The sequence below is a fragment of the Bacteroides sp. DH3716P genome, from assembly GCF_025914115.1.
GTDB classification, from domain to species: domain Bacteria; phylum Bacteroidota; class Bacteroidia; order Bacteroidales; family Bacteroidaceae; genus Bacteroides; species Bacteroides ovatus.
Map to the genome: position 1 here is coordinate 5,298,566 of NZ_CP083673.1, position 57,671 is coordinate 5,356,236.

Consider the following 57,671-nt stretch of genomic DNA (forward strand, 5'->3'; position numbering starts at 1 on the left):
ATACGAGACTGGATAAAAGTTTTTTAGTGAACCTGCTCGCCGGAAAAGAATGGATGGTTGGCAGACTCAAACAGAATGTATTAAGTGTAAACGGCCGTCTGTTCTTTCAGGGAGGAGGACGCTATACACCTGTGGATGAAGAAAAAAGTCAGGAAGAAAAAGACATCGTTTTTGACGAGAGCAAAGCATATACTAAACGATTCAATCCATCTATAAACGGTGATGTTTCGATCAGCTTCCGGATCAATAAGAAAAGAGTATCCCACGAGTTTTCTCTGAAAATACTGAATGTGGGTATGCGCACCGGAATGCATTTCTATCAATACAATGAAAGAACGAGTGTAGTAGAAGAAAAAGACGGAGCGGGTCTGATTCCGAACATCAGCTACAAAATTTATTTCTAAATAACTGAACAAGAAAAGGGTTTGTTCACACAATAGACTGACACCCAACAGGCAACTGCTTTCAGTAATTATGGTATAACAATCTGTAATATATATACTAACAAGCTCTCTGAATACCTGTATATTTGCTGCGTGAAATAATTTAGTTATGAATTATATGCGTATCATATTCAAGAAATTCAAAGCACGTATGATTGTAGGATGTATATTAGCTGTAATAGCATTGCTGGCGGTGTCAGTCATTGTTTTTATCAATCAAGCCAGTTTCGGCAGAACTCCCCGTGGGGAACGGCTGGAAAGAGTCATGAAATCTCCTAATTACAGAAACGGAGAATTTAAAAATCAGCATGAAACTCTATTGATGACTTCCGACAGGGGACGTTTTAGCGGAATCTGGGAGTTCATTTTCAGAAAGATAGACGGTTTGCGCCCCGAACAGGCTGTCAAAGCAATAAAAACAGATTTACGCAAGATTGGCCGTAATGAAGAAATATTGGTATGGTTCGGACATTCATCTTACCTGATTCAAACGGGAGGAAAGCGAATATTGGTTGACCCGGTATTTTGTATGGCTTCTCCCGTATCTTTTGTCAACAAGCCATTCAAAGGTACGGAACTTTATACACCGGATGATATGCCGGACATTGATTATCTCGTGATTAGTCACGATCATTGGGATCATTTGGATTACAACACAGTCAAAAAATTAAAAGACCGGATTGGAGCAGTGATTTGTCCGTTGGGTGTTGGCGAACATTTCGAATATTGGGGATTTGATAAAGAGCGTCTGATAGAACTTGACTGGAATGAAGACGCAAACCTCGCTCCGGGCTTTATGATACATTGTTTGCCTGCCCGTCATTTCTCCGGTCGCAGACTTACTGCCAACCAGTCACTTTGGGCTTCTTTCCTGCTAGAAGCTCCTTCACAAAAGATATACATTGGCGGAGACGGAGGATATGATACGCATTATGCAGAAATAGGCAACCGGTTCCCCGGCATCGACCTCGCAATTCTTGAAAACGGGCAATACAACGAAGAGTGGAGCTTAATTCATCTGATGCCCCAATATATGGCACAGACGGCCAGAGATTTAAAAGCGAAAAGAGTTCTGACCGTACATCATTCTAAATATGCGTTGGCCAAACATCGTTGGGATGAACCTCTCAAAAATGCAGAAGAGATGAAGAATAAAGATTCTCTGAATGTATTGATTCCGGAGATTGGAGAGGTCGTGGCATTAGAAAAATAGTGTTTTACCCAATCGGCTAAAGGTTTTCCCGTCTGTTATCAGTGAAATTGGTAAAACATTCTGTAATTTGTATAGTTGAAAAACAAATTTCCCTGATTAACTTTGCAAAGTTGAAATATAGATGGTTCAATCCTGACAGTTTTAGACATTTAGATATAACTACTATAAATTGAAAATTAATTAGTTTATGCTACGTACTATCAGACTTACAACCGCCATTGTGTGCTTTACACTTATTACCCTGCTCTTTCTCGACTTCACGGGTACATTGCACACATGGTTCGGATGGTTGGCGAAAATTCAATTTCTGCCGGCTTTATTAGCCTTGAACATAGGTGTCGTATTGTTTTTAGTTGTACTTACATTCCTGTTCGGACGTATCTACTGCTCTGTTATTTGTCCGTTGGGAGTGTTTCAGGACATTGTTTCGTGGGTATCCGGCAAACAAAAGAAAAACCGGTTCCGTTATTCACCAGCAATGAAATGGTTGCGGTATGGCGTTTTAGGAGTATTCATTATTATGATGGTTGCAGGATTGAACTCTTTGGCTATCTTGCTGGCACCGTATAGTGCTTATGGCCGGATAGCTTCCAGTCTTTTTGCACCGGTCTGGCAATGGGGAAACAACCTGTTGGCGTACTTCGCCGAACGAGTGGATAGTTATGCTTTTTATGAGGTAGATGTATGGATAAAGAGTCTTTCGACGATGCTGATTGCCATTGTTACCCTTGTTGTTCTTTTCATTCTGGCGTGGCGCAACGGACGAACCTATTGTAATACGATCTGCCCCGTAGGTACTGTATTAGGGTTTATATCCAAATATGCGATATTCAAACCGGTAATTGATACTTCCAAATGCAATAGTTGCGGTTTGTGTGCCCGCAATTGCAAAGCATCGTGTATTAATCCGAAAGCTCATGAAATAGATTATAGCCGTTGTGTGACTTGTATGGATTGCATCGGAAAGTGTAAGCATGGAGCCATTACATACACAAGACGGAAACCTAAGAACGAAACAGCTACGAGCGAAGATACGAAAGCAAAGTCTGTCACTACTGAACAGGTAGACAATGCCCGTCGTAGCTTCCTTTCAGCATCGGCCATTTTTGCAACAACTTCTGTACTGAAAGCACAAGAGAAAAAAGTAGACGGAGGATTGGCTACTATCGAAGATAAAAAGATTCCCCAAAGAGAAAATCCTATCTATCCTCCCGGTGCTTTAAGCGCACGCAATTTCACTCAACATTGCACAGCCTGCCAATTATGTGTCTCTGTTTGTCCCAACCAGGTATTGCGCCCATCGGACAACCTATTGACATTGATGCAACCGGAAATGTCATACGAACGTGGGTATTGCCGTCCCGAATGTACTAAATGTTCGGAAGTTTGTCCTGCCGGTGCTATTCATCTCACCAGTCTTGCCGAGAAATCAGCTATTCAGATCGGGCATGCCGTATGGATTAAAGAGAACTGTGTACCTTTGACAGATGGAATGGAATGTGGCAACTGTGCCCGCCATTGTCCGACAGGTGCCATACAGATGGTAGCTTCCGATCCTGAAAAAACAGATTCTCCAAAGATTCCGGTAGTAAATGTAGAAAAATGTATCGGTTGTGGGGCGTGTGAGAACCTTTGTCCGTCCCGTCCTTTCAGCGCTATTTATGTGACAGGACATCAGATGCATAGAATTATTTGATCTAAATCAGTATAAGATTATGGAAGATAAAAATAAGAAAGATATAAATAGAAGAGATTTCATTAAGATTGTAGGTATTAGTGCAGCCACGTCGACAGGGCTATTATACGGATGCTCTTCAAAAGGTACTTCCTCTTCAAGCAGCGCAACAGGAGAAGGAGAGGTGCCTACCGATAAAATGACTTACCGCACGTCTCCGACTACCGGTGACCGTGTTTCACTCTTGGGATATGGTTGTATGCGTTGGCCTCTCAAACCTGTTCCCAACGGTAATGGTGAAGTAATCGACCAGGATGCCGTGAATGGACTGATTGATTATGCAATCGCTCACGGAGTAAACTATTTCGATACATCTCCGGCATACGTACAGGGCTTTTCCGAAAAGGCAACGGGTATTGCATTGAGCCGTCATCCCCGTGACAAATATTATATCGCCACCAAGTTATCCAATTTCTCTCCCGATACATGGTCTCGTGAAGCATCGCTCAAGATGTACCACAAATCGTTTGCAGACCTGCAGGTAGATTACATTGATTATATGCTGCTTCACGGCATCGGCATGGGAGGAATGGAAGCCCTTAAAGGACGCTACCTGGATAACGGAATGCTTGACTTTCTAGTGAAAGAACGGGAGGCAGGACGTATCCGCAATTTGGGATTCTCCTATCACGGGGATATCGAAGTGTATGACTATCTGCTTTCACGGCACGATGAATTCAAGTGGGACTTCGTACAGATACAATTGAACTATGTAGACTGGAAACATGCCAAAGAAACCAATACCCGGAATACGGATGCTGAATATCTGTATGGAGAATTGCATAAACGAGGAATTCCATCTATCATCATGGAACCGCTTTTAGGAGGTCGTTTGTCTAAATTGAATGACAACCTGGTGGCACGGCTCAAACAACGCCGTCCGGAAAGTAGTGTCGCTTCCTGGGCTTTCCGTTTTGCCGGTTCATTTCCGGACATTCTGACTGTGTTAAGTGGTATGACTTATATGGAACATCTGCAAGATAATCTCCGCACTTATTCTCCTTTGGAACCGTTGACAGATGAAGAAAAAGAGTTTCTCGAAGAAACGGCACAATTAATGTTGAAATATCCAACGATCCCTTGCAACGACTGCAAATATTGTATGCCATGTCCGTATGGGTTGGATATACCTGCTGTGTTGTTACATTACAACCGTTGTGTCAATGAAGGGAATGTCCCCAGGAACGGGCAGGATGAGAATTATGCGAAAGCCCGGCGTGCTTTTCTAGTCGGATATGACCGTAGCGTGCCCAAACTTCGTCAGGCAAGCCATTGCATCGGTTGTAACCAGTGTGTGGCACACTGTCCGCAGAACATTGATATTCCGAAAGAGCTGCATCGGATAGATCAATTCGTAGAACAATTGAAACAAGGTACTTTATAAAAGAAAAGATGGAAGAATTAATCAATTTACTACATACGGGAGGATATTCCTGTACTATTGCCAACAAAGGAGAAATCCGTACTTTCACTCAACGCGGTGTGGCTGATATCTATGATTTACTGACCCAGGAACCGGAGTTTCTTAAAGGAGCCTCGATTGCTGATAAGGTGGTTGGAAAGGGAGCTGCCGCCCTGATGATTCTGGGAGGTATCAAAGAGTTATATACTGATATTATCAGTACCAAAGCTCTGGAGTTGCTTCAGAAATCAGATATAAAAGTTGGTTTTACAGAGAAAGTACCTTTTATCTGGAACCGTAACCATACAGGAGGATGTCCTGTAGAGACAATGTGCAGCGAAGTGGAATCAGCAGAAGAAATATTACCACTGATCCGCGATTTTCTGGAAAAGATCAGAAATAAGAAGTAAAAAGAAGAAACTTGAAACACGAAATAAAGTATGAAAAGAAATACAGCTTGTTTATTCCTGTTCGGTAGCTTGCTTTCCATCTCGGGAATGGCACAGACTAAAAAGGATAGCATACAGGCCGGAAGAAATTATATGATTGATGAAGTCGTAGTCACCGGAACACGTAATGAAACCGATGTGCGTCATCTTCCGATGACCATTTCCGTAGTCGGCAGGCAACAAATTGAGAAAAGATATGAGCCTTCTCTTTTGCCGTTGTTAACGGAGCAGGTACCGGGATTATTCACTACCAGTCGTGGCATCATGGGATATGGCGTATCTACCGGAGCTGCAGGTGGCATGAGCTTGCGTGGTATCGGTGGTAGTCCGACAGCGGGATTATTGGTACTGATTGACGGTCATCCCCAGTACATGGGGTTGATGGGACATCCGATAGCGGATGCTTATCAATCTATGATGGCAGAGAAAGTGGAAGTTTTACGTGGTCCTGCATCTGTACTTTATGGTTCGAATGCCATGGGTGGTGTGATTAATATTGTTACCCGTCGGCAACAGGAAGAAGGTGTGAAGACGAATATGCAAGTTGGGTACGGTTCATATAACACGTTGCAGACTGAATTTTCCAACCGTGTCAAGAAGGGACGTTTCAGTAGCGTCGTAACCGGATCATATAATCGTACAGATGGACATCGTCCCGATATGGGATTCGAGCAATATGGTGGATACGCAAAGTTAGGTTATGATATCAGTTCTTTCTGGAAAGTATGGGGAGATGTGAATGTAACCCATTTTAATGCTTCCAATCCGGGGACTATCCAAGTACCACTGATTGACAACGATTCTCGTATCACTCGTGGAATGACATCGTTCGCTTTGGAAAATCATTATGAAAAGACTTCAGGAGGTTTGAGCTTTTTCTATAACTGGGGACGACATAAAATCAATGATGGCTATCAGATAGGAAAAGAACCGCAAAAATCACATTTCAACTCTAAAGACAAAATGCTGGGTGTATCATGGTATCAGAGTGCCACTTTCTTTACCGGTAATCGTTTGACCGTAGGATTTGATTATCAACACTTCGGAGGTGAATCATGGAACAAAGTACTGGCTACGGGTGAACATACTCCGGGAGTAGACAAGCAAATGGATGAGTTTGCCGGATACGTTGATTTCCGTCAGGATATCAGCAGTTGGTTCTCACTGGACGCAGGTATTCGTGTAGACCACCATTCACACGTAGGTACAGAATGGATTCCACAAGGCGGACTGGCTTTTCATTTACCCAAGAATGCAGAACTTAAAGCAATGGTCAGCAAAGGATACCGTAATCCAACCATTCGTGAGATGTATATGTTTCCTCCTGCCAACCCGGAATTGAAACCGGAAAAACTAATCAACTATGAACTTTCCTATTCACAACGTCTGCTGGAAGGGGTATTGTCCTATGGAATCAGCCTTTACTATATCAATGGCGACAATCTGATTATGTCAAACGGACTCTTTCCTCCATTGAATATCAATTCCGGAGAGATAGAGAATTGGGGAGTTGAAACGAATATAGGCTACCACATCAATTCACATTGGAATGTGAACGCCAATTATAGCTGGTTGCACATGGAGAATCCCGTTCTTGCTGCCCCCGAACATAAATTGTATGCAGGGGCGGACTATACTTCCGGACGTTGGAGTATATCGACTGGAGTACAATATGTGAAAGGACTTTATACTTCTGTTGTAAAGGGTAGCGAGCAACAGGATCATTTTGTTTTATGGAATTTTCGTGGGAATTATCGTGTCTGCCGTTTCGCTAACCTCTTCATAAAAGGAGAGAACCTGCTGGCACAGCGTTATGAAATAAATGCAGGTTATCCCATGCCCAAAGCTACGTTTATGGGTGGTATTAATTTGAACTTTTAAATAATAAAATGATATGGAATCAACTACTGTAAAACTCTATTCGCTGAATTACGGCAATGTGAGAACTTATCTGGCAGCCTCGTTATTCATCGTTGGCAACATCCTTTTTCCCCAATTTTTTCATCTCATACCGCAAGGAGGAATAACCTGGCTGCCTATCTATTTCTTCACACTGATCGGAGCTTATAAGTACGGATGGAAAGTCGGTCTGCTGACTGCTGTTCTTTCCCCTATTATCAACTCCTCACTTTTTGGTATGCCGATGCCGGTGGTGCTGCCTGCTATTTTATTAAAGTCCGTATTGCTCGCCATTGCTGCCGGTTGGGCCGCACAACGTTTCGGACGTATCTCCATCCCGGTATTGGTTGGCGTAGTACTTACCTATCAAGTTGTAGGGACATTGGGAGAGTGGATGTATATAGGAAATTTCTACAATGCCATTCAGGATTTCCGCATTGGAATTCCCGGAATGTGCCTGCAAGTATTCGGAGGTTATTTATTCATTAGATATTTGATTCGCAAATAACTTCCTTATCAATAACCGCTTTTCCCTGAAAAGAGTTATAAGCCTTGAAAAAGAAAGTTCTCCTCTGTTATAGATACCCATAACAGAGGAGAACTTTTTTAAATACAACGTATCTATTCGCTTTTTATTTATCAATCTTCTTCGTCATCTTCCAGTTCAGCAGAGGGATTGCCTCCTTCTTTAGCATACCTGCTCGGACTCATCTTATAGTATTTTTTGAATACTTCCCGAAAATATTTAGTTTCAGAGAATCCAACCATGTCTGAAATCTCATTAATAGCATATTCACCCTCTTTCAATAACTCGGTAGCACGTTTCAAACGCATCCCCGAATAAACTCTGTCGGAGACTGTCCCGTCAATGCTTTCAATTTACAATAGAAACTGGTACGGCTCATGCCACTTGATTCACAGAGCACATTAACGGAAAATTCAGGGTTGTTTATATTCTCATCCACGATTTTCTTTACATTTGATATAAACTTCCAATCGAGGCTGTTAGTACCGTTTGCAGATGGAACCATTGATTTCGCTTCTATATCCAGATTGGCATATCTCATGCGCAACAGTTCCCGGTTTGCCAACAGATTAGCGATATTCGCCCGTAATATTTTCACGCTGAAAGGTTTGATGAGATATTCGTCCGCACCAATCGACAGTCCATCCAGAATATTATTTTCTTCTCCCAAAGCAGTGAGCAACAACACAGGAATATGTGAAATTTCAATATCACTTTTGATAGCCACACACAATTCATCTCCCCGCATCTCTGGCATCATGATATCAGAAAGAACCAGTTCCGGCCAATATTCTTTGATAATAATCAATGCTTCCTTTCCGTTAGCGCAAGCTTGTACATTATATATAGAAGACAATGAACTGACCAGATAGGAGCGTAGCTCATCATTGTCTTCTACAACAAGAATCCGTCGTAAATTTGGATCATCTATCGTAGCGGTTGTCTTTGCCGGTACATTCGGAGCGGGCAGTACAGGAGCCAACGCCTCAAATTTAGAAGATGCTTCGTCACTGATACTTTGAGAAGTCTTATTCTTTTTCGGAAAAACAATTTTGATTGTCGTACCTTGATGTTCGACACTATCTACACTAATTTTACCTCCATGAAGGCTCACCAGTTTTCCTACCAACATTAATCCGATACCACTACCCGTCACTTTAGAGTTAATAGCATTGCTGGCACGGAAATGAAGCTTGAACAACTTACTTTGTTCACTGGCAGGAATACCTATACCTGTATCCTTGATTATCACTTTCCATGAATCATTCGTATCGGACACGGAAATGCTGACCTTTCCATTTTCCGGAGTATATTTTAGCGAGTTCGATATTATATTCTTCAAAATAGAATCCATCTTCTCCTTATCAAACGATACATTCATATAGCTGAAAGTACTCTCGTATGTATATTCAATACGCCTAATGGCAGCATAAGAAGAGAATGAATTATATATTTCATTCATATAGGTATTCAACTCATACTCGGAAACACTCATTTTAGAGGAATATACATCCGTTCGCTCAAAATTAATCAGATTGCTGACCAGGCGTAAAAGAACTTCCACATTCCTCAATGCAATGTTCGTACGAGTTATTCCATTGTCGGTAAGCGTCTCTTCTTCCAATAATTCCTCCAAAGGTGCTTTTATTAAAGTTAATGGAGTACGTATATCATGGGCCGTATTGATGAAGAACTGCGTTTTTTCATCAGATATATTCTTTTGTTTTCTTAGATTTATCACACGTAGAACAAAATAAAATCCCCCTATTACCAACAGAATATAACACAAGATAGCCCACCAACTCGACCAAAAAGGTTGCGTGATGATAATTTTCATAGCACGTTCCTGAAAAACAATGTCATGTTCTTCTCTGGATATAGCACGTACATGAAGAATATATCTACCTGGAGGCAAATTGGTAAAACGAATCAAATTATTTGCTCCCGGTTGAGTCCATTTCTCATAAAAGCCTTCTAATTTCCACGAATATAGTGCATTTCCGGGAGAATCATAATTGATTGTAGAAACTTCAAATGAAAACGTATTCTCATCATAAGCCAGCTCTAATACATCTGTCTCATCGATACTTTTCTGTAAAGGAGAATCCTTGACACCCGGATAAACAGGTTGATAAGACAGATGAAAGTCGCTAAATACCAATCTGGAGAACTTATAATCCGGGAATTTCACATTCATCGGAAGTTCAATTGCTCCATCCGTACTACCGAATACAAAGTTTTTATTTTTACGCACCGTTCCTGCCGCTGCGTTAAAGTATGCAGGCAACAAGCCTTCTCCTCTAGTCCAATTACGAAATATCTTTTCTTTAGTATGAAAACAGGTTATTCCGTTCTCTGTACTCATCATTATACGTCCATCTACTTCCGGCAATATTGTAAATATTCTATTTGAAACTAAAGCAGAATTATCAGAAAAATAATGTTCGAAAGTCTTATCTTGAGGATTATAGATAAATACTCCCATACCATTTGTCCCGATATATAACAACCCATTATCTGCCTGATAAAGCGTATTAATATAAGTGATTCCTATCTCCATTTCAATATACTGATATTCACCAGTATTTCGATTCAATAAATACAAGCCAGCAGCAGTTCCGATCCACATATTATCTTTGTCTTTTTCAACAATTGATGTTATGGAATTCAGTCCCGGATATAGACGTGCACTGTTAGTCTCCAAATCAAAACATTTTAGATTATAATAGCCTCCCGACCAGATATGTCCTCTTGAATCTTTAACTATATCACGAATATATTTATCCGGACGCATATTGACGTGAGAAAGAAGGTAAGGAGAGAAGTATTCAACTGATAGCGTTTCTTTATTTATTTTATAAATGCCGGAAGTATATCCTCCTGCCCATATAATGCCAGGAGCCACTTCACATAAAGTAATAAATATATGATTCTTGTCCTTTAGTTGATGATTAAAAGAGCTTAGAAATGAATGCCACTGACCTGTTTTTGAATTATAAAGACTAATACCATTACTAGTTCCAAACCACAGATCACCTTCATGATCTTCGATAACCGCTTGTACCTGATCATTGATTAATGACTGTGCATTACCCATAGCATGTTTCATCCAATGATAATTTTCATAGCGATTATCAATCACTGTAATTCCTGTTGGATAATTAGCAAGCCATATCCGCTTTTCTTCATCTACAAAAACATCATTGATATTATTTCCATTCATTTCATTATAACTCTGATAATTAGCAATAATGTAATCTTCCAGTTCACAGGTATTTACGTTAACTTTATACACCCCCATTCCTTCCGTTGCAATCAGTAACTCTGTTTCATTCAATGGGCTGATACGAGCTATGTTTACATCACTAAGATCAGCGTCCGGACGTATAATTTCCTGTGTATTCATATCGTACACAAAAACTCCTCTTTCAAATGAACCAATGAACAATCTTTTTAATTGCCGATGAAAATACAGTTCACTCACCTGTGCATGAAAATAGTCCAGTGTTTCAACAGGCATGGTCTCTAAAATACCATTCTCCAGTTTGACATATCGTACGCCCGTCTCCGTTGCTATAAAGAAATGGTGCTCATCTACTTGTTCTATTGCCGTAATACTACTATGCAATACATTGGGAAATCGAACTATATGAGCATCTTTAATATTATACAGCAATACAGTATCTTTACGACATATCCAGATATTATCATTGCGATCCAGATAACCACAACTTATTGCTTCAGAGGTATCCGGTAATTTATATACCATTTTGAAATCGTCTCTGTCGGCTTCGTATTGAAAGACTCGTCCTTGTTTGCCAACCACCCATATACCGATATGTGGTTCTGTATATAACCATCCCAAACGTATGGGAGCATCCAAAATAGTGCCTTCTTTATTTAATTTATAGTGTTTTATATCTTTACCGTTGTATCGGTCCATCCCTTCATTTGTAAGAAACCACATATAGCCCTGAGCATCTTTCTGAATATTGAATATCCGGCGATTGCTCAAGCCATCTTCTATTCCTATATATTTGTATGTTTGTGCTGTAACCCAAACAGGAAAAAAGAGAAGAATATATACAATGTATTTCATATAAATAGTTGTTTTTTAAACTACTTCTAACGATCATATAAACATAACAGTTAACGAAACTAGACAAAAACAATGACAAATGCAAAGAAATAGGAGAGATTCTACAAGAAAACATCTATTTAGAAACATTTTTATTTCCAAAGTTGATTATTTACTTTGCGAAGTTGATTTATCTGAAAGTGTTCTTTTGCTATATGTTATAATTAGCGCATGTTTTGTTTTTGTTAATTTAACTAATCAGATTTGATTCCAGTTTCTTCTTATAGACCCATATACTTATTGTAAAATAAATAAGTGCCTGTATCCAGAGAGTTATATATTCCGGTCTGATATCAGCCATACTGGCTCCCATAGAATTCAGTTTCACAAAAGCGAGTGTGCCTGGTGCAGCTGGGAAAATGTAATGGACTACTTTCCAATACCAGGGCATTAGTTCCATTGGATAGGAAACGCCGGAAAGAAAGATTAATCCTACGGAGAAGAAGGCGATCATGAGTAGGGGAGCTTCAGAATCCGTAAAATACCTGGATGCAGCCAATCCCAAGAAAGAAGTTGCCATCAAATATGGAATCAATAATAGTACGATGTACAATCCGTTTCCAATATTGGGGATGCTGAAAAAGTGAGGGAGCAAGCCTAATAGAAAAAAGGCAAAGATGGCATAAAGAGTACAGTATACGGACGTTTTTCCTGCCACTATACGAATAGCAACTCCCCAGCCATACCCCAAAGGAGTATATGCACGGATTCCTTTACTACTGTATTCTTCTCCGGTCACCATACCAATAACCATCAGCAAGGTCTGGAAAATTATAATCATCATGACTGCCGGAATAAGATAGGAACCATATCCTTCGGTATAATTGTAGAGTGCAGTGCCTTCCACATTGATCGGTTTCGCCATAGCTACGGCGAGCAATCCTTGTGGTGGAAGAAACACTGCTTCATCTGGCCGGTATTTATCATTAATAGCCAGCATGACACGTGAAGAAGCACCTTGCAAAGCTTCGAAATACAAGAAGGCATCAGTAGTTGCATAAAGGGAAAATACGGCTTCATCTCCCCGGAACACCCGTTCCTCAAAATCATGAGGCAGGTAGAGTATTCCCTGTACTTTGCCTTCTTTCATCCATTCTTTTGCTTCGTGATAGTCCATAGCCTGACTAAAAATCTCTGCTTGGGGAGTAGCATCCAGCCAACGGATAAAATCACGGCTCAATTCACTGTGCGAATTGTCGACTACGGCAACAGGTACATCGGTTACAATATTCGGTGCATACATATAATTGTAGAGCAACCCGTAAACGAAGATTCCTCCCATCAACACCAGTAAAACCGCATAACTGGTACTGATAGCTAGAAATTCACGACGAATGATGAATGACAACTGTTGTAACTTACTTAATGTTTTCATACTTATGACTTTCTATAGCTCGTTTTAAATGAGGAAGCAGCGACAGGGCCAGCAACGGGAAGATACAGAGTATCACAGCCGACGGCCAAAGATGGATAAACCCACCGCCTCCATAGAGCATGGTTTGCATCATTTCCGTAAAATGACGGACAGGGAACAAATTGGAAGCATCCCTCACCAACGGATACATATTGGGAACCGGAAAGGTTACTCCGGACAAAGTAGCCCCCAGAGAACCTACCATAGAAACTACACTTATAACCAACGATATTGCCGGAAACAGCGAGAATAAAAACAGCCCTAAAGCCTGTGTTGCAATGATGAAAAGCACAGTCATGATATTCATTAACCACCAACTCCCCTGAAAAGGAATATGCAAAATACCAAACATGACGTAATTAGCCAACCATCCTATCAGTATATATATAATGGTATAAGGTAATAATTTACCTAAAACAGCTGTCACTATATTGCCTTTTGCAGTCGCCAGCCAATCATCTGCTGTGCGGAACTTGATTTCAATGCCAACCGCATACACGGTAATCAACAGAATCAAAACCTGAAACAGCACAAAGAAAAAGGGCTGACTTAAATATACCGAATAATCCAGACTAGGGTTATATATCGGATGGTTATTAGCTTGTACGGGTAATAAAAAGGTGGTAATCTGATCCTGTTCTACTCCGAGTGCCATCGCTTGCATCACCACAGGAGAAAGAGCCACCGGAGCTAAGGAAGTTTCGAATGCCGCCATCAACTCACCACCTACCGACATTAATGCATAATGATAATAGTAGGAGAGTGTTGCATTCTTTCCGGTAATCGCATTCTGTTCAAATTGGGGAGGTATGGAAAGATATCCATAAATCTCTTTCTTTTGCACAGATTCACGGGCAGCTGCTTCATTTACAAAATGCTTTGTCACTTTAAAAGTTGGTACGGCAGAAATATTCCTGACTATCGTCCGGGAAGTAGCAGTATTATCCTGATCGACAATACCAATAGGAATGTTTTCCATCTGTCCGTTACCAAAGATCGTAGCCATAAAGAAAAGGGTGAACAATGGCAAGACAATGCAGACACCAAAATAAAGGCGCCGTGAAGTCATTCGCCACCACTCTCTGAGCAGTACGGAACGAAAAGGGGAATATGTTTGTGATTCATCCATTCTCTGGTTTATTTGATGTCGATTAATCTAAAGTCAATAACACGGACATGCCGGGACGCAAGTCATCCACCTTTTGGGTTGGACGGGCATGAATCTCAAAGGTACGTAAGTCATAACTTCCGGTTTGCTTGGTTGATTTCCAGGTAGCAAAACTGCCTAGCGGACTAATATAATAGATTTTGAATTCAATATTTTTTTTACCGATAGCGGGCACATCCGCAACAAATGTTTCGTCCATTTTAAATTGCGGCATCAGATCTTCCCGCACGTTAAGAACAACATGTATATCATCCATCACCACCAAATTCATAATGGGAGTTCCCGGTGCAACCAACTCTCCACGTTTAGGGAAGATTGTTGCTATCTGACCGTTTTCCGGAGCGGTCAACCGAGCATCGACCAGCAAAGCCGAGACTTCATCCACTGTGCTTCGAGCAGCATCCACCATGCTGGCAGCAGACGCTTTATCTTCTTTTTGTGCACCATCTACAGCCATCTGATACTGTTCATAGGCAGCACGTTCGGCTGCTACAGCCGCTTTATACATAGCTTCTACTTCATCCTTTCTTTGAGAAGTAATGACACTGTCCTTATATAAAGTAAGAATACGGTTGTAAGTTGTCTGGGCGAGAGTAAGATCGCTCTTCGTTTTATTCCATAATTGCAGTGCAGTAGCCACGATCTGACGACGGGTTCCGGCATCTATTTTCTTGTTCTGTTGTACTGCCACCTGTTCCAAGGCATTCACTTGTTGATACTTGGCATGTACTTCAGGGCTATTAATGACGACAAGAGTATCTCCCCGGTGTACCCAGTCTCCCTCCTGAACGAAGAAAGTGTCGATACGGCCGGGAAGTTTCCCACTGATACGGATTTCTGTTGCTTCAGCTTGTCCTTGCAAGACCAGCGGCTGTTTATGCATTAATATAACTCCCAAGCCGGTGAAAATACCGACAGCCAGAAGAATGATGACAAAAGCCCATGATAGGGTTTTACTAGTTGGTTTCATTGTTTGTTACGGTTTAGGTTGATAGTTTGCAAATTGTTCCGGTGTGCCACAAAGCGAGAGTAGATTCATTAGTGCCACATCATATTCATAATATGCTGCCAGGCGAGCCACTTTTACACTGGCAAGCATGGTTTCAGCATCAATAACTTCGGTAGAAGTTGCCATCCCTTCTGTAAATGATTTCTTTCGGATGCGTACCAATTCTTCACTTAAAGCAATCGTTGCATTTAAAGCTTTTACATTATCCTGTGCCTTTTCCAGCTGCGTATAAAGCTTATCTACCCCAACAGCCAGATCATCACGGGCCTTCATCTGGCCTAAAGCCAGAGTTTGTTCCGTTAATTTTGATTGCCGCACTCTTTTTTCACGATCCAGTCCGTCAAAGAGGTTCCATGTAAAACCAATGCCTACCATGGTACGCGGTAATAAATTACTCTGAATACCATGCGAATACAAGGTCTGTTTTCCAAAAAGGGCTATATTCGGCAAATAGCCGCTTTGAGCAATCCGCACTTCTTGTTTGGCAATATGCTGCTGCAGCTGTAATTGGTTGAGTGTATAGTTCCCACTGTTTACTGAAAGATCAAATAGCATTTTAGGTGGCAATGAATCATTCATAAAAAGGGGAGAGGTAGGAATGATATTGGCATCTGCATCCTTTTTATTCAGCAAAACCTTTAAGGCACTTTGCACTACTGTTTCTTCTTTTCGCGCAGCTTCCAATGCACGTTTGGCTTCATCCATATTTACCTGGGCAAAAAGCCTTCCTGCTTTGTCAATCATTCCTGCTGCCTCTAACTTCAAGGCATTTTCATAATGTTTCTTCAATCCGTTGTAGGTTTCTTCACGAACCGTCACAATTTGTTGTGCCAGTCGAAGCCCGTAATAGCTTTCAACCAATAAACTTTGCTGATTGGCCGATACCTGTGCCCGACTTTCCCGTGCCAGATCAACCATCGTTCTTCCGATGTTGGTGGCATGAAAACGCTTACCACCGGAAAAGAGTACCCACTCGGCTGATAAATCAACAGTTGTCAAATTTCTTGGAGTCAAAGGAAATATAAGGGTATTTGCCCCAATTTGATCCAGTATAGACGAAATGATCTGGTCATCCGGAATAATGGAATGTACAAAGTCTTTAGCCGGATCGGTAAACTGCGATAAAGGCTGTTTAACTTCGATCTTCTCCGACATGTGTACAAACGCACCTGTAGACTGAAGACTGGGATACCAAAAAGCATTCAACTTATCACGTTCAGCCTTCGCAATCTCAATACTCTTATCCGCTATTTTCAGACTCTGATTTCCTTGATTCAACAGATGCAGTGATTCTTCGAAACTTAATGGTATCTGTGCATCTATCTGACCGATGGAAAAATACAAAGTCAATAGTATACAAAGTCGCTTATTTTTTTTCATACTGGTTAGGTTATATCTGAATTTGAGATATTCTAACAGATGAAAAGAGAGGTTTGTTCATCAGAAAGAATATAGCAATACAACAAAAGAAGGTTTCAACGCTTTTTTATAAGATGTTCTATTTTTCATCTTCTCTTTGAATCACGTTTGTATCATTTCTATCAGATAGAAAAAATGATGCATAAAATAATGCAAGTATATGCAATAAGCGTGTTATTAATGGATATAAACTACTTGATTATACAAAATATAAATGCATATTGGAGTTGTTTCTTTAAAGGAAAAGCTCTGTTCCTTTAAATGGAACCAACCGTTGGTCGGTGAGAAGCGTGTTCTCCCTTTAAAAGAAAGCTACCAAACAGCCCATAAAGTACCAGTTTGTCTCTAAATCTTATTTATTTTGCTAGAAACTAAATCTGTCAATTTGAAATAATATAAGCAACTTTGTTCTCACATATTCAATATTCATTCTCTATTTAGAACCTAGTGATAGATTATTCACTAAAATAGTTTATATCTGAATCTTATTAACCGGAAATCCTGGAATTTTTTCTATAGCGACTATCGCCAATCTGTATATTTTTAATTATACGGGCTACTAATATGCGTTTTTTCATATCCGGTTGTTTTTCATCAAAACAAAAGAATTGAAGAGGCTTTAATTTCTCTTTTTTCTTGCATTAAAATTTCTGCGATTTTATTTGAGATATAAAAATTATGTTTACCTTTGCATCACCATTTCATAAGGCTTTTGAGTCGAGAAATGCAGTAAATATGCGGTAATAGCTCAGTTGGTAGAGCACTAGCTTCCCAAGCTGGGGGTCGCGAGTTCGAGCCTCGTTTACCGCTCTTTTGAAAATCAGGTGGTTATCTTAAAAAAAACTGCCTGATCTTTTATTTTTCAAGCCCCCTTTTCTATGGTTTTATCTATTATCGGACGAAACCTAAACTGAACATATTGTAGAATAACCCTAATTGAATAACCAATATGGCTAAGGAAATAGAGAAATATCTCCCCGTAGATTACAGTGACAGTTTTTCCATAGAAGTTACAGAAAATCGTTTGTCTCCTAAAGATATTATTTTAAAAGTCTTTGCTCATAACCCCGCTTGGCTCCGAATGTTGTATGCAATAAGGGCCTGTTTAGTCAAACCTTTCGGTATAGAAACTAAAGCTATTGAAAGTGAAGAACTTATTATAGAGGAAGACAAGCAAGAAGCAATTATGAGAAAAGACGATAAACATTTATTGTTTTATGTCGATATTTTCATTACGCCATTGGAAACAGGAAAACAAATGATTGAGGTTACCACATTAGTAAAATACCATAATTGGGTAGGAAAGGCTTATTTCTTTTGTATAAAACCTTTTCATCGGGTCATAGTGCCTTTAGTTCTCAAAAAAGCGCTATGCTGAACAAGCACAGTCGCGGATGCAACTATATAACGAATATGAAAAATGAGATATGTAATATAGAAGTACATGACTTTAGAAAATTAATGCATGAAGAATAGGGCAGTTCATGCATTTTTCGTATTTTTGCACCCTGTTTTAACACTCAAGAAAACTTTAAATAGAAAAATATAATGGCAAAAGAACTGAAAGACCTTACCAAACGTAGTGAAAACTACTCACAGTGGTATAACGATTTGGTGGTAAAAGCTGATTTGGCAGAACAGTCTGCTGTGCGCGGATGTATGGTGATTAAGCCTTACGGATACGCTATCTGGGAGAAAATGCAACGTCAATTGGACGACATGTTCAAGGAAACAGGACACGTAAATGCATACTTCCCGCTATTAATCCCGAAATCATTCTTAAGCCGCGAAGCAGAACACGTAGAAGGGTTTGCGAAAGAGTGTGCCGTAGTAACACATTATCGTTTGAAGAATGCGGAAGACGGTTCAGGAGTTGTAGTAGATCCTGCAGCTAAATTGGAAGAGGAATTGATTATCCGTCCGACATCAGAAACAATCATCTGGAATACTTATAAGAACTGGATTCAGTCATACCGTGACCTGCCTATTCTCTGCAACCAATGGGCGAATGTTTTCCGTTGGGAAATGCGTACCCGTCTTTTCCTGCGTACTGCCGAATTCCTGTGGCAAGAGGGACATACCGCTCATGCTACCCGTGAAGAAGCAGAGGAAGAAGCAATCAGAATGTTGAATGTATATGGTGAATTTGCAGAAAAATATATGGCTGTTCCCGTTGTAAAGGGAGTGAAATCAGCCAATGAACGTTTTGCAGGTGCACTTGACACTTACACAATAGAAGCCATGATGCAGGACGGAAAAGCATTGCAAAGTGGTACTTCCCACTTCCTGGGACAAAACTTTGCAAAGGCATTCGATGTTCAGTTCGTTAACAAGGAAAACAAGTTGGAGTATGTTTGGGCTACTTCATGGGGTGTTTCTACTCGTTTGATGGGTGCATTGATTATGACTCACTCGGATGACAACGGATTGGTATTACCTCCACATTTGGCTCCGATTCAGGTAGTAATCGTTCCTATCTATAAGAATGACGAACAACTGAAACAAATTGACGCTAAAGTAGAAGGCATTGTAGCTAAGTTGAAAGCATTGGGTATCTCTGTGAAATATGATAATGCAGATAACAAACGCCCGGGCTTCAAATTCGCTGATTATGAATTGAAGGGTGTACCTGTTCGTTTGGTTATGGGTGGTCGCGATCTTGAAAACAACACTATGGAAGTGATGCGCCGTGATACACTGGAAAAAGAAACGGTTACTTGTGAAGGCATTGAAACATACGTTCAGAATTTGCTTGAAGAAATGCAAGCTAATATCTACAAGAAAGCATTGGACTACCGTAACTCCAAGATTACAACAGTAGACACCTATGACGAATTTAAAGAAAAAATCGAAGAAGGCGGATTTATTCTGGCTCATTGGGATGGAACTACTGAAACCGAAGAAAAAATTAAGGAAGAAACTAAAGCAACCATTCGTTGTATTCCGTTCGAGTCATTTGTTCCGGGAGACAAAGAACCTGGTAAATGTATGGTAACAGGTAAACCATCTGCTTGCCGCGTGATATTTGCACGTTCTTATTAAACAAAATTCGCACATAATTATAAAAAGGATGGAAACGGCTCAATCGCTTTCATCCTTTTCTTTTTTTCCTTCCATATTATATTATTTATGGCCTGTCCTAACAGTTCATTAGACATTCAATAGTTATTTCAAGCTCTTTTTTCAATCCATTTCAGTTTTATTTCAGAAATATCCCTTTTCTTTGTAGTATGTAAAAAAGAAAGGAGACAAAATTATGAAGATATTGATTGTAGAAGACGAACCCTCTTTGAGAGAACTGATTCAATGTTCACTTGAAAAAGAACGTTACGTTGTAGAAACAGCCAGTGACTTCAATTCTGCTCTACGCAAAATTGAAGATTACGACTATGATTGTATCTTATTGGACATCATGCTACCGGACGGAAGCGGACTTGATCTTCTTGAACGACTGAAAGCTCTCCATAAGCGGGAGAACGTGATTATTATTTCCGCGAAAGACTCTCTGGAAGACAAAGTTTTGGGATTAGAACTGGGAGCGGACGATTATTTGCCAAAGCCATTTCATTTGGTTGAACTAAATGCACGAATTAAAAGCGTGATTCGTCGCCATCAGCATGATGGAGAGATTGATATCCGCCAAGGCAACGTACGGATAGAACCGGATAAATATCGTGTATTTGTCAACGAGCAGGAAGTGGAACTAAATAGAAAAGAATATGATATCCTGTTATATTTTATCAATCGCCCTGGGAGATTAATCAATAAAAACACTTTGGCCGAATCAGTGTGGGGAGACCATATCGATCAGGTCGATAATTTTGACTTCATATATGCACAAATCAAGAATCTTCGCAAAAAGCTCAAGGATTCGGGTGCAACTATTGAAATTAAAGCAGTCTATGGATTTGGGTATAAAATGATAGTAGAATAAAAAGGAAAGAGATTATTGTCCATGAAATTAATATATTACATCATTCTTCGTATTACCCTTGCTCTGACTCTCATACTGACGGTCTGGGCTATCTTCTTTTATGTTACGATGATCGATGAAGTCAACGATGAAGTGGATGATGCTTTGGAAGATTATTCGGAAACCATCATTATCCGGGCATTGGCAGGAGAGGAGCTACCTTCTAAAACCAATGGCTCCAACAATCAATATTATATGATGGAAGTAAGCAAAGAGTATGCGGAAAGCCGGGAGGATATTCAGTATAAAGACTCTATGGTATACATTGAAGAAAAAGGAGAGACCGAGCCGGCACGTATTCTTACTACTATCTTTAAAGATGATGAAGGACGATACCACGAACTGACAGTATCGACCCCCAGCATTGAAAAAGATGATTTGAGAGATGCCATCCAAATGTGGATTATATTTCTATATGTAGCTTTATTATTCTGCATTATTATCATTTCCGTATGGGTATTTTACCGGAATATGCGACCGCTCTATGTACTTCTACACTGGCTGGACGGTTATCAAACAGGAAAAAGAAATAAACCTTTGAGTAACGATACTCAAATCACGGAATTCCGGAAATTAAATGAGGCTGCCATTCGTTATGTGGAACGTACGGAGCAGATGTTCGAACAACAAAAACAGTTTATCGGAAATGCTTCACACGAGATACAAACTCCACTTGCTATCTGCCGTAATCGATTGGAAATGTTGATGGAAGATGATTCGCTATCAGAAAAACAACTGGAAGAACTGATGAAAACGCATCAGACTTTAGAATACATTACTAAATTAAACAAATCCCTATTATTGCTTTCCAAGATTGATAATGGTCAGTTTACGGATACCAAAGAATTGGAACTCAATGTACTTCTCAAACAATATCTGCAAGATTACGAAGAAGTTTATGATTATCGCAACATAGAAGTCACGATAGATGAACAAGGCGTTTTCAAGGTGACAATGAACGAATCCCTGGCTGTTGCTTTGCTCACTAACCTCCTGAAAAATGCATTTGTACATAATATTGATGGAGGACATATCCGAATCACCGTTACTAAGAACGGTATTACTTTCCGAAATTCGGGAGTGGAACATCCGCTGAACAAGGAACATATCTTCGAACGTTTCTATCAGGGTAGCAAAAAAGAAGGATCTACAGGGCTGGGATTAGCTATAGCCGATTCCATCTGTCGTTTGCAACATCTGAATATAAAATATTACTTCGAGCAGAATGAACATTGCTTCGAGATTTCCCAATCATAAGATTCATCTGAAAAACACAGAGGACACGGATTTTAAGTGAACGACCTGTCGGTTATCATAAAACCAATTTGTCAGGTATATCCATTCACCTGTTTCTCCGTGTCCTCTGCGTCTTTTATAGTGAGCAGGTTATCGGGATCGTATTTCTCTCCTCATAAACATGATATAAGAAATAGCGAAGCAAATAACCGTTGCCGCAATCAATCCGGTCAACTGTGGCCATACAACTAAAAGACTTTGTCCCAATGGGAGCGGACTAGGGATAGCTCCCTGTACCTGTTCCATAGTCAATGGCCCCAAACTTCTGACAGAAGGCATCAATAGTGTGGTGGTAGCTTCATTAAACAGTTCACTCGGTGCCAAACGCATCAACCCTAGAATAAACTTCTGATAACTGATAATCTGATAAGGTGATGCCATCTGTGACGGACTCAACCCTTTTGCCACCAAATTAACAATCATGGTATAGAATACACTAAAAAACAGCCAAACAGCCACAGATGCTAAGGCAGAAGTCGCTGCCTGACGGAAACGGAGTGAGAACAGAATAGCCAGATTCAACCAGAATGCTACATAAAAGATACTGGTAATGATGAAGAAAACAATTCTCCAAAACTCTTCTGCCGTAGGAGGAATACCAATAGCAATCAGCCCACATCCCATCACCAGAAAGCCCAATACAAACAACATGATACCTATCACAATCAAAGCAGCCACAAACTTCGCATTGATAATGCAATCGCGATGAATAGGCTGGGACAGCATACGGCTCAATGTTCCTTTATTTTGTTCGGAATTGACTGCATCAAATCCCAAAGCGATTCCCAATAGGGGACCTAAGAAGTTAATAAACAGCACAAAAGAGGGGAGAGTCCCATCTGAAACCGTAAACAACTTCAAGAAAAGAAACGAACCGTCCGGATCATTAGGTTTGATGGCTTCACTAATATTGGTGAGTGCTGTATATAGCGACCCCATACAGGTAAGTGCTATAATACCTATTAGTATAATAAAACGCCAACTTTTGACATGATCGGAAATTTCCTTGTTGACGATAACCCAAAAAGGATGATTGACTTTATTCATGTCTTTCTCCTCCTTCCTCAAAATAATGGTTATAAATATCAGACAATTCCTGCTTCTTATCTTTCAATTCTGCCATATCAATCAAAGCAAGTAATTGGCCATTACTGAACAAACCTACCCGGTCGCACACTTTCTGTACCTGATCCAGATGATGGGAAGAGAAAAGCACTGTCAGTCCTTCTTCTTTACTCAACCAGCGAATCAGTTCGATAAATTCCTGAACACCTGCAGGGTCAATCCCTGAAGTCGGCTCATCGAGAATAATAATCTCCGGATTTTTAATAAGTACATCAGCCAATCCCAACCGCTGTCTCATACCACGAGAGTATTTCCCTGTCTTTTTGGCTAACTGATCTTCAAGGCCTACCCGCTTCATCAGTTCCATAGCCTTGGTTTTTGCCTCTTTATCAGAAATACCATTTAATCGCGCTGTATAGATCAAATTCTCCGGTCCTGTCATATCATCATAGAATCCTACATCTTCTGGCAAATACCCAATTTTCCTTTTTACTTCAATGGGGTGTGTAGTAGAATTGATTCCACAAATTTCAACTGTTCCCGAAGTAGGCTCTGTCAATCCCAACATCATTAAGATAGTAGTTGATTTTCCAGCACCATTCGGTCCCAGTAATCCGAAGATTTCTCCTTTCCGGATATTCAGGCGAATATGATCTACAGCAGTGAAATTACCGTATTGTTTGGTCAAATCGGTAAGTACGATCACTTGTTCGCCCATAATTTACCTCCTTCCATATTTACGGAACAGATAGTAAACCACGCCGATGGTGGCAATAATGATAAGAACGCCTACCCATCCCCATATCATCGGAGTTTTTACTGCAACTCTGAACTGCGCATCTGCATTTACTTCAGGAGTTTTTGCCATGATGGTAGTCACATAGTCGCCTGGCAATGCTTTTTTAGAAGCTTTCAAAGTAGCCATAACCGTTGATGTCTCTCCGGCTTTTAGTGCATCGATTTTTGAAGGTTCGAAAGTTACTTCCCAGTCAGCAGGTTTATTAGCAGACAGCTGAATATCTTTCAGTAATGAAGAACCTGTATTTCTGACTTCCAGTTCTATTTTCTTTATATCACCTGCTGTGACATCTGTGCTCAATAACCCACGGGGAGTAGTCAGTTCCATTTGATAAGAGCCGGTAACAACCACTTCCAGTTCCAATTCAGCGGAAGTGGTACCTGTAGCGGCGCGTACCGGAATTTTGTAACTGCCGGCTTCTACATTGGCAGGAGGAGTAATATCTATACTTACATTTTGGGTACTGTTGGCTTCCACTTGTGCAGAAGTGGCTTGCTTATAATTAGGTTTAAAAACTACATTCCAACCTCTGGGTGCATTAGCCATCAAAGCATATAGCTGCTGGTCGGCAGTCTGATTCTTTAAAGTGGCGCTGAAAGTGAAGGTTGATTTGGAATTTCCCTGCATGTTGGGTTGGTCGGTAGTAAATTCAGTCTGGTATGTTCCTTTTTGAGCAACCACCACATCCAATGGAAGTTTGGCGTTTCCGGCATATACTACAAAGTGATAATTACCTTTATTCACTTTTAATGGGACTTCGACTTTTAAATTGAAAGTCTTTTTCTCTTTGGGAAGTACCGATAGTTGGCTAAGGCTCCAGCCACCGGATTTCATTTCGTGTTTCCAACTGGCGGACAATCCGCTGACAGAAAGATTCGCATTCATCAACTGGTCTGTGTTGTTGATAAGATCGATACTGTAGTCAATTGACGCTCCGGGAGATACGGAGATTTTTGTGTAAGGTGTGTACAGAATCACGCTCTTAGGTATTGAATCATTGGCGTGCGTGTAACTCATAGGGATAATCCCCAATAGAATAGCTAATAATAAAAAATAATTTGTTCTCATAGTCATACAAAAGTTCTTATGGTTGTTTAATATGAATATTGTCAAATTTGTGTGTGCAAAAATAAACGATGTATCTATTAGTAGTTTTAAAAGAATCCTAAAGAATCTAATTTCAGGAAGAAATTATAGTGACACTATCCCTATAGGATGGTGACGGTATCCTTTATATATAGTGACGCTATGTTAACCGGATAGCGTCACTATATTTTTTCGATTTTTTTTCGGAAATTCTCAAAATTCCCAAATCTTTTCAGATTCTCCTCTCATCTTTGCATTATCAAATTAATAATAATAGTAAAAACCAATATTAAAAAACAACGATTATGAAAAAGTTAGTATTCTTATTAGTGTGTCTTTTCACTTTGCAAACAGTAGCTCGTGCAGATGACGACAAACCAATCCAGGTAACTCAAATGCCACAACCGGCACAGCAGTTTATCAAACAGCATTTTGCCGACAGCAAAGTAGCATTAGCCAAAATGGAAAGTGATTTCTTCTATAAAAGTTATGAAGTGATTTTCACGAATGGCGATAAAGTAGAGTTTGACAACAAAGGTAACTGGGAAGAAGTGAACTGCAAATATAGTTCTGTACCTACAGCAATTATTCCGGCAGCTATTCAGAAATACGTAGCGACCAATTACCCTGATGCTAAAATTCTAAAAATTGAGAGAGATAAGAAAGATTATGAAGTAAAACTGTCCAACCGTACGGAACTGAAGTTTGACCTGAAATTTAATTTGATTGATATTGATTTCTAAACCTATTTAAATTGAACAAAGATGAAACTAAAGATTTATACACTTTTACTGGCACTAAGCGTCACATGGAGTCTGCAAAGTTGTGACAACGATGACGATGGTTCAATAGCTGTTCCTGCCGAACTTCAAAGTGCATTTTCATCCAAATTCCCTAATGCTGCAAATGTGAAGTGGGAAACTAAGTCTGGATATTATGTAGCAGATTTCTATGACGGATATGAAGCATCTGCATGGTTCACCCAAGATGGTAAATGGCAAATGACAGAAACGGACATTCCTTACAATGCATTACCACAAGCAGTAAAAATGTCTTTTGAGAACAGCGAATATGCCTCATGGAAGCGGGATGATATAGACAAACTGGAACGGACAGGCGTTGAAACTGTTTTCGTAATTGAAGTCGAAAAGCAGAATCAGGAGGTCGATTTGTATTATTCTGCTGATGGAACTCTGATTAAAAGCATTGTAGACACTGATGATGATAACAACGAACATCTTCCTGTACAATTGACTGAAGCTATGAAAAACTTCATCAATGAAAAGTATCCGAATGCAAGAATCATGGAAGTAGACGTTGAGGATGATAGAAATGATTGGGATTCTGGATATACAGAGGTAGATATCATTCATAATGGAATCCCCAAAGATGTATTGTTCAACCAGACTGGAAATTGGTATTCTACTTCATGGGAAATACGTCAGAATGAATTGCCTGAAGCAGTAAACAATACTCTCAATAATCAATATGGAGAATATCGTTTTGACGAAGCGGAGTATATTGAAAAAGCAGATGGTAGCATATATTATCGAATTGAACTTGAGAAGGGGGATGTAGATAAAGTAGTAAACATAGGCGAGAACGGTACTGTCCTTTCATAGGTCAAAGTGCATAATTCTGAAACATAATTCTCACAAACAACAAACGATGACATAATTCCTGGGGGATATGTCATCGTTTATTATTTTTTACTGCTCCTGTACACGTTTTCTTTTCACTGCCGATTTAGCAGTTTTATCAGTGATGCTGTCCGTTTGTTGCGGTTTCACCTTTTCAGCTTCTTCCCGTTTCCGCTTATTGCGTAACCGCCATTTATTCCAGAAATATAGATCACTCCATTTATTGAAATCCTTTTTATACATGATACCTACACCTTGTGTAGTCAAGTTTGTTTTTGTGTAATAACGGTCATTTGTCTCATTATAAGCCTTCAAACGAATATCTCCCGAACGGGTAATCAGCCATTCTGCTTCAAAGTCTCCTACAAAGTTAGTATTAGCCATCGGATTATCCCGATAACCGAAGTTTCCGTTTATCAATAAACGGTTATTCAATAATTGTCCCGACAAAATACCTTCTACTTCCATGTCTGTCCAACCCTTATCACCCGTACTCAAATTCGTACCGATATTCCAGTTATTCGTTTCAAAGACCTGTGAAAGTGCATTGTTCAACTGGCCGGAGAGAGTAGATGAGAGCACCGATGACATCACATTCGAATTCTGATTATTATTACGGGCATCTTCCGTATAGAACTTGCCAATACCCAGCAAATAAAGAATCTGCATATTCATTTGCTCTTCCGTACTGATATAATTACGTACCAATGTTTGTATTTCATCTCTTTCATTCGGAAGCTCAATACCCAGTTTGATAGTCGGTCGTACCAGCATACCACTTAGATTCATGATACAATTTACACGCACATTGGGTTGTTGTATAATAGCCGAAGCATCCGGTATCAAATCATTCAAAGAGGCAGAGTTCACTGTATATGAAGCTTGTATGTCCATGTTAGCATCCAAAGGTGCACCATTGAACGTTATTGTACTTCCATCTTTGATAATAAAGTCTTTACGAATCACTTCCTGCAAACTAAATTTATATACTCCTTGATTGATCCGGTAATTACCAAACATTTTCACATCGCCCTTATTATAAAATTCCGTCCGGATATTTCCCGTACCTTTTCCGCTGATATAATCTCCGGCAATAGGGTCCATAATGATTCGCATGGTGGCATCGGGAGTTGCATCCACGAGAATATTCAAACGGATATCTGTTTTCTGCTCTTCCTCCTCCTGACGTTTTTGCTGTATTTGTTCGTAATATGAGATTACTTGAACAGAATCCTGGATAGTACGACGAGGTGTTTTATCCACGAATTTGATAAACTGATTGCTAGTAGCCGATGCTACACTACCATTAATATAGGTAAAGGTAGTATTTCGATTTGTAGTCATGGCCACATTTACATCGAGCCCCTGTATGGCGTTTCCAGAGAGCAATACATTCCCGGTACCATATACCGTACCATAGAAAGGCATATCTGTCGATTCTTTTGTGTTCATCACAAGCATATTATTTGCCTGTATCTCGAAACGATAGTTTAGGTTCTTAAAATGCTGGAAATGCAAATATCCATTCATTCTCCCCGAATGCCCTTCCATATCAGAGATATGTATATTATTGAATGTCAATCCGGTAGGAGCCAAATGAATAGTATCTTTTACCGCAAAATGTGTGTTTAAAATATCAAAATTCATGGATGCATCTGTCATAACCGCACCATCCAGGTTCAATCCTTTAAATTTTCCATAGAAATGTACTTTTCCTGTTCCTCGCCCTTTAATATCATTGGCAATAGACTTCATATAATGTTCGAGGAATTTCAGATTCAATTCATTTGCTTCAATATTTAAATCAAGTCCGCTCTCGGGTTTTAATGGATAAATAATACCCGTGACACGCGACGGAGAAGGAGATATATCCTGAATGGATGCATCCAACCGGATACCTCTGTTTTCATTATCCCACTCACCATATATATCCAGTTCACCCAAACGACCGTGATTGAGTGAGAAATTCTTTATAAATAAACGGGTATTCATGATAGGCTTTTTAAACACTCCGCTTGCATAAGCCGTTCCTGTTGCATCGCCCTCAAAATTTACATCGTCGGATATACTTGCAATATCAAATACATATCCCATATTTATATCCTTTAGATCAACCTTTACAGTATCTTTAGGATTCTCGGAAAGCCGGCCGTTAATACGTACATACCTATCCTGATGACTAAAATAGAAATTATTCACATCCACTCGTCCGGAATCGACCACCACCTGCGAAGGATGTATCTTCCAGAGAGTATCATTTAAAATAACATCAGTAGGCTTCACATCCACCATCGCTTTCAACAATGACTTTTCTCCACTTGTACGTAGAAATTTGGCAACAGCTGCTAATTTCCCGCTATATGTTGCTGCAGCATTATTTCCCCAATCCAAAGTCGTACTGACATTGTCATCTTTAGCTTGTGCATCCAGAGATAGATTGACTGCCCCTTTCTTTTTCAAATTAGTCAGACGAACCCGTGCATGAATATGATCTGCCGGATTCTCGCACAGAATCATACCTGACTCAATATAGTTGTTCTTATATTGCAGACGGGGAAAATATCCCTCTACACGCAAGCGTTGTAAAGCATCATTAAAATATCCCTTCAACGTAGAATGAGTATATACCGTTAACGGTATATCAAATATCGTAGATAAAATGTCCGTATTATATATATGTATATCAAACAAAAAGTTATTATGGGTTTCAATCGGCTTCTTGGGAGGTAATATCAAAGACGGCACATATTTCCGCATAATATTCAGAATACTGGCAGGCAATGTGTGATATTGGAATTTTCCCTCTATGCTTGCTTTCAGGAATTCGGAAGTCAATCTAAGCTGATTTTCTCCATTTTGTTTGGTTGCCCGGATATTCATATTCTGCATGAAATATGCTTTATCCGGAGCTGTAAATTCCAAGCTATCCACATTGATTTCTCCAATCATCTCATCCACTGATCCACCTGTAAAATTGGCTTTCAGTTTTAAAGAGAACTCTGCATCAGGATATTTGGTCGTAAGATTCAAATCATGTGGGCGTACTTTATTGACTACTGCAAGAAAATTAAAAGTAGGAACTTTGGATGCAACATTTACGTCTCCATTCAGATAAATAGAGCCATTAGGATCATCCAACGCAATCTTTCCATTAAATCCGCCTTGTTTGTATTCTCCGTCCAGTGTGATATTTTCATATCTATATCTGCTATAATCTATCGAAGCAATCAGTCCTTTCAATTCTACGGCAGGCAAGTGGTCAGCAATATGCCGGCCATGTACATCCAGATTGAAAGTAATTTCTCCCAATTCCTCATTATCCAATAATTTACCTAGTTGAAAATCCTCTGTTTTGACAGCTCCGGAATACGCAAACAATCCTTTTGTCTTATCAGAACTCAATTTTAAGTCGGTCTTTACATTTCCAAGACTCGTTTGTAATTGTCCATAAGTAACTAAGTCCGTGAAGTATCCCGAAATTTCTCCCTGGAAACTCACGTTGCCCAAACGTTCGAGAAGAGGAGGAACTCCATTATAATTAGGACTCAAATTACGCACTAAAAAACCGACTCCGCGCGTATTGGCCGAAAGTTCGGAAAGGGTTCCATATACATACGCATCTTGTGGATGCGATAAGTCCTGAAGCGATACATCTCCTCGCAGACGGAACTGACGGTCATCGGCTGTAATCTCCAGATGCGAACAAGTCAACTGATCCACAGTTCCCTTCACCTCCATATCCAACGTCACCGGTTCCTTGAAATGCGAGAGGATAGGGACAAAAGGAGAAATATCTTTTAAAGTAACTTGCGATGGCAAAGTACGGAAAGAGAAATGCACCTGTTCTGTAAAACGGTCAAAAGCTTTCAAACTATCATACTCCAAATGAATGGTATCGAGCTTGAGAGAGGTTTCGGGCAATTCTATTGTAAAATTATCAATGTTTGTCTGCTTGTTATTGGCAACCAGTTTCAAACTCATTTTTTTCAAAGAGAAGCCGGATGCTTTTTCATCAAGGCTCAATCGCTTGATCCCTAAATTCAAAGAGTCCTTACTTAATGCCTTCAGCGATATATTAGCGATGATATTTTGAAGCTGAATATGCTTAGCATTAAATTTCCCCGGTGTTTCTTCTTCCGACAACACATGATAAGACATCCTTCCACGACGAATCAGGATGGAATTAATACGCAAATCAAGGGAGTTTTCTTTCTTCACGGTATCTTTGGAAGCAAAAGCATCCAAAACAAACTTAAAATTAGGAGGGAAATCCGGAGTCTCTTTCCGGAGATTGATATTAAATCCGAAAAGCTGGACACTGCTAATGGATATCTTTCCTTTAAAAAAGGGCATAATATCGAACTTGGCAGACAAGCGTGTGACTTTGAGCATTTCCTGACCACTCTGATCGTCAAGCAATACATCATCAATAATAATACGGTTCAATAGACCCATATTAATTCTACCAATCACTACCTTTGTATTTAAAACTTCAGAAAGTTCTTCAGCTACAAATACACTCATTGCTTGCTGAATGTTTGGTATATTCAGCAAAACAATAGTCCCGATATATACTCCCAGTACAATACCTACTACCCAGCGTACAGTCTTTTTCAGCGTTCTGATATGCGATAACTTTTATTTTGCGGACAAAAATATAAAATAGTTCGTTACGAATCGTAGTTTTATGATTACTTTTGCACCGTTTAATAGTTTAAATACTTATGAGTGCAATAATTTTAGGAATTGAATCCTCCTGTGACGATACGTCGGCAGCCGTAATCAAGGATGGTTATTTGCTGTCAAATGTGGTATCAAGTCAAGCCGTACATGAAGCATACGGTGGAGTAGTACCCGAGTTGGCTTCACGGGCACACCAACAAAACATCGTACCGGTAGTACATGAAGCATTAAAACGTGCCGGCGTCACCAAAGAAGAGTTGAGCGCGGTAGCTTTCACTCGCGGACCGGGATTGATGGGGTCTTTGCTTGTTGGAGTCTCCTTTGCAAAAGGATTCGCTCGTTCTTTAAACATCCCAATGATTGATGTTAATCATTTGACCGGACATGTTTTAGCTCATTTTATTAAAGCGGAAGGAGAAGAAGAGAGACAACCTGTTTACCCATTTCTCTGTTTGCTGGTATCTGGAGGAAATTCACAAATCATACTGGTCAAAGCCTATAATGATATGGAGATTCTTGGACAGACTATTGACGATGCCGCAGGTGAAGCTATTGATAAATGCTCTAAAGTGATGGGACTTGGTTATCCCGGCGGACCGATCATTGATAAACTGGCTCGTCAGGGAAATCCGAAAGCTTTTACATTCAGCAAACCGCATATTCCTGGTTTAGATTACAGCTTCAGCGGATTGAAAACTTCCTTTTTATATTCATTACGCGACTGGTTAAAGGAAGATCCTGATTTCATAGAACACCATAAAGTAGATCTTGCAGCATCATTGGAGGCTACTGTAGTGGATATTCTGATGGATAAATTACGAAAAGCCGCCAAAGAATATAAGATTAATGAAATAGCTGTGGCCGGAGGAGTTTCTGCAAATAATGGATTGCGTAATGCTTTCCGGGAACATGCCGAGAAATATGGCTGGAACATTTTTATCCCTAAATTCAGTTATACGACTGATAATGCAGCCATGATCGCCATTACCGGATATTTCAAATATCTGGATAAGGACTTTTGTTCTATTGATCTTCCGGCTTATTCTCGTGTGACGTTATAATTGGGTACACCTTATTATATATAATAGGATAAAAACTAAGAAGTATGTTTGCCGAAATAATAACCATTGGCGACGAACTGTTGATAGGACAGGTTGTCGACACTAATTCAGCCTGGATGGGGCAGGAATTAAATAAAATAGGCATTGAGGTTCTTCGTATTGTTTCAATCCGTGACCGGGAAAAGGAAATTTTGGAAGCGATTGATAATGCGATGGAAAGGGTGAATATTGTTTTAGTAACCGGAGGACTCGGACCTACCAAAGACGATATCACCAAACAAACTTTATGCAAATACTTTCATACAGAACTGGTTTTCAGCGAAGAAGTATTCGAAAATGTAAAACGGGTACTGGCAGGGAAAATACCAATGAATGCACTCAACAAAAGCCAGGCAATGGTTCCGAAAGATTGTACAGTGATAAATAATCCTGTAGGAAGTGCTTCTGTCAGCTGGTTCGAAAGAGATGGAAAGGTACTTGTTTCCATGCCGGGCGTTCCGCAAGAGATGACTGCCGTAATGACAGAAAGTGTATTACCTAAGCTGCACGAGAGGTTTCAAACGGATGTGATTATGCATCAAACATTTCTTGTACAACACTATCCGGAATCCGTATTGGCAGAAAAACTGGAACCGTGGGAGAGTGCTCTGCCAGAATGTATCAAATTGGCATATTTGCCTAAGCTGGGGATTATTCGTCTTAGACTGACAGGACGCGGACAAAACAGGGAAGAAGTAAAAGTTCTTCTTGAACGTGAAAAGGTAAAATTAGAGAAAATACTTGGTGAAGACATTTTCGGTGAAGAAGATACGCCATTGGAAGTTATAGTCGGTGAACTTTTAAAAAAGAAGAAATTGACCGTTTCCACCGCAGAAAGTTGTACCGGAGGCAGTATTGCCGCACGTTTGACCTCCATTGCCGGTAGTTCTGAATATTTTAACGGAAGCGTAGTAGCCTATTCTAATGAAGTAAAAATGGGACTTTTACACGTTTCCTCCGAAACATTGGAGCAACATGGGGCTGTCAGCGAAGAAACTGTGATTGAAATGGTAAAAGGTGCGATGAAAACACTAAAAACCGATTGCGCCGTTGCTACTTCAGGGATAGCAGGTCCTGGAGGGGGTACTCCCGAGAAGCCGGTGGGAACTGTTTGGATAGCCGCTGGTTATAAAAACGAAATTCATACTTACAAACAGGAAACGAACCGCGGAAGAAGCATGAATATCGAAAGAGCAGGCAATAATGCACTACTAATGCTCCGTGATTTACTCAAATAAAGAAAAATAGGTGCCTGGAAGTGAATTATTTTAGGAAATTCTTGTTTTATACGGATAAAAGTGCTTACTTTGCGTCCTGTTTGAAAGAAGTATAGATATAAAACTATAAAAATAAGATAGAAATGTCGAAGATTTGTCAAATTACCGGAAAGAAAGCCATGATTGGCAACAATGTTTCACACTCAAAGAGAAGAACTAAAAGAACCTTTGATTTGAACTTGTTTAACAAAAAGTTCTATTATGTAGAACAAGATTGTTGGATCAGCCTTAGCATTTGTGCTAACGGGTTGCGTATTATCAACAAAAAAGGACTGGATGCTGCGCTGACTGAAGCAGTGGCTAAAGGTTATTGTGATTGGAAAAGCATTAAAGTAATCGGCTAAACGTAGAGGAGAAAACTTACAATGGCAAAGAAAGCAAAAGGTAACAGAGTACAAGTGATTCTGGAATGTACAGAACACAAAGACAGTGGAATGCCGGGAACATCTCGTTATATCACAACTAAGAACAGAAAGAATACTACAGAAAGACTTGAGTTGAAAAAATACAACCCGATTCTGAAGAGAGTAACAGTACACAAGGAAATTAAATAATAAAGTAGTATAACCCATGGCAAAGAAAACAGTAGCAAGTTTGCACGAAGGTTCTAAAGAAGGTCGTGCTTATACCAAGGTTATCAAAATGGTAAAATCTCCGAAAACTGGAGCATACGTTTTTGATGAACAAATGGTTCCGAACGAAAAAGTACAAGACTTTTTCAAAAAATAATCGAAATAGCATATACGCTATAACTGCAAAATCCTCTCATTGGCGAACAATGAGGGGATTTTTTATTGCTTCTTTTTTTACTTTTCCAATCCTTTGTTATATCTTTGTAGCAAATGTATTATACAAACAAGTGTAAATATGGGATTTTTTAGTTTTTTTTCAAAGGAGAAGAAGGAAACTTTAGATAAAGGATTATCTAAAACCAAAGAGAGCGTATTCAGTAAAATAGCTCGTGCTGTGGCTGGCAAGTCAAAAGTAGACGATGAAGTATTAGATAATCTGGAAGAAGTGCTGATTACATCTGACGTCGGCGTAGAAACAACTTTAAATATTATCAAGCGCATCGAAAAACGTGCTGCTGCAGATAAGTATGTAAATACTCAGGAACTGAATCTTATATTACGTGACGAAATAGCAGCTCTGCTTACTGAAAATAATTCGGGTGATGTAGCTGATTTCGACGTACCCATCGCAAGAAAACCTTATGTCATTATGGTTGTGGGAGTAAATGGGGTAGGTAAAACTACGACCATTGGTAAACTGGCTTATCAATTCAAGAAAGCAGGTAAATCCGTTTACTTGGGAGCCGCTGACACTTTCCGCGCTGCAGCTGTGGAACAGCTAATGATTTGGGGAGAACGGGTAGGAGTTCCCGTAGTTAAACAGAAAATGGGAGCAGATCCCGCATCTGTGGCTTATGACACTCTTAGTTCGGCCGTTGCCAATAACGCAGATGTGGTTATTATTGATACAGCCGGTCGTCTGCACAATAAGGTAGGCTTAATGAACGAGTTGACCAAAATTAAGAATGTGATGAAAAAGGTAGTGCCTGATGCACCGGATGAAGTTTTATTGGTACTGGACGGTTCCACCGGACAAAATGCATTTGAGCAAGCCAAACAATTTACTTTGGCGACGGAAGTTACCGCTATGGCCATCACTAAGCTTGATGGAACCGCTAAAGGTGGTGTTGTGATTGGTATTTCCGATCAATTCAAGATTCCTGTTAAGTATATCGGACTAGGCGAAGGCATGGAAGACCTGCAGGTATTCCGTAAAAATGAATTCGTTGATTCCTTGTTTGGAGAAAATGCATGAAAAGAAAAACAATAGATATTATTACTTTAGGATGTTCTAAAAATCTGGTTGACTCCGAGCAGCTAATGCGCCAATTGGAGGAAGTCGGATACAGCGTAACTCATGACACTGAAAATCCGCAAGGAGAAATTGCGGTAATCAATACATGTGGTTTCATTGGTGATGCCAAAGAAGAATCCATAAATATGATTCTGGAGTTCGCTGAAAGAAAGGAAGAAGGGGATTTAAAGAAACTTTTCGTGATGGGTTGTCTTTCCGAACGCTATCTCAAGGAATTAGCTGTTGAGATACCACAGGTAGATAAGTTTTATGGGAAGTTTAATTGGAAGGAGCTTTTACAGGACTTGGGAAAGGTCTATCACGATGAATTATATATCGAACGGACATTGACAACTCCCCAGCATTATGCTTACCTGAAAATTTCAGAAGGATGTGATCGTAAATGTTCTTATTGTGCTATCCCTATTATTACAGGACACCATATTTCCAAACCAATGGAAGAAATTCTGGACGAAGTACGATACTTGGTATCGCAAGGCGTGAAAGAATTTCAGGTGATCGCACAGGAATTGACTTATTACGGCATAGACCGGTATAAGAAACAAATGCTTCCGGAATTGATTGAGCGTATTTCTGATATACCCGGGGTGGAATGGATTCGCTTGCATTATGCTTATCCAGCACATTTCCCAACAGATTTATTCCGGGTTATGCGCGAACGTGACAATGTATGTAAATACATGGACATTGCCCTTCAGCACATCAGTGACAATATGTTGAAGTTAATGCGCCGACAAGTGAGCAAAGAGGATACTTACCAATTGATCGAACAATTCCGCAGAGAAGTGCCGGGCATTCACCTGAGGACGACTTTAATGGTAGGACATCCCGGAGAAACCGAGGAAGACTTCGAGGATCTCAAAGAATTTGTACGTAAAGTACGTTTTGATCGAATGGGTGCTTTCGCATATTCCGAAGAAGAAGGGACTTATGCTGCAGAAACATACGAAGATTCTATTCCACAAGAGGTTAAACAAGCCCGACTTGATGAATTGATGGATATCCAGCAAGGTATTTCGGCAGAGTTAAGTGCAGAAAAGATCGGTAAACAGATGAAAGTTATCATCGATCGTCTGGAAGGAGATTATTATATCGGACGAACAGAATTTGATTCACCGGAAGTAGATCCGGAAGTATTGATTGATCGTTCAGAGAGAGAACTTAAGATCGGACAGTTGTATCAGGTAGAAGTGGTGAATGCGGACGATTTTGATTTATATGCAAAGATTATAAATGACTATGAATAATAAGGAATTTACATCCGAACTAGCGGAAAGATTGGGATACACAATCAAGGATACTTCCGAATTGATGAATTCTTTGTTGTCCAGTATGACACAAGAATTGGAAGAAGGTAATGTGATTGCAATTCAAGGATTCGGTTCTTTTGAAGTGAAAAAGAAAGCGGAACGGATTTCAATCAACCCGGCAAGCAAACAACGCATGCTGGTTCCACCTAAATTGGTATTATCGTATAGACCTAGTAATACATTGAAAGATAAGTTTAAATAAATATTTCCCGTTATGAATGAAAGACTAACAATTCAAGACCTTACTGACTTATTGGCAGCCAAACATAGCATGACCAAGAAAGACGCCGAAGCGTTTGTTAAAGAGTTTTTCCTCTTGATAGAACAAGCCTTGGAGAACGAAAAGACTGTAAAAATCAAAGGATTGGGAACTTTCAAACTTATTGATGTAGATAGCCGGGAAAGTGTCAATGTCAACACAGGCGAGCGTTTCCAGATAAAAGGACATACAAAAGTCTCATTTTCTCCGGATGCAAATCTAAGGGATACGATAAATAAACCTTTTGCACACTTTGAGACTGTTGTATTGAATGAAAATACAATTCTGGAAGATACTCCGATAGAAGAGACTGAGGAAGAAGAAACAGGAGAGGAAGCGTCAGCACAGGCAGTCTTAAATGAGATGGGGGATGACTCTGAAACTACTGTGATAGAAGAAAATGAAGGTACTGATGATGGTCTTTCGGAAGAAGAGCCGATTCAGGAAGAGCAAATAGCCAGTCAGCCACTTGCGGAAGAGTCCATTGAAGAACCTGCTATTACTGAGGAATCTGCAATAGCACAGGAATCGACAGAACAGACGTCTCCTAAAGAGCCCGAAGAAGCCATTACAGAGACTGATATCGAAGAAAAGGTAGAACAGCTGGAAGATGAAGAGGTTCCGGAAGAGGAAGTGATAATCAATGAGCAGCAAGCAGCATCTATAGAAGAAGAAAAAGAAGAGATCACTGCCGAAAAGATTATAGAGCAAGAGCTTCTAAAAGCAAATCTGCAACCTGTGACTCCTATAGTGCCTCCTGCTGAAAAAGAAACGATAAAACCGGTCCAACCGGAACAAGTATCCCAACCGGTTTCTAAAAAGACAGCCCCAGTGAAGGAAAAATCTCCTGTACCTTATTTAATAGCTGTTATTGTAGTCGTTTTGTTATTATGCGGAGGTGTCATTCTTTTTATTTATTATCCGGATTTATTCTCTTCTTCATCTGACAAGAATGCACTTAATATGCCGCCTGTGACGACTCAACCCGTTCAACCGGAAGCGCAGCTTTCTGATACGATTGCACATAAGGATACTACAAAGGTAATAACGCCTGATGTATCCAAAGTCGCTACCACGACACAACCGGTTGCCAAAAAAGAAGAAGCTATTCCTGTCAAAGCAGAACCTCAAACGGTTACACAACAACCTGCTACTTCTGCCTATCTGGATTCAGCATCTTATAAGATTACGGGAACCAAGACAAAATATACAATCAAAGAAGGAGAAACTTTGACTAGGGTTTCCTTGCGTTTTTATGGTACAAAGGCAATGTGGCCATACATTGTGAAACACAATCCGAAGGTTATTAAGAACCCCAACAATGTACCGTATGGCACAACTATTGAAATACCAGAACTTACAAAAGAATAAGTAGTTATAATCCATTCACCCGACCATGCAAATCCTGTATTGGTCGGGTGAAGTGTTATGGATGTACAAAAGCGTATGAAAGTACCTTAATCTAAAGATTTCGCATTGTTTTTTAATAAAAATTAGTTGCAATCGTTAATTATATGGCGTACTTTTGGGGCAAAATAAAAAGCCTTATGACACAGGCAAGGCTTACATAAAATTAATGGGATTTAAATAATAAAATATTAAGTATTTATGGCTGAATCAATTGATATCCGCGAGCTAAATGAGCGGATTGAAAGACAAAGTGCTTTCGTTACCAATCTTACGACAGGTATGGACCAAATCATTGTTGGTCAGAAACATTTGGTTGAATCACTGCTTATCGGATTACTTTCCGATGGACACGTCCTCTTGGAAGGTGTGCCTGGTTTGGCGAAAACTTTGGCTATTAAGACACTCGCTTCTCTGATTGATGCGAAATATAGCCGTATCCAGTTTACGCCGGACTTATTGCCTGCAGACGTTATCGGTACAATGGTTTACAGTCAGAAAGATGAATCTTTTAAAGTGCAGCGCGGACCTATTTTCGCAAACTTTGTATTAGCTGATGAAATAAACCGTGCTCCTGCAAAAGTACAAAGTGCTTTGCTGGAAGCAATGCAAGAACGTCAGGTTACTATTGGTAAAGAAACATTCATGTTACCGGAACCTTTCCTTGTATTGGCAACTCAGAACCCTATCGAACAGGAAGGTACTTATCCGCTTCCTGAAGCACAGGTTGACCGTTTCATGCTGAAAGTAGTCATTGATTATCCGAAGTTGGAAGAAGAAAAATTGATTATTCGTCAGAATATCAATGGTGAGAAGTTCAATGTGAAACCTATTCTAAGAGCGGATGAAATTATTGAAGCACGTAAGGTTGTTCGTCAAGTCTATCTGGATGAGAAGATCGAGCGTTATATTGTAGATATCGTATTTGCAACTCGTTTCCCAGAAAAATATGACCTCAAGGAACTGAAAGATATGATCGGATTCGGAGGTTCACCTCGTGCGTCTATCAATCTGGCTTTAGCTGCTCGTACGTATGCATTCATCAAACGTCGCGGCTACGTTATTCCGGAAGATGTACGTGCTGTAGCACATGATGTTCTTCGTCACCGTATCGGATTGACATACGAAGCTGAAGCTAACAACATGACTTCGGACGAAATCATCAGTAAGATTCTGAATAAGGTTGAAGTACCCTAATTTGTAGTTATAATACAGTCAATAAGTAGTCATAAATATCTATGCATGACTACTTAACTACCTACTAATTAACTACTGTATAAATGGAAACAAGTGAAATACTAAAAAAAGTTCGCCAAATTGAAATAAAGACACGAGGATTGTCTAACAATATCTTTGCAGGCCAGTATCATTCGGCTTTCAAAGGTAGGGGTATGTCATTTTCGGAAGTCCGTGAATATCAATTCGGTGATGATATACGTGACATAGACTGGAATGTGACTGCGCGCTTCAATAAACCTTATGTGAAAGTGTTTGAAGAAGAACGTGAACTGACAGTTATGTTAATGGTTGATGTTTCCGGAAGTTTGGAATTTGGTACGATCAAGCAGTTAAAGAAAGATATGGTGACGGAAATCGCTGCTACTCTTGCTTTCTCTGCCATCCAGAATAATGATAAAATAGGTGTGATTTTCTTTTCAGACCGGATAGAGAAGTTTATTCCTCCCAAGAAAGGACGTAAACATATCTTGTATATTATCCGTGAATTAATTGATTTCCAACCGGAAAGCCGTCGCACAAATATTCGTCTTGCCTTGGAATATTTGACAAACGTAATGAAAAGGCGTTGCACTGCATTTATCTTATCAGATTTTATTGACCAGGAAAGCTTTAAGAATGCGCTGACCATTGCTAACAGGAAACATGATGTAGTAGCATTGCAAGTATACGACAGGAGAGTCAGTGATCTTCCTCCAGTAGGACTGATGCGAATCAAAGATGCAGAAACTGGGCATGAACAATGGATTGACACTTCTTCCAAAGCTGTACGCCGGGCACATCGCGACTGGTGGATACAAAAGCAGACTGAACTGAACGATACTTTTACCAAAAGTAACGTAGATGCTGTATCCGTCAGAACCGATCAGGATTACGTAAAGGCATTGTTGAATTTATTTGCCAAACGAAATTAATGGAATCAAAGATGAATAGAAATATTATTCTGATAGCATTATTAGGTCTATTGTTTGTCAGTAAAGCAGTAGCACAGTCTGTTACAGTAGAAGCAAAAATTGATTCACTGCAGATACTGATCGGCGAACAGGCGAAAGTGCAACTGCAAGTAGCCATGGATGCCAAACAGCGTGCTATTTTTCCTGCTTACACTGATACACTGGTAAGAGGTGTGGAAATTATAGAAACAGTCAAACCAGATACACAATTCCTGAATGATCGTCAGCGGATGGTGATTACGCAGGAGTACATTATCACTTCTTTTGACTCTGCTCTATATTATCTCCCGCCAATGCCAGTTACCGTAGATGGGAAAGTGTACAACTCCAAAGCTCTCGCATTAAAAGTATATTCAATGCCGGTTGACACCTTACATCCGGACCAGTTCTTCGGACAAAAATCTGTGATGAAAGCTCCTTTCGCATGGGAAGACTGGTATGGATTGATCGCTTGTTCATTCCTGGCTTTACCTTTGCTTGGCCTGCTGATCTATCTGATTGTTCGCATACGTGATAATAAACCGATTATCCGTAAAATTAAAGTTGAACCTAAATTGCCGCCACATCAGGCTGCAATGAAAGAGATAGAACGTATCAAGACAGAGAAGGTATGGCAGAAAGGGCAATCGAAGGAGTACTATACCGAACTTACCGATGCTATTCGTACATATATTAAGGATCGTTTCGGATTTAATGCATTGGAAATGACTTCTTCTGAAATAATCGATCAGTTACTGGAAATGAATGATAAAGAGGCCATATCAGACCTAAAACTATTGTTCCAGACTGCTGATTTAGTGAAGTTCGCCAAGCATAATCCTCAGATGAATGAAAACGATGCCAATTTGATTAATGCCATTGATTTTATCAATGAGACCAAACAACCGGAAGAGGAAAATCAGAAACCGCAACCAACGGAAATCACTATTATTGAGAAACGTTCTTTACGTGTTAAAGCTATGCTGATTTGTGGAATTGCATTGTTATCAGCAGCATTGATCGGTACCTTTATATATATAGGTCTACAGTTATACAATCTTTTTGTATAAAGGATGTATAGCTTAATACTAAATAGTAAACTGTTAAATCATAAATAAAATGGTTTTTGCCAATATTGAATATCTGTTTTTGCTATTATTGCTTATACCGTATATTGTATGGTATATCCTGAAGCAAAAGAAAAGTGAAGCAACTCTTCAAATTTCAGATGCCCGGGTATATGCGCATACACCTAAAAGTTATAAGAATTATTTGTTGCATGTTCCATTTCTATTACGCTGCCTTGCTTTAGTACTAGTTATTTTGGTTCTTGCACGCCCGCAAACTACTAATAAGTGGCAGAACAGTGAGATAGAAGGAATTGATATTATGCTGGCTATCGACGTTTCTACCAGTATGCTGGCTGAAGACTTGAAGCCGAACAGACTGGAAGCTGCTAAAGACGTAGCTGCAGAGTTTATCAATGGACGTCCCAATGATAATATCGGTATTACATTATTTGCAGGAGAAACTTTCACCCAATGTCCGTTGACTGTAGACCATGCTGTATTGTTGGATATGATACATAATATCAAATGTGGTCTTATCACTGACGGTACTGCTGTCGGTATGGGTATTGCAAATGCTGTAACCCGCTTAAAAGATAGCAAAGCGAAATCCAAAGTTATTATCCTATTGACGGATGGTACAAATAACAAGGGAGATATTTCGCCTATGACAGCGGCAGAAATAGCAAAAAGCTTTGGTATTCGTGTATATACCATCGGAGTAGGTACCAATGGAATGGCTCCTTATCCTTATCCAGTCGGAAATACGGTGCAATATGTAAGTATGCCGGTAGAAATTGATGAAAAGACATTGACAGAGATTGCCGGAACGACAGATGGTAACTATTTCCGGGCTACGAGCAACTCGAAGCTTAAAGAAGTATATGAAGAAATTGATAAACTGGAAAAGACGAAACTGAATGTAAAAGAGTATAGTAAGCGGGACGAAGAATATCATTGGTTTGCTTTAGCAGCTTTCCTCTGTGTCTTGTTGGAAGTACTATTACGTAATTCGGTACTCAAGAAAATTCCATAAGGATGTTTGTCAATCGTTATTTGCCAATCATAAAATAGTAAGAAGATGTTTCGATTTGGAGAACCTACATATTTATATTTATTGTTGCTATTACCTTTTTTAGCAGCTTTCTACTTGTATTCCAATTACAAGAGGAGAAAGAATATCCGACGTTTCGGAGATCCGACTTTGTTGGCTCAGTTAATGCCTGACGTATCCAAATATCGTCCGGATGTAAAATTCTGGATTATTTTTGTTGCTATTGGTTTGTTCTCCGTATTACTGGCACGCCCTCAATTCGGTTCAAAACTGGAAACGGTTAAACGCAAGGGAGTAGAGGTAATTATTGCTTTGGACATTTCAAACTCTATGTTAGCGCAGGATGTACAGCCTAGCCGTTTAGAAAAAGCAAAAAGATTAATATCCAGATTAGTAGATGAGCTTGATAATGATAAGGTAGGTATGATTGTATTTGCCGGTGACGCTTTTACACAGCTGCCAATTACAAGTGACTATATTTCCGCTAAGATGTTCTTAGAATCCATTAGTCCTTCGTTGATTTCTAAACAGGGTACAGCTATTGGGGAAGCAATCAATCTGGCAGCTCGTAGTTTCACTCCGCAAGAAGGGGTAGGACGCGCCATTATTGTTATTACTGATGGTGAAAATCATGAAGGTGGTGCAGTGGAAGCTGCTAAAGCTGCGGCAGAAAAGGGTATTCAGGTAAGTGTATTGGGAGTAGGTATGCCTGATGGTGCTCCAATACCGGTGGAAGGAACGAATGATTACCGCCGCGACCGGGAAGGTAATGTGATCGTTACCCGTTTGAATGAAGCTATGTGTCAGGAAATTGCAAAAGAAGGAAAAGGTATATATGTACGAGTAGATAATTCTAATTCAGCCCAAAAGGCCATCAATCAAGAAGTGAATAAAATGGCGAAATCTGATGTAGAGTCGAAAGTATATACAGAGTTTAACGAACAATTCCAGGCTATTGCATGGGTTATTCTACTATTGTTATTGGCAGAAATCCTAATTCTGGATCGCAAAAATCCTTTATTTAAGAACATTCACCTGTTTTCTAATAAGAAATAGTTATACGTATGTTAAAAAGTAAATATATTCTATTCGCTGTATTTCTGTTAGCAGCAGCTGGTGTATCGGCTCAGAAAGCAGAACGCGACTATATCCGTAAGGGAAACCGTCTGTTTAATGATAGCGTATTTGTTGATGCAGAGGTGAACTACCGGAAGGCCTTGGAAGCTAATCCCAAGTCTACGGTATCCATGTATAATCTGGGAAATACCCTTTCGCAACAGCAAAAGTTTCAGGATGCCATGGAACAATATGTATCGGCCAGCAAAATAGAAAAAGATAAAATGAAACTCGCCCATATTTATCACAATATGGGAGTAATTTTCCAGGCTGGTAAAGACTATGCCAAAGCTGTAGATGCATATAAAATGTCACTGCGTAATAATCCTACCGATCATGAAACCCGGTACAATTTGGCTCTTGCACAGAAAATGCTGAAAGACCAACAAAATCAACAGAATCAAGATCAAAATCAGGACCAAAACAAAGATCAGCAAAAGCAAGATCAGAAACAGGACCAGAATAAAGACAAACAGAAGGATCAGAAACAAGATGAAAAGAAAGATCAGCAGCAACCACCGAAATCTGAAAAGAAACAAGATAATCAGATGTCAAAGGAAAATGCTGAACAATTACTGAATTCTGTCATGCAGGACGAGAAAGATGTGCAGGATAAAGTGAAGAAGCAACAAAAAGTTATGCAAGGCGGTCGCTTGGAAAAAGATTGGTAATATAAAGTTGATGATATAAATTTCATAAGCAATGAAAAAACTGATTATTATATTGATGGCATTGATAGCATATAGCACTCATGTGTTTGCTGATAAGGTGTCTTTTACTGCTTCTGCTCCTGATGCAGTGGTAGTAGGCGAACAATTCAGGCTGTCGTATATTGTAACTACACAAAAAGTGAAAGATTTTCGGGCACCATCAATCAAAGGTTTTGATGTATTGATGGGTCCAAGCCGATCACAACAAAGTAGTACTCAAATAGTGAATGGTAATGTTACATCTACTAGCAGTATTACATTTACATACATATTAATGGCTAATAATGCCGGAGAATACACAATACCCGGTGCCTCCATTATTGCCGATGGTGACCAAATGGTGGCAAACTCAGTAAAGATTAAAGTATTGCCACAAGATCAAGGTGGCAATAGCGGACAAAATAATAGTAGTAGTGGTTCTATACATTCCTCATCTGGTACAAGTGTCTCTAATCAGGACCTTTTTATTATGGCAAGTGCCAGTAAAACAAATGTGTATGAACAGGAGGCTTTTGTCCTGACCTATAAAATATACACCAGAGAATCCAACTTACAACTTAATAATGCGAAATTGCCCGACTTTAAAGGTTTCCATTCTCAAGAAATAGAAATGACAACCAATGCAAGATGGACTCCGGAGCATTATCAGGGACGTAATTACTATACAACGGTTTATCGCCAGTTTGTTCTCTTCCCGCAACAATCAGGAAAGCTATATATTGATCCGGCACAGTTCCAGATGACTATCGGAAAACCTGTGCAATCAGATGATCCTTTTGATGCCTTCTTCAATGGAGGAAGTAATGTCATTGAAATTAAAAAAAATATTTCCACTCCTAAGATAGCAATAAATGTCAATCCGCTTCCTACGGGTAAACCTGCAGATTTTTCAGGTGGAGTGGGAGAGTTCAATATATCTTCTTCTATCAACAGTAAGGAACTGAAAACCAATGATGCTATTACTATTAAACTGGTAATATCCGGTACAGGTAACCTGAAGTTGATTTCTAATCCGGAAATTAAATTCCCGGATGATTTTGAAGTATATGATCCCAAAGTAGACAATCAAGTCAGATTAACCCGGGAAGGACTCACAGGCAATAAAGTTATTGAATATTTAGCAATTCCGAGACATGCCGGAACATATAAGATTCCGGGAGTATCTTTCAGCTATTTTGATATTCGCTCCAAGTCTTACAAAACACTGAAAACAGAAGATTATGTAGTAAATGTTGAGAAAGGTGCAGGTAATGCGGATCAAGTAATTGCTAACTTCACGAATAAAGAGGACTTGAAAGTATTAGGTGAAGACATCCGTTATATCAAACAGAATGAAGTTACTCTCCAACCTAAAGGAAGTTTCTTCTATGGTTCAATGACATATTGGTTATTCTATATCATTCCGGCTCTTGCCTTTATTATTTTCTTTATTATTTATCGTAAGCAAGCTGCTGAAAATGCAAATGTTGCTAAAATGCGTACGAAGAAAGCAAATAAAGTGGCAACGAAGCGTATGAAGCTTGCAGGAAAATTACTCTCCGAAAATAAAAAAGATGCTTTCTACGATGAGGTATTAAAGGCATTGTGGGGATATATAAGTGACAAACTGAATATTCCGGTATCTCGTTTATCTAAAGATAATATTGAAGAGAAACTAAGAAATCACGGAGTAAATGAGGAACTAATCAAAGAATTCCTGAATGCATTGAATGATTGTGAATTTGCACGGTTTGCTCCAGGTGATGAGAATCAAGCTATGGATAAAGTTTATTCTTCTTCAATAGAAGTAATAAGCAAAATGGAGAATTCAATAAAACATTAACCCAGAAGAGATTATGTCATGAAAAGGATATTATTTTTTATATTATTATCAATGTCGCTTACTTGTTTCGGACAAGATTCGTTAAGCATTGATACTAGACAAACGAATGGAGTTGATTCTATCCACGCTTCGCATACCACATTTTCCAGTAATACACTGGAAGATGCAACAAAAGCTGAAGGAGATTCCGCATATATAAAAGAAGATTATGCAGCAGCTATTCAGATATATGAAGCATTACTGAAAAATGGAGAAGCTGCCGACGTCTATTACAATCTGGGAAATAGTTATTATAAAATAGGGGAGATAGCGAAAGCTGTTTTAAATTATGAGCGTGCTCTGCTATTACAACCAGGAAATGGTGACATCCGTGCTAATCTTGAAGTGGCACGTGCAAAAACAATAGATAAGGTTGAACCTGTTCCTGAAGTATTCTTTGTTTCATGGATCAAATCTCTGACAAATAGTATGAGTGTAGATGCATGGGCCACATGGGGTATTGTCTCCTTTATTCTATTGATTATCGCTTTCTATTTCTTTATATTCTCCAAACAGATTATGTTAAAGAAAATAGGATTCATATCAGGAATCATTTTGCTGATTGTCACTGTTTGCTCTAATCTTTTTGCTTCGCAACAAAAAGAGCATTTGGTTAATCGAAGTGAGGCGATAGTAATGAATCCGAGTGTAACAGTACGAAGTACTCCAAGTGAGAGTGGGACTAGCTTGTTTATTCTCCATGAAGGGAGAAAGGTAAGTGTCAAAGACAACTCTATGAAAGAATGGAAAGAAATTCGACTGGAAGATGGAAAAGTCGGGTGGGTACCTGCTTCTGCTATCGAGGTGATATAAAGGTCATTAATAGATTTTATATATTCAAGAAAAAAAGATAAGCAAATAATTTGTTTTATCTTTTTTTTTGCTTAAGTTTATAGCGTGATAAAAAAATCACATAGTATTAACCATTAAATTTATGAGACATGAGAACAATAACGTTTAATGAACTTCGTAAAATTAAAGATTCATTGCCTAGCGGTAGCATGCATAGAATAGCAGACGAACTTGGTTTGCACGTAGATACAGTGCGAAACTTCTTCGGAGGACACAATTTCAAGGAGGGAAAAAGCGTCGGAATACATCTTGAGCCCGGTCCAGATGGTGGGCTTGTAATGTTGGATGACACGACCGTTCTTGATCGGGCTTTAAAAATCCTAGATGAATTGAATATGAGTATGCAAAAAGAACAGGCTACCGAATCTGTGCAAGTTTAAAATATAACAAACTGAATCCCAATTGAATCAAACAATTGGGATTTCTTATTTGTTTTCACCTTATAAAATGTACATTTATGGAAGACAAATTAGTAACCCTGGCCATTCTGACATACACCAAAGCGCAGATCTTAAAGAATGTCTTGGAAAATGAAGGTATAGAAACCTACATTCATAACGTTAATCAAATACAACCGGTTGTTTCATCGGGAGTGCGTTTACGAATTAAAGAAAGCGATCTGCCACGTGCTTTGAAAATAACAGAAAGTTCTACATGGCTGTCTGAAAGTATAGTGGGAGAGAAGGAGCCCAAAGTAAAAGATAAATCAAATAAGATTTTAATTCCCGTCGACTTCTCTAATTATTCGATGAAAGCATGTGAATTTGCATTCAACCTGGCAAAAACAGAAAATGCAGAAGTCATCCTGTTGCATGTCTATTTCACGCCTATTTATGCATCGTCGTTGCCTTATGGGGATGTTTTCAATTACCAGATTGGAGATGAAGAATCTGTAAAAACGATTATCCAAAAAGTCCATTCTGATCTCAATGCTTTATCAGAGAAGATAAAAGAAAAAGTTGCATCAGGCGAATTTCCCAACGTTAAATATAGCTGCATCTTACGTGAAGGTATTCCAGAGGAGGAAATCTTAAGATATGCTAAAGAACAGCGTCCTATGGTTATCATTATGGGTACCCGAGGCAAAAATCAGAAAGACATTGATTTAATTGGCAGTGTAACCGCTGAAGTTATTGACAGGAGTCGCACGGCTGTATTGGCTATTCCGGAAAATACACCATTTAAACAGTTTAGTGAAGCAAAACGGATTGCCTTTATTACCAATTTTGATCAAAGAGATCTAATTGCTTTCGAGGCATTCTTTAATACTTGGAAATCATTCCATTTTTCTGTATCTTTGATACACCTTACAGATTCTAAAGATACCTGGAATGAAATAAAACTAGCAGGTATAAAAGAATATTTTCACAAGCAATATCCGGGGCTTGAAATTCATTATGACGTAGTGATGAATGATAATTTATTAAAAGGACTTGATCAGTATATCAAAGATAATCATATAGATATAATCACTTTGACTTCTTACAAAAGGAATATATTTGCTCGATTATTTAATCCAAGTATTGCCAGAAAAATGATTTTCCATTCAGATACACCATTGCTTGTTATTAACAGCTGATCAAATCAGGCAAAAAATGAGCATCCAAGATTAGGGAATAATACTTATTATGTTTAATAGAAAAAGGAGTAATATAATGACCTTACTCCTTTTTCTATTTTTATTTAAATGAAGAAATTTACCTGTTCCACTCAAGTCCATATCAAATATAAGATTTTTCAATTACTACTTTAAACTATTGAATAAAAAAAAGAAGACTACTATTTCTAATAGCCTTCTTATATTTTTTCAGAAAACGATCTTACTTCATCATCTTATCGATTTCTTCGAATTCAGGTCCCATATTCAAGTTATAGTAAACTCTGTAAAGACCTTGCAACCATAAATCTTGTTGATCGGGTTTTAAAGCTCTGGCTTTTTCATAGAATGGTTTAGCTTCTTCGTAGAATTTCTTAACCACAGCTTGTGCTTCAGCGTACTTAGGATCATTGATATCTGTTGTTGCTTTATCAGCATAATCCTGTGCTTTCATCAAATATACCAAACCTACATTAGAGTATGCTTCTGCATATTCCGGATCAGCAGCAATAGCTTTTTTGTAGTATTCGATTGCATTATCATATTCTTTCATATTATGATAAAGATATGCTTTTACATACAAATACAACTTGTTATTCGGATCATTAGCTAACATTCTATCAGCAAACTCCATAGCTTTAGAAGCTTGATTAGAGCTATTATAATAATCAACCAAATTAGCGAAGAAATAATCATTTCCAGGGAACTTAAGGATACCCTCTTCCAAAGACTTAATCCATGCAGCAGTATCACCTTTAGCTTTATAAGCATCAGCCATCAATTGCATTGCAAATTTACCTCCATCTTTATCGGATAAAGCCATAGGAGCATATTTAATGATCGCATCTTTATCACCTACTCTATCAGCAGCTAATGTTGCATAATAAGCAATTTGCGGAAGAAGAGTATCGTTTTTAGCCAATTCTTTATCAGCTAACATCGGATAAGAAGCTGACTCTACATAGGTTGCAAAGAACTTCAAAGCCTCTTTATTCTTGTCCAGGTTGAAATACTGAATACCACCATTAATCAAATTAGGACGTTCAGCCAACATACTGGAAGCATTAGCCTTCCGATATTTGTTTTTAACTTTTCCCTTTTCATTAGGTATTTCCGCTAATTCATCACACTTATTATAGTACTCATACATTTTCAGAATACTATTGTATACTTTCAATGTATCATACGGTTTCTTCAAAAAAGCATTTTTCATTTGCTCCTCGTTGATACGTCTCTGAATAAATCCAGCAACGTCCCATGTGTCAGCAAGATCCTTCGTTTCAGGATTCTTCATAGCCTCCTTAATAAGCTGTTCAGCCTGCTTAAAATTAGGTTTTACGTCATTAGCCATACTCTTTGCTTCCTTCACATTCTTCATCTGAGCGAATGAGAAGCTAACAGCCATCAATAAAACCATAGAAAATAATACTCTTTTCATGATTGTTGTTTGATTAATTATTAATATTATGTCTATTCCTCAATTTCGTTATTGCTTTCGTTTTCATTTACGTCCGCTGCATCATCAATATCAGGAACATCAGCATTCGGATCACTCACGATTGTACCCTCTGCCTCTTCTGCCGGAATTTCATCTTCAAGACTTTCTGTCATAACCTTACATACCGAACCAATCTGGTCGTTACGTTTTTCAAGATTTATCAGACGAACGCCTTGAGTAGCACGGCCCATTATACGAACATCCGCTACCTTCAAACGAATAGTGATACCAGACTTATTGATAATCATCAAGTCATTTTCATCGGTTACCGACTTGATTGTTACCAACTTACCTGTCTTTTCGGTAATATTCATGGTCTTCACACCCTTACCTCCACGGTTCGTTTTACGATAGTCTTCAATTTCAGAACGTTTACCATATCCTTGTTCGGAAACTACCATTACAGATTCTGTCTCCAAATCTTTGATACAAATCATTCCTACTACTTCATCCTGACCATCATTATCCAACGTAATACCACGTACACCTGTTGCTGTACGTCCCATTACACGAACTGCTGCCTCATGGAAACGAATTGCACGACCATTGCGGTTTGCAATGATGATTTCATTATTTCCATTCGTCATACGAACTTCAATTACGCTATCATCTTCGCGGATAGTTATAGCATTTACACCATTCTGACGAGGACGAGAATACTGTTCAAGCAATGTCTTCTTTATTACACCTTTCTTAGTACAGAATAATACATAGTGGCTATTGATAAACTCGGAATCCTCTAAACTCTTCACACGCAAGTATGCAGTTACATTATCATCCGAATCAATATTCAACAAGTTCTGAATAGCACGGCCCTTAGAATTCTTCGTTCCTTCAGGTATTTCATATACTTTCAGCCAATAACACTTACCTTTTTGTGTAAAGAACATCATGGTATTGTGCATGGTAGCAGGATAAATATGCTCTACAAAGTCTTCATCACGGGTTTCCGTACCTTTCGAACCTACTCCACCACGATTTTGTGCACGGAATTCGGTCAACGGTGTACGTTTAATATAACCCATATGAGAAATTGTAATAATCATCTGATCATCTGCATAGAAGTCTTCCGGATTAAATTCTTCTGAAGAATAAACAATTTCAGAGCGACGTACATCTCCATATTTCGCTTTGACTTCTAACAATTCCTCTTTCATTACCCGACGACATACTTCATCATCAGCCAGAATACTTTCCAAATAAGCTATCTGCTTCATTATTTCTTCGTATTCCGCATGAAGCTGATCCTGCATCAGACCGGTTAACTGACGCAAACGCATTTCTACAATTGCACGAGCCTGAATTTCTGTCAGGTTAAATCGCTCAATCAAGCCTGTTATTGCGTCATTCGGAGTTTTTGCAGCACGAATGATACGAATTACTTCATCAATATTATCTGAAGCAATAATCAAACCTTCAAGAATGTGCGCACGCTCTTTCGCCTTACGAAGATCGAACTGAGTACGACGAATAACAACTTCGTGTCTATGCTCTATGAAATATTTAATTAAATCTCTTAGATTCAACGTTTTTGGACGTCCATGAACCAAAGCCACATTGTTAACACCAAAAGAGGTCTGCAAAGCTGTCATTTTATAGAGTTTATTCAACACTACACTTGCATTTGCATCACGTTTTATGTCAATAACAATACGCATACCATCACGGTCAGACTCATCGTTGGCATTTGAGATACCTTCTATCTTCTTATCATTTACAAGATCAGCAATATATTTAATCAGTTCGGCCTTATTTACATTATAAGGAATCTCTGTTATTACGATCTTGTCATGTGTTTGTCCGCTTTCAATTTCAGCTTTCGCACGCATAATTACACGTCCGCGACCTGTCAAATATGCTTCGCGTACACCACTCACACCATATATATATCCGCCAGTAGGGAAATCCGGTGCTTTAACAAATTCCATCAGTTCCTCTACCGTAATTTCCGGATTATCAATATATGCATCACATGCTTCAATCACTTCCGAAAGATTATGAGGAGGCATATTGGTAGCCATACCAACAGCAATACCGGATGCTCCGTTCACCAGAAGGTTCGGGATACGCGTCGGCATCACCTTAGGTTCCACCAGCGTATTATCAAAGTTTGGCTCAAAATCAACGGTTTCCTTATACAGGTCATCCATCATTGCTTCACCCAACTTATTGAGACGAGCTTCTGTATAACGCATAGCAGCAGGGCTATCACCATCCACAGAACCAAAGTTTCCCTGTCCATCTACCAAAGGATAACGCATTGCCCATTCCTGCGCCATACGTACCATTGCAAAATAAACAGAAGAATCCCCATGAGGATGATACTTACCAAGTACCTCACCCACGATTCTCGCTGACTTTTTATAAGGTTTGTCTGAAGTATTGCCTAATTCCATCATTCCGTATAAAATTCTACGGTGAACAGGCTTAAATCCATCTCTAACATCCGGAAGGGCACGCGAAACGATGACCGACATGGAGTAGTCAATGTACGATGACTTCATTTCCTCCTCGATGTTAATCTTTATAATTCTGTCTTGTTCAAGCATTTAAAATGATTATTAATTATACATTCTACGGTTTGTGAAAAACCACGCTAAAGTACTACTTTTCCCCGATATACGAAAGTTTTTAGAAAGAAAGTTTTATCATGACCGGGACGATAACCCGCCAAACTTTAAAATACAAAAATAAAAAGATAAAAACGATAAATATAATATGGAAAGATAAATAACATCGGTAAAAAAGAGCCTATTATTTGTTATACCTTATATATATAATACAAATACACTGTTTTTATGGCACGCCATTTGTAGATATAAGAAATAAAGCAAATATTGCAATACAAACTTGATTAAATGCGTATATTTGCCAGTGAATAACCCTTAGAAGAAAAGGAAAAAGTATGAATAATCAATTCTCACAAAGAGTTTCCGACATTATCGTCTATAGTAAGGAAGAAGCGAATCGGTTGAGAAGTAGGTATATAGGTCCCGAACACCTGCTTCTGGGAATACTCCGTGACGGTGAAGGAAAAGCTATCGAGATATTGTCTAAACTCAACACCAATCTGGCTGCTATAAAGCAACAGATTGAAGCTCAGCTGAAGGCAGAAGCTGATGAAATGTTATTGCCTGATGCAGAGGTGCCGTTATCTAATGATGCGGCAAAGATATTAAAAATGTGTATTTTAGAAGCTCGTGGAATGAAAAGTAACATCGCTGATACAGAACATGTATTATTGGCTATTTTAAGAGAAAAAAACAATATGGCGGCTTCCGTACTTGAAGCAAACGATATAAACTACGTGAAAGTACTGGAGCAAGCTACATTGCAGCCGGATATCAATTCCGGCATGGGCTTTTCGGAAGACGATGAGGATGACGAAGAAATGTCTTCTCCTCGTTCCGGCAGAGGTGGCTCGGATGAACGCCAACAGGCACAAACCGCTTCCAAGAAGCCGTCTAATGATACGCCGGTACTTGACAATTTCGGTACTGACATGACAAAAGCGGCAGAAGAAGGACGGTTGGATCCTGTTGTGGGCAGAGAAAGAGAAATCGAACGTTTAGCGCAGATATTAAGTCGACGCAAAAAGAATAACCCAATTCTGATTGGTGAACCCGGTGTAGGAAAATCAGCGATTGTTGAAGGTCTTGCATTGAGAATCATTCAGAAAAAGGTTTCGCGTATCCTGTTTGATAAACGAGTCGTTGCTCTTGACATGACTGCTGTTGTGGCAGGAACAAAGTACCGTGGACAATTTGAAGAACGTATCCGTTCCATTCTCAATGAATTGCAGAAGAATCCGAATGTTATATTATTCATTGATGAAATTCACACGATTGTAGGCGCAGGCTCTGCGGCAGGCTCTATGGATGCCGCCAATATGCTAAAGCCAGCATTGGCAAGAGGAGAAATACAATGTATCGGTGCCACCACTCTTGATGAATATCGTAAGAATATTGAGAAAGATGGCGCATTGGAACGTCGTTTCCAAAAAGTAATTGTAGAACCGACTACTGCTGCCGAAACTCTGCAGATTTTGCGTAATATCAAGGATAAGTATGAAGATCATCACAATGTGTATTATACAGATGAAGCATTGGAAGCATGTGTCAAGCTGACAGACCGCTATATCACAGATCGTAATTTCCCTGATAAAGCCATTGATGCTTTAGATGAAGCCGGCTCACGTGTACATCTTACTAATGTCAATGTACCCAAAGAGATAGAAGAACAGGAAAAGCTGATCGAAGAAGCTAAAAACAAGAAAAATGAAGCCGTAAAATCGCAGAATTTTGAACTTGCAGCCAGCTTCCGTGATAAAGAGAAAGAACTTTCTATCCAATTGGATGAGATGAAAAAAGAATGGGAAGCCAATCTAAAAGAAAACAGGCAAACTGTTGATGCAGAAGAAATTGCCAATGTTATCTCAATGATGTCAGGCATTCCAGTACAACGAATGGCACAGGCCGAAGGCATCAAGCTAGCAGGTATGAAAGAAGATTTGCAAGCTAAAGTCATCGCACAAGACACAGCTATAGAAAAGCTGGTCAAAGCCATTTTGCGAAGCCGTGTAGGACTCAAAGATCCTAATAAGCCCATTGGCACGTTTATGTTCTTAGGTCCGACAGGAGTTGGTAAAACTCACCTAGCAAAAGAGTTGGCCAAGTATATGTTCGGTTCTGCCGATGCACTGATTCGTATCGATATGAGTGAATATATGGAAAAGTTCACTGTTTCACGCTTGGTTGGGGCACCTCCGGGATACGTAGGATATGAAGAAGGTGGCCAGCTGACAGAAAAAGTGCGCCGTAAACCATACTCTATTGTATTGCTTGATGAAATAGAAAAAGCACATCCGGATGTATTCAATATCCTGCTTCAGGTAATGGATGAGGGTCGTCTGACTGACAGTTATGGCAGAATGGTAGATTTCAAAAATACCGTTATTATCATGACTTCCAATATCGGAACCCGCCAACTGAAAGAATTTGGACGTCGTGTTGGTTTTGCGACACAAAGCCGCCTGGATGATAAAGAATTCTCGCGAAGTGTTATACAAAAAGCTCTAAATAAATCATTCGCGCCTGAATTCATCAATCGTGTAGATGAGATTATCACGTTTGATCAACTTTCTCTGGAAGCGATAACAAAGATTATAGACATAGAGCTAAAAGGATTGTACGATAGAATAGAATCTATTGGTTACAAGCTTGTTATTGAAGATAAGGCGAAAGAATTCATCGCTAGCAAGGGATATGACATACAATATGGCGCCCGTCCTTTGAAGCGCGCAATTCAAACCTATCTGGAGGATGGTTTATCCGAGCTCATCATTTCCTCGTCTTTAAAAGAGGGAGATACTATTCAAGTAACCCTTAATGAAGAAAAAGGCGAATTGGAGATGAAAGTTGTTTCTCCGGAATAGAGTTATTTCCTGAATAAGAAAATAATTTAATATGCCATAATGTCAGACCTTCGGGTCTGGCATTTTTTTTGTCTCTGTATGGACAAATATCAATTAAAATTAATCAATAGATAAACTAAAAAAATATACGTATTATGCAAAAAGGTAATATTGGGGTTACAACAGAAAACATTTTCCCTATCATTAAAAAGTTTTTGTACAGTGACCATGAAATTTTTCTGCGCGAGTTAGTATCCAATGCGGTAGATGCCACTCAGAAGCTGAATACGCTTGCTTCTATTGGCGAATTCAAAGGTGAACTGGGTGACTTAACTGTTCACGTTGAATTAGGCAAAGATACTATTACCATTTCTGACCGTGGTATCGGTTTGACTGCAGAAGAAATAGAGAAGTACATCAATCAAATAGCTTTCTCTGGAGCTAATGACTTCCTGGAGAAGTATAAGAACGATGCAAATGCCATTATCGGACATTTCGGACTTGGCTTCTACTCTGCCTTTATGGTTGCAAAGAAAGTGGAGATTATCACTAAATCATACAGAGACGATGCAAAAGCCGTAAAATGGACTTGTGATGGCAGCCCTGAATTCACTATTGAAGAAATAGAAAAAGCCGACCGTGGATCAGATATCATCTTATACATTGATGACGACTGCAAAGAATTCCTCGAAGAAGCACGTATCTCCGAACTTCTGAAGAAATATTGCAGCTTCCTTCCTGTTCCTATTGCATTTGGAAAAAAGAAAGAATGGAAAGACGGCAAACAGGTAGAAACGGCTGAAGATAATATAATCAATGATACCACTCCTTTGTGGACACGCAAACCTAGCGAACTTTCGGATGAAGATTACAAATCATTCTATAGCAAGCTATATCCGATGTCTGATGAACCACTCTTCTGGATTCACCTGAATGTGGATTATCCATTCCATCTGACTGGTATTCTCTACTTCCCGAAGGTAAAGAGCAATATAGAATTAAATAAGAACAAGATTCAGTTATATTGCAATCAAGTATATGTAACAGACTCTGTTGAAGGCATTGTACCAGACTTTCTGACTTTGTTACATGGAGTAATAGATTCTCCGGATATTCCGTTGAACGTTTCCCGTTCATACTTGCAAAGCGACTCAAACGTGAAGAAGATTTCAACTTATATCACCAAGAAAGTTTCCGACCGTTTACAGTCTATATTCAAGAATGATCGTAAGCAGTTTGAAGAAAAGTGGAACGACTTGAAAATATTTATCAATTATGGAATGCTCACACAAGAGGATTTCTATGATAAAGCGCAAAAATTCGCCCTTTTCACCGATACAAATGACAAACATTACACATTCGAGGAATATCAGACCCTTATTAAAGATAACCAGACAGACAAAGATGGAAATCTAATCTATCTGTATGCAAATAACAAGGACGAACAATACAGCTATATTGAGGCTGCAACCAATAAAGGCTATAATGTCTTGCTCATGGATGGCCAGTTAGATGTAGCTATGGTAAGTATGTTGGAGCAAAAGCTTGAGAAATCCCGTTTCACCCGTGTAGACAGTGATGTTGTTGACAATCTGATTGTAAAAGAAGACAAGAAAGGTGAAACTCTGGAAGCCAACAAACAAGATGCAATCACAACAGCCTTCAAGAGCCAATTGCCTAAAATGGATAAGGTTGAATTCAATGTGATGACGCAAGCGTTGGGAGAAAATTCGGCTCC

43 protein-coding genes, 1 tRNA gene and 2 pseudogenes (1 of these 46 cut by a window edge) are annotated in these 57,671 nt (G+C 39.3%); 35 read left to right on the top strand and 11 right to left on the bottom strand.

The features are described 5' to 3' along the window. From KQP79_RS20105 to KQP79_RS20135, 7 genes and pseudogenes are all read left to right on the top strand, one after another. Positions 1-404, top strand: a pseudogene (locus KQP79_RS20105) (prevent-host-death protein); the annotation flags it as partial. Positions 405-552: 148 nt separating this feature from the next. Next, on the top strand, positions 553-1,656 hold the full coding sequence (locus tag KQP79_RS20110; protein ID WP_004318262.1) for an MBL fold metallo-hydrolase: 1,104 nt from the start codon (positions 553-555) through the stop codon (positions 1,654-1,656). 187 nt (positions 1,657-1,843) lie between these two features. Then, on the top strand, positions 1,844-3,352 hold the full coding sequence (locus tag KQP79_RS20115) for a 4Fe-4S binding protein (protein ID WP_022198943.1): 1,509 nt from the start codon (positions 1,844-1,846) through the stop codon (positions 3,350-3,352). A 19-nt stretch (positions 3,353-3,371) separates the two neighbouring features. Beyond that, entirely contained in the window at positions 3,372-4,775 is a 1,404-nt protein-coding gene (locus tag KQP79_RS20120; protein WP_008775686.1) for an aldo/keto reductase, read from the top strand. 8 nt (positions 4,776-4,783) lie between these two features. Continuing rightward, positions 4,784-5,203: a DUF1893 domain-containing protein gene (locus tag KQP79_RS20125; RefSeq protein ID WP_004306090.1), complete on the top strand. Its 420-nt coding sequence runs from the start codon at positions 4,784-4,786 to the stop codon at positions 5,201-5,203. A 30-nt stretch (positions 5,204-5,233) separates the two neighbouring features. Next, entirely contained in the window at positions 5,234-7,123 is a 1,890-nt protein-coding gene (locus KQP79_RS20130; RefSeq protein ID WP_061448356.1) for a TonB-dependent receptor, read from the top strand. A gap of 13 nt (positions 7,124-7,136) precedes the next feature. Then, positions 7,137-7,649: a hypothetical protein gene (locus tag KQP79_RS20135; protein WP_004296005.1), complete on the top strand. Its 513-nt coding sequence runs from the start codon at positions 7,137-7,139 to the stop codon at positions 7,647-7,649. Positions 7,650-7,780: 131 nt separating this feature from the next. Here KQP79_RS20135 and KQP79_RS20140 read toward each other — a convergent pair. From KQP79_RS20140 to KQP79_RS20160, 5 genes and pseudogenes are all read right to left on the bottom strand, one after another. Beyond that, a pseudogene (locus tag KQP79_RS20140) lies at positions 7,781-11,766 on the bottom strand (two-component regulator propeller domain-containing protein). Between the two features lie 229 nt (positions 11,767-11,995). Continuing rightward, on the bottom strand, positions 11,996-13,180 hold the full coding sequence (locus tag KQP79_RS20145; protein WP_004296002.1) for an ABC transporter permease: 1,185 nt from the start codon (positions 13,178-13,180) through the stop codon (positions 11,996-11,998). Next, positions 13,164-14,348, bottom strand: coding sequence for an ABC transporter permease (locus KQP79_RS20150; RefSeq protein ID WP_004312435.1), 1,185 nt, complete (start codon positions 14,346-14,348; stop codon positions 13,164-13,166). Before KQP79_RS20150 ends, KQP79_RS20145 begins: the two co-directional genes overlap by 17 nt. Positions 14,349-14,370: 22 nt before the next feature. Further along, entirely contained in the window at positions 14,371-15,357 is a 987-nt protein-coding gene (locus KQP79_RS20155) for an HlyD family secretion protein (protein WP_004296000.1), read from the bottom strand. Between the two features lie 6 nt (positions 15,358-15,363). After that, on the bottom strand, positions 15,364-16,776 hold the full coding sequence (locus KQP79_RS20160) for a TolC family protein (protein ID WP_009041125.1): 1,413 nt from the start codon (positions 16,774-16,776) through the stop codon (positions 15,364-15,366). A 776-nt stretch (positions 16,777-17,552) separates the two neighbouring features. On the opposite strand from KQP79_RS20160, the gene KQP79_RS20165 reads away from it, so the two are divergent. From KQP79_RS20165 to KQP79_RS20185, 5 genes are all read left to right on the top strand, one after another. Continuing rightward, a tRNA-Gly gene (locus KQP79_RS20165) sits at positions 17,553-17,625 on the top strand. Between the two features lie 139 nt (positions 17,626-17,764). Further along, positions 17,765-18,193, top strand: coding sequence for a DUF2867 domain-containing protein (locus tag KQP79_RS20170; protein WP_004312438.1), 429 nt, complete (start codon positions 17,765-17,767; stop codon positions 18,191-18,193). Positions 18,194-18,363: 170 nt separating this feature from the next. Continuing rightward, positions 18,364-19,857 carry a proline--tRNA ligase gene (gene proS, locus KQP79_RS20175; protein ID WP_004312439.1) on the top strand — a complete coding sequence of 498 codons (1,494 nt, stop codon included), beginning with the start codon at positions 18,364-18,366 and terminating at the stop codon, positions 19,855-19,857. A 214-nt stretch (positions 19,858-20,071) separates the two neighbouring features. Next, on the top strand, positions 20,072-20,749 hold the full coding sequence (locus KQP79_RS20180) for a response regulator transcription factor (protein ID WP_004295994.1): 678 nt from the start codon (positions 20,072-20,074) through the stop codon (positions 20,747-20,749). 21 nt (positions 20,750-20,770) lie between these two features. Then, positions 20,771-22,045, top strand: a complete 1,275-nt coding sequence (locus KQP79_RS20185; protein ID WP_004312440.1) for a sensor histidine kinase — start codon at positions 20,771-20,773, stop codon at positions 22,043-22,045. 129 nt (positions 22,046-22,174) lie between these two features. On the opposite strand, the gene KQP79_RS20190 is transcribed toward KQP79_RS20185, so the two are convergent. Genes KQP79_RS20190 through KQP79_RS20200 form a run of 3 tightly spaced genes read right to left on the bottom strand, consistent with a single transcriptional unit; the run spans position 22,175 to position 25,022 of the window. Beyond that, complete coding sequence (locus KQP79_RS20190; RefSeq protein WP_004295992.1) at positions 22,175-23,131, bottom strand: ABC transporter permease; 957 nt, start codon at positions 23,129-23,131, stop codon at positions 22,175-22,177. Continuing rightward, a complete protein-coding gene (locus tag KQP79_RS20195) occupies positions 23,124-23,867 on the bottom strand; it encodes an ABC transporter ATP-binding protein (protein ID WP_004295990.1) in 744 nt (247 codons plus the stop codon). The genes KQP79_RS20190 and KQP79_RS20195 overlap by 8 nt, the downstream gene beginning before the upstream one ends. Positions 23,868-23,870: 3 nt before the next feature. After that, the gene (locus tag KQP79_RS20200) at positions 23,871-25,022 is read right to left on the bottom strand and encodes an NEW3 domain-containing protein (protein ID WP_004295989.1); all 1,152 of its coding nucleotides are present in this window, start codon (positions 25,020-25,022) and stop codon (positions 23,871-23,873) included. A gap of 317 nt (positions 25,023-25,339) precedes the next feature. Here KQP79_RS20200 and KQP79_RS20205 point away from each other — a divergent pair, with 317 nt between their 5' ends. Together KQP79_RS20205 and KQP79_RS20210 are read left to right on the top strand one after the other, a co-directional pair. Next, positions 25,340-25,777, top strand: coding sequence for a PepSY-like domain-containing protein (locus tag KQP79_RS20205; RefSeq protein WP_004295988.1), 438 nt, complete (start codon positions 25,340-25,342; stop codon positions 25,775-25,777). Positions 25,778-25,798: 21 nt separating this feature from the next. After that, positions 25,799-26,656, top strand: a complete 858-nt coding sequence (locus tag KQP79_RS20210; RefSeq protein ID WP_004312442.1) for a PepSY-like domain-containing protein — start codon at positions 25,799-25,801, stop codon at positions 26,654-26,656. Between the two features lie 87 nt (positions 26,657-26,743). Here the strand turns inward: KQP79_RS20210 and KQP79_RS20215 are convergent, their stop codons facing one another. Continuing rightward, on the bottom strand, positions 26,744-31,198 hold the full coding sequence (locus tag KQP79_RS20215) for a translocation/assembly module TamB (protein ID WP_032856318.1): 4,455 nt from the start codon (positions 31,196-31,198) through the stop codon (positions 26,744-26,746). Between the two features lie 200 nt (positions 31,199-31,398). On the opposite strand from KQP79_RS20215, the gene tsaD reads away from it, so the two are divergent. The 19 genes from tsaD to KQP79_RS20310 all read left to right on the top strand — a co-directional run bounded on the left by tsaD (position 31,399) and on the right by KQP79_RS20310 (position 49,004). Continuing rightward, the gene (gene tsaD / locus KQP79_RS20220) at positions 31,399-32,418 is read left to right on the top strand and encodes a tRNA (adenosine(37)-N6)-threonylcarbamoyltransferase complex transferase subunit TsaD (RefSeq protein ID WP_004306076.1); all 1,020 of its coding nucleotides are present in this window, start codon (positions 31,399-31,401) and stop codon (positions 32,416-32,418) included. Between the two features lie 44 nt (positions 32,419-32,462). Next, positions 32,463-33,695, top strand: a complete 1,233-nt coding sequence (locus tag KQP79_RS20225) for a competence/damage-inducible protein A (protein WP_004312444.1) — start codon at positions 32,463-32,465, stop codon at positions 33,693-33,695. A gap of 122 nt (positions 33,696-33,817) precedes the next feature. Continuing rightward, a complete protein-coding gene (gene rpmB, locus KQP79_RS20230; protein ID WP_004295983.1) occupies positions 33,818-34,078 on the top strand; it encodes a 50S ribosomal protein L28 in 261 nt (86 codons plus the stop codon). A gap of 21 nt (positions 34,079-34,099) precedes the next feature. After that, on the top strand, positions 34,100-34,288 hold the full coding sequence (gene rpmG / locus KQP79_RS20235) for a 50S ribosomal protein L33 (RefSeq protein WP_002560155.1): 189 nt from the start codon (positions 34,100-34,102) through the stop codon (positions 34,286-34,288). 16 nt (positions 34,289-34,304) lie between these two features. Beyond that, a complete protein-coding gene (locus tag KQP79_RS20240) occupies positions 34,305-34,463 on the top strand; it encodes a DUF4295 domain-containing protein (RefSeq protein WP_004295982.1) in 159 nt (52 codons plus the stop codon). Positions 34,464-34,601: 138 nt separating this feature from the next. Next, positions 34,602-35,561, top strand: coding sequence for a signal recognition particle-docking protein FtsY (ftsY, locus tag KQP79_RS20245; protein WP_004295981.1), 960 nt, complete (start codon positions 34,602-34,604; stop codon positions 35,559-35,561). Then, positions 35,558-36,868 (top strand): 30S ribosomal protein S12 methylthiotransferase RimO, encoded by a 1,311-nt coding sequence (gene rimO, locus KQP79_RS20250; protein WP_004312446.1) that lies wholly within the window; start codon positions 35,558-35,560, stop codon positions 36,866-36,868. Before ftsY ends, rimO begins: the two co-directional genes overlap by 4 nt. After that, entirely contained in the window at positions 36,861-37,133 is a 273-nt protein-coding gene (locus tag KQP79_RS20255) for an HU family DNA-binding protein (RefSeq protein WP_004306073.1), read from the top strand. The genes rimO and KQP79_RS20255 overlap by 8 nt, the downstream gene beginning before the upstream one ends. Before the next feature lie 12 nt (positions 37,134-37,145). Continuing rightward, a complete protein-coding gene (locus tag KQP79_RS20260) occupies positions 37,146-38,561 on the top strand; it encodes an HU family DNA-binding protein (protein WP_004312447.1) in 1,416 nt (471 codons plus the stop codon). A gap of 237 nt (positions 38,562-38,798) precedes the next feature. Further along, positions 38,799-39,794 carry an AAA family ATPase gene (locus KQP79_RS20265; RefSeq protein ID WP_004295977.1) on the top strand — a complete coding sequence of 332 codons (996 nt, stop codon included), beginning with the start codon at positions 38,799-38,801 and terminating at the stop codon, positions 39,792-39,794. Positions 39,795-39,877: 83 nt separating this feature from the next. Continuing rightward, entirely contained in the window at positions 39,878-40,747 is an 870-nt protein-coding gene (locus KQP79_RS20270; protein ID WP_004295976.1) for a DUF58 domain-containing protein, read from the top strand. Then, positions 40,747-41,835 carry a hypothetical protein gene (locus tag KQP79_RS20275; protein ID WP_004312449.1) on the top strand — a complete coding sequence of 363 codons (1,089 nt, stop codon included), beginning with the start codon at positions 40,747-40,749 and terminating at the stop codon, positions 41,833-41,835. The genes KQP79_RS20270 and KQP79_RS20275 overlap by 1 nt, the downstream gene beginning before the upstream one ends. 49 nt (positions 41,836-41,884) lie before the next feature. Beyond that, entirely contained in the window at positions 41,885-42,868 is a 984-nt protein-coding gene (locus KQP79_RS20280) for a vWA domain-containing protein (RefSeq protein ID WP_004295974.1), read from the top strand. Between the two features lie 45 nt (positions 42,869-42,913). Then, entirely contained in the window at positions 42,914-43,942 is a 1,029-nt protein-coding gene (locus KQP79_RS20285; protein WP_004295973.1) for a VWA domain-containing protein, read from the top strand. An 8-nt stretch (positions 43,943-43,950) separates the two neighbouring features. Next, complete coding sequence (locus KQP79_RS20290; RefSeq protein ID WP_004295972.1) at positions 43,951-44,673, top strand: tetratricopeptide repeat protein; 723 nt, start codon at positions 43,951-43,953, stop codon at positions 44,671-44,673. 31 nt (positions 44,674-44,704) lie between these two features. After that, complete coding sequence (locus KQP79_RS20295) at positions 44,705-46,534, top strand: BatD family protein (protein ID WP_004310412.1); 1,830 nt, start codon at positions 44,705-44,707, stop codon at positions 46,532-46,534. An 18-nt stretch (positions 46,535-46,552) separates the two neighbouring features. Further along, a complete protein-coding gene (locus KQP79_RS20300) occupies positions 46,553-47,386 on the top strand; it encodes a tetratricopeptide repeat protein (RefSeq protein WP_004310413.1) in 834 nt (277 codons plus the stop codon). A gap of 128 nt (positions 47,387-47,514) precedes the next feature. Continuing rightward, positions 47,515-47,805 (top strand): hypothetical protein, encoded by a 291-nt coding sequence (locus KQP79_RS20305; RefSeq protein ID WP_004295969.1) that lies wholly within the window; start codon positions 47,515-47,517, stop codon positions 47,803-47,805. A 77-nt stretch (positions 47,806-47,882) separates the two neighbouring features. Continuing rightward, entirely contained in the window at positions 47,883-49,004 is a 1,122-nt protein-coding gene (locus KQP79_RS20310) for a universal stress protein (RefSeq protein WP_004306068.1), read from the top strand. 241 nt (positions 49,005-49,245) lie between these two features. Here the strand turns inward: KQP79_RS20310 and KQP79_RS20315 are convergent, their stop codons facing one another. Then, a complete protein-coding gene (locus KQP79_RS20315) occupies positions 49,246-50,460 on the bottom strand; it encodes a tetratricopeptide repeat protein (protein ID WP_004295966.1) in 1,215 nt (404 codons plus the stop codon). Positions 50,461-50,492: 32 nt separating this feature from the next. Continuing rightward, the gene (gene gyrA / locus KQP79_RS20320; protein ID WP_004295965.1) at positions 50,493-53,069 is read right to left on the bottom strand and encodes a DNA gyrase subunit A; all 2,577 of its coding nucleotides are present in this window, start codon (positions 53,067-53,069) and stop codon (positions 50,493-50,495) included. Positions 53,070-53,425: 356 nt separating this feature from the next. Here gyrA and KQP79_RS20325 point away from each other — a divergent pair, with 356 nt between their 5' ends. Further along, entirely contained in the window at positions 53,426-55,954 is a 2,529-nt protein-coding gene (locus KQP79_RS20325; protein ID WP_008775672.1) for an ATP-dependent Clp protease ATP-binding subunit, read from the top strand. 134 nt (positions 55,955-56,088) lie between these two features. Continuing rightward, positions 56,089-57,671 carry the 5' portion of a molecular chaperone HtpG gene (gene htpG / locus KQP79_RS20330; RefSeq protein WP_004306065.1) on the top strand. 463 nt of this gene lie beyond the right edge of the window, so 1,583 of the gene's 2,046 nt are visible here — the first part of the coding sequence; it begins with the start codon at positions 56,089-56,091; its stop codon lies beyond the right edge, outside the window.

Bases quoted from the DNA above. Each gene is read 5' to 3' on its own strand.
- KQP79_RS20260 (WP_004312447.1), top strand. From the start codon at position 37,146: ATGAATGAAAGACTAACAATTCAAGACCTTACTGACTTATTGGCAGCC.
- KQP79_RS20270 (WP_004295976.1), top strand. From the start codon at position 39,878: ATGGAAACAAGTGAAATACTAAAAAAAGTTCGCCAAATTGAAATAAAG.
- KQP79_RS20265 (WP_004295977.1), top strand. From the start codon at position 38,799: ATGGCTGAATCAATTGATATCCGCGAGCTAAATGAGCGGATTGAAAGA.
- KQP79_RS20280 (WP_004295974.1), top strand. From the start codon at position 41,885: ATGGTTTTTGCCAATATTGAATATCTGTTTTTGCTATTATTGCTTATA.
- KQP79_RS20210 (WP_004312442.1), top strand. From the start codon at position 25,799: ATGAAACTAAAGATTTATACACTTTTACTGGCACTAAGCGTCACATGG.
- KQP79_RS20205 (WP_004295988.1), top strand. From the start codon at position 25,340: ATGAAAAAGTTAGTATTCTTATTAGTGTGTCTTTTCACTTTGCAAACA.
- KQP79_RS20255 (WP_004306073.1), top strand. From the start codon at position 36,861: ATGAATAATAAGGAATTTACATCCGAACTAGCGGAAAGATTGGGATAC.
- proS (WP_004312439.1), top strand. From the start codon at position 18,364: ATGGCAAAAGAACTGAAAGACCTTACCAAACGTAGTGAAAACTACTCA.
- KQP79_RS20240 (WP_004295982.1), top strand. From the start codon at position 34,305: ATGGCAAAGAAAACAGTAGCAAGTTTGCACGAAGGTTCTAAAGAAGGT.
- KQP79_RS20180 (WP_004295994.1), top strand. From the start codon at position 20,072: ATGAAGATATTGATTGTAGAAGACGAACCCTCTTTGAGAGAACTGATT.
- KQP79_RS20215 (WP_032856318.1), bottom strand. From the start codon at position 31,198: ATGAGTGTATTTGTAGCTGAAGAACTTTCTGAAGTTTTAAATACAAAG.
- KQP79_RS20200 (WP_004295989.1), bottom strand. From the start codon at position 25,022: ATGACTATGAGAACAAATTATTTTTTATTATTAGCTATTCTATTGGGG.
- gyrA (WP_004295965.1), bottom strand. From the start codon at position 53,069: ATGCTTGAACAAGACAGAATTATAAAGATTAACATCGAGGAGGAAATG.
- KQP79_RS20145 (WP_004296002.1), bottom strand. From the start codon at position 13,180: ATGAAAACATTAAGTAAGTTACAACAGTTGTCATTCATCATTCGTCGT.
- KQP79_RS20310 (WP_004306068.1), top strand. From the start codon at position 47,883: ATGGAAGACAAATTAGTAACCCTGGCCATTCTGACATACACCAAAGCG.
- rpmG (WP_002560155.1), top strand. From the start codon at position 34,100: ATGGCAAAGAAAGCAAAAGGTAACAGAGTACAAGTGATTCTGGAATGT.
- KQP79_RS20120 (WP_008775686.1), top strand. From the start codon at position 3,372: ATGGAAGATAAAAATAAGAAAGATATAAATAGAAGAGATTTCATTAAG.
- KQP79_RS20300 (WP_004310413.1), top strand. From the start codon at position 46,553: ATGAAAAGGATATTATTTTTTATATTATTATCAATGTCGCTTACTTGT.
- ftsY (WP_004295981.1), top strand. From the start codon at position 34,602: ATGGGATTTTTTAGTTTTTTTTCAAAGGAGAAGAAGGAAACTTTAGAT.
- KQP79_RS20285 (WP_004295973.1), top strand. From the start codon at position 42,914: ATGTTTCGATTTGGAGAACCTACATATTTATATTTATTGTTGCTATTA.
- KQP79_RS20160 (WP_009041125.1), bottom strand. From the start codon at position 16,776: ATGAAAAAAAATAAGCGACTTTGTATACTATTGACTTTGTATTTTTCC.
- KQP79_RS20195 (WP_004295990.1), bottom strand. From the start codon at position 23,867: ATGGGCGAACAAGTGATCGTACTTACCGATTTGACCAAACAATACGGT.
- KQP79_RS20190 (WP_004295992.1), bottom strand. From the start codon at position 23,131: ATGAATAAAGTCAATCATCCTTTTTGGGTTATCGTCAACAAGGAAATT.
- KQP79_RS20155 (WP_004296000.1), bottom strand. From the start codon at position 15,357: ATGAAACCAACTAGTAAAACCCTATCATGGGCTTTTGTCATCATTCTT.
- KQP79_RS20275 (WP_004312449.1), top strand. From the start codon at position 40,747: ATGGAATCAAAGATGAATAGAAATATTATTCTGATAGCATTATTAGGT.
- KQP79_RS20325 (WP_008775672.1), top strand. From the start codon at position 53,426: ATGAATAATCAATTCTCACAAAGAGTTTCCGACATTATCGTCTATAGT.
- KQP79_RS20305 (WP_004295969.1), top strand. From the start codon at position 47,515: ATGAGAACAATAACGTTTAATGAACTTCGTAAAATTAAAGATTCATTG.
- KQP79_RS20125 (WP_004306090.1), top strand. From the start codon at position 4,784: ATGGAAGAATTAATCAATTTACTACATACGGGAGGATATTCCTGTACT.
- KQP79_RS20150 (WP_004312435.1), bottom strand. From the start codon at position 14,348: ATGGATGAATCACAAACATATTCCCCTTTTCGTTCCGTACTGCTCAGA.
- KQP79_RS20295 (WP_004310412.1), top strand. From the start codon at position 44,705: ATGAAAAAACTGATTATTATATTGATGGCATTGATAGCATATAGCACT.
- KQP79_RS20110 (WP_004318262.1), top strand. From the start codon at position 553: ATGAATTATATGCGTATCATATTCAAGAAATTCAAAGCACGTATGATT.
- KQP79_RS20225 (WP_004312444.1), top strand. From the start codon at position 32,463: ATGTTTGCCGAAATAATAACCATTGGCGACGAACTGTTGATAGGACAG.
- rimO (WP_004312446.1), top strand. From the start codon at position 35,558: ATGAAAAGAAAAACAATAGATATTATTACTTTAGGATGTTCTAAAAAT.
- KQP79_RS20115 (WP_022198943.1), top strand. From the start codon at position 1,844: ATGCTACGTACTATCAGACTTACAACCGCCATTGTGTGCTTTACACTT.
- KQP79_RS20130 (WP_061448356.1), top strand. From the start codon at position 5,234: ATGAAAAGAAATACAGCTTGTTTATTCCTGTTCGGTAGCTTGCTTTCC.
- KQP79_RS20135 (WP_004296005.1), top strand. From the start codon at position 7,137: ATGGAATCAACTACTGTAAAACTCTATTCGCTGAATTACGGCAATGTG.
- KQP79_RS20315 (WP_004295966.1), bottom strand. From the start codon at position 50,460: ATGAAAAGAGTATTATTTTCTATGGTTTTATTGATGGCTGTTAGCTTC.
- KQP79_RS20185 (WP_004312440.1), top strand. From the start codon at position 20,771: ATGAAATTAATATATTACATCATTCTTCGTATTACCCTTGCTCTGACT.
- rpmB (WP_004295983.1), top strand. From the start codon at position 33,818: ATGTCGAAGATTTGTCAAATTACCGGAAAGAAAGCCATGATTGGCAAC.
- tsaD (WP_004306076.1), top strand. From the start codon at position 31,399: ATGAGTGCAATAATTTTAGGAATTGAATCCTCCTGTGACGATACGTCG.
- KQP79_RS20170 (WP_004312438.1), top strand. From the start codon at position 17,765: ATGGCTAAGGAAATAGAGAAATATCTCCCCGTAGATTACAGTGACAGT.
- KQP79_RS20290 (WP_004295972.1), top strand. From the start codon at position 43,951: ATGTTAAAAAGTAAATATATTCTATTCGCTGTATTTCTGTTAGCAGCA.